Below are 56760 nucleotides of genomic sequence, written 5' to 3'. Positions count from 1 at the left end.
CAGCATGCAGTCGTCGTCGCCGATGGGCAGCGGGCGGCTGGAGACTTCACACAGGCGAATTTCGCCGTCGCTGCGGCGGATGTGGCAGACAAAGTCGCGGACAAATCCATCCCGTTGCAGCCGCTCCAGCATGTCTTTGCGTTCGTTCAGGTCGACCCAGATCCCGAGGTCCAGGGTTGACTGGTCCAGCGACATCACGCTGTTGAAGCCGGTAATACGGCTGAATCCTTCGTTGACCTCAATCAGCAAACCGTCGCTTTGGCGGGACAACAGCAGGCCGTCGGGAGAGGCATGGAAGGCCTTGGCGAATTTCTCTTCGGAGGTTTGCAGCCGCTGCTGGGTTTCTTTCAGCTGGGTGATGTCACGCACCACCACGACCAGAGCTTCGGTGGTATCCAGTTGAAAGGGTTCGGCGGAGATCAGTCCGGTGAAGGCCTGGCCGTTGCTGCGCAGGAAGGGCATTTCCAGGTTGCGGATGCTGGTGGTCTGTACCCGTTGCAGCAGGCCGGGGCCTACGCCCTGGATGCCCCAGATATTCAGTTCAGTGGCGGTTTTTCCTACGACTGCTTCGGCGCTCAGGCCGATCTGGTCTTCGAATGCCTTATTGACCTCCATCAGGCAGCCGTCCGACAGCCGGGCGATGACCAGGATGTCCGGGCATTGCTGGAACACAGAGGCGAATTTCTGTTCCGAAAGCTGCAACGCTTCCTCGGTGCGCTTGGCTTCGCTGATGTCGATCATCAGGCCGCGCAGCACGGGCTCGTGGCCGTGTTCGATCAGGCTGACGATGTCCCGCACCCACAGGCAGCGTCCATCGGCGGTGATCACCCGGTAGTCGACACTGTGGTCGCGGTTGGCCCGGGTTTCGGCGTAGCAATAGGATTCGGTGCGGGTCAGGTCCGCGGGGTGGATGATGTTGCGCCAGAAGCCCGGGATCAGCCAGTGGGCACGGGGGTAACCCAGCAGTTCCTCGGCGTGGGGCGACACGTAGCTGTAGGTGAAATCGCTGATGCTGGCTTCCCAGGCGATCGCGGAAAGGCTCTCCACCAGGCCGCGATAGTGGTATTCGCTGCTGCGCAGTTCCTGTTCGAGGGCGACCCGGCGGGAAATTTCCGAGCTGAGCCGACGATTGATCCGAATAACCACGGCCAGCACGATGCTCAGCAACAGCACGGCAGGCAACCCGTAGAGCAGCACATCCGTCCAGAGCGTGCGGTGGTCGATGACGTTGCCGACCCAGCGCTGCTGGATGGCCTCGGTCTCAGACGGGCTGATGTCGGCCAGGACTTTATCGAGGATGCCCACCAGCATCTTGTCGTCCTTGGGTACGCCCATGGCCAACTGATAGCGGTAAGGCGTTTCGCCGCTGATGTACAGGCCTTCCAGCTTGAGTTGACGCAGGCTCCACACGCTGGACGCCAGATCGCCCACTACGGCGTCGACCTTGTCGGTGGCCAGGGCCTGCAGCGTAGCGCTGACATTGGGCATGGCCACCAGGTTGAGGTCCGGGTGGTGAGTGCGCAGCAGTTCATGGGGCGCGTAGTTTTCCACCACGGCCACCTTCAACCCGTACAGGTCTTTGAGGCTGCGTGGTTGCGGGCCGCCTTCGTGGGCGAGGATGACGATGGGGAAGTCGAGATAAGGCCGGGTAAACGACAGGAAACCCTGGCGTTCCGGTGTGGACATGATGCCCGGCAGCAGGTCGAGCTGGTTGTTGCGGGCCTGTTCCAGCACGGCGCTCCAGTTCACCGGCTCGATCAGTTTGATCCTGACGCCAAGGCGATCCTGCATCAGCCGCACATAATCAGCGGCCAGGCCCTGGTAGCGACCGTCTTCATCGCGGTATTCAAAGGGTGGCCAAGAGGCGTCGACGCCCAGGCGCAACTCTTGGTGGTCCGCCAGCCAGCCACGCTCTTCATCGGTGAGAGTCAACGCGCCAGCCGTTGCGGTCCAGGTCAGCAGCGACAGCAGTAACACGGTCGGCAATCTGGGCATAACGGTCTCGTTATGGCACGGGGAATGTTTCGAGTGTAGACGGGCATTGCGGGGGAGGGGAGGCAGCGAGGATTTAATCTGTAGAAGCAAAAACCCCGGCCTGGGCCGGGGTTTTTGTGATCACTCGTCGAGGAAGGAGCGCAAATGCTCGCTTCTCGTCGGGTGGCGCAGCTTGCGCAGCGCCTTGGCTTCGATCTGACGAATCCGCTCGCGGGTAACGTCGAACTGCTTACCAACCTCCTCAAGGGTGTGGTCGGTATTCATGTCGATGCCGAAGCGCATGCGCAGTACCTTGGCTTCACGGGCAGTGAGGCCGGACAGTACGTCGCGAGTCGCTTCTTTCAGGCTCTCAACGGTAGCAACATCGATTGGCGACTGCATGGTCGAGTCTTCGATGAAGTCACCCAGATGGGAGTCTTCGTCATCACCGATCGGGGTTTCCATGGAGATCGGCTCTTTAGCGATCTTCAATACCTTGCGGATTTTATCCTCAGGCATTTCCATGCGTTCGCCCAACTCTTCCGGGGTCGGTTCGCGACCCATTTCCTGCAACATCTGCCGGGAAATACGGTTGAGCTTGTTGATCGTCTCGATCATGTGCACCGGAATACGGATGGTGCGGGCCTGGTCGGCGATCGAGCGAGTGATCGCCTGACGGATCCACCAGGTGGCATAAGTCGAGAACTTGTAGCCGCGACGGTATTCGAACTTGTCCACCGCTTTCATCAAGCCGATGTTGCCTTCCTGGATCAGATCGAGGAATTGCAGGCCACGGTTGGTGTACTTCTTGGCGATGGAGATCACCAGACGCAAGTTCGCTTCAACCATCTCTTTCTTCGCGCGGCGGGCCTTGGCCTCACCGATCGACATGCGACGGTTGATGTCCTTGATCTCGGCAATCGTCAGACCGGTTTCGGTCTGCAATGCAGTCAGCTTCTGCTGGCAACGAACGATGTCGGCCTGGAAGCGACCAATGGCTTCAGCGTATTTGCTTTTGCCTTTGGCCAGTGCGTCGGTCCAGCTTTCGTCGACTTCGTTGCCCGGGAACTGGCGCAGGAAGTCGGCACGCGGCATGCGCGCATCACGGACACAGAGCTGCATGATCGCACGCTCTTGTGCACGCAGACGCTCAAGGGCGCTACGAACCCGCTCAACCAGGCCTTCGAATTGCTTCGGTACCAGTTTGATCGGCATGAAGAGTTCAGCCAGGGCCAGCAATTCAGCAGTTGCCTGCTTGCTGCCGCGACCGTGCTTCTTCAGGGCCTTGCGAGCCAGTTCCATCTGATCGGAGACCGCGCCAAAGCGCTGCGCTGCGATGATCGGATCCGGACCGCTTTCGACTTCTTCTTCGTCATCAGTGCTGGCTTCAGCTTCGTCGTCGTCGGTGTCGTCGTCTGCTTTCGCAGCCTTGGCATCGATCGGTGGCGGAATTTCAGCCGCAGGTGGCGCAATGCCGTCGTCCGGGTCGATATAACCGCTCAGGACGTCGGACAGGCGGCCACCTTCGGTGGTGACGCGAGTGTACTCGGAGAGAATGTGGTCAACCGTGCCTGGGAAGTGCGCGATTGCGCCCATCACTTCACGGATGCCCTCTTCGATACGCTTGGCGATTTCGATTTCGCCTTCACGTGTCAGCAGCTCTACCGTACCCATTTCGCGCATATACATGCGCACAGGGTCAGTCGTGCGACCGATGTCGGTCTCGACCGCTGCCAACGCGGCGGCTGCTTCTTCAGCGGCTGCCTCGTCGGTATCGGCGTCGGCCAACATAAGGGCGTCCGCATCCGGAGCACTCTCGTGTACGGGGATCCCCATGTCATTAATCATGCGGATGATGTCTTCCACCTGCTCTGGATCTGAAATATCCTCAGGCAGGTGGTCGTTGACCTCTGCGTAAGTCAGATACTTCTGCTCACGACCAAGGGTGATCAACTCTTTGATACGAGACTGCTGTTGCGCTTTTCCGGACATAACACCCTATCCACTGAAGGTCTTGGCGGGCAAAAAACAAGCCGAGGATTATACCCGAGCTATGACCTCACACGCCAGCTGAGGTCGGGTTTGATGCGGAAACATTGCGACTTAAAAGGTCGCGCAGTTGATTTTTCTCTTCGGCGGTCAATTCACTCTGACGCGCTTTTCGAAGAAGTTGTTCCAGGTTTCGCTCGCGTTGACGAGCTACCAAGCTAGTAATGGTGTCGAAAAACTGTTGTTCAAGGTTATCGCCATCAATCAGCCATTCCTTTTCTGCCAATGCCTTCAGCAAACGGCCCTGTTCGGTGCCGTGCCAGCGTGCAATCAGCTGGAATGAGTTTAGCTTAGGATTCTTCTGTACGGCTTCGAGCAGGGCCACCAACAGTTGCGTATTGGTGTGGTCTTCGGCCGCAAAGTGCCCCGCATCCTCGACTTTTTGTGCCAGTTGCGGGTGGTGCAAAAGTGTACGCAGGGCTGCCATGGTGGGCGGCTCTACTGCTGCTGGGACGCGTGGGCCGCGCGGTTCGTCACGGTCACCGCCACGTTTGCCGTTTTTGTCCCAGGGTTTCTTGTCCCATTTCTTGCCGCCGGCGCCGGGTTTCTTCGGTGTCCACTCCTGCTGGGGCGTGTAGGCCTCCTGCGGTTGGTGGAAGTCGGAATAGTCCGGCATGGCGTCGTAATCCATGCCCGGGTCGTAGGCCGGCGGCGCCTCTTGCGGCGCGCTGCGGGCCAGCTGGCTGACGGCCTCGCCACTCAAGCCGGTGATTTCCAGCAGGCGCTGGCGCATCAGGGTGCGCAGGTTGGCGCCCGGAACCTTGTCGATCAGCGGGGCCGCGAGGGTGACCATGTGGGCCTTGCCTTCGAGGGAGCGCGGGTCGGACTCTTCGGTCAGTTGCTGGAAAAAGTAATCGGCCAGCGGTTGTGCGTGTTGGTTGATGCGCGCGCGGAACGCGTCGGTGCCTTCGGAGCGGACCAGGGTGTCCGGGTCTTCACCTTCGGGCAGGAACAGGAAGCGTGCGCGCCGCCCGTCCTGCAGGCTCGACAGGGTCGACTCAAGGGCACGCCACGCTGCGTTGCGGCCGGCCTGGTCGCCGTCGAAGCAGAACAGTACGTTGGGCACCACGCGAAACAGGCGCTTCAAGTGCTCTTCGCTGGTCGCGGTGCCCAGGGTCGCCACGGCGTTGCGCAAACCTTGCTGGGCCAGGGCAATCACGTCCATATAGCCTTCAACCACGATGATTTCGTCGAGGTTGCGGTTGTTCTTGCGCGCCTCAAACAGGCCGTAGAGTTCCTGGCCTTTATGAAACACCGGGGTTTCCGGTGAGTTCAGGTATTTGGGCTTGTCGTCCCCCAGCACCCGGCCGCCGAACGCGATGATGCGGCCGCGGCTGTCGCGGATAGGGAACATCACGCGGTCGCGGAAACGGTCATAACGCTTGCCGGTCTCGGCGTTTTCCACCAACAGGCCGGCGTCGATCATGGCTTTTTGCTGCAGGGTGTCGCTGCTCAGGTGCTTGTACAGGTTGTCCCAGCCCGGCGGGGCGAAGCCGAGGCCGAAGTCGCGGGCGATTTCCCCGGTCAGGCCGCGGCCCTTGAGGTAATCGACGGCGGCTTTGCGCTGCGGGTGGCTTTTCAGTGCCTGGCGGTAAAAGTCGGCAGCAGCGGTAAGCAGCGGGTACAGCGGCGAATCGGTGGGTTGCCGCGGTTTGTGCGGGCGGCCACTTTCTTCGCGGGGGATTTCCATGCCGGCGGCTTTCGCCAGTTCCTCGACGGCCTGGGGGAAGTCCAGGTTGTCGTGGTCCATGATGAAGCCGAGGGCGTTGCCGCCAGCGCCGCAGCCGAAGCAGTAGTAGAACTGCTTGTCGGGGCTGACGCTGAACGACGGAGTCTTTTCCTTGTGGAACGGGCAGCAGGCGGTGTAGTTCTTGCCGGCCTTTTTCATCTGCAGGCGCGAGCTGACAACATCGACGATGTCGGTGCGGTTCAGAAGGTCGTCAATAAAGCTCTGGGGAATTAGCCCGGCCATGGCGTTCTCGTCATCACTGCGTGTAAAAGAGGGCCCGCAAAGTGCTCAAGGCGCGCGTGTTGTGCGGCTCGATCTACTGTCGTCTGCTTGGTCTGTCAGGAAGTGTATCTGCCGAACATTCACTGACGTTAGTTCCGATCAGTGCCCGGCGTAGAAATGTTGCCCGGGAGTCCGGTCTTGGCCATGTGGGGGCCTCGGAAGCTCATCGGTGGGCGCAGCCGACCTGTTGATCGCCTGTTAAAAAATAAGTGTGCTCGTCAGTAGCCTTGTTAGGCTCGTCAGAAGAGACGTGCACCGCTGGCAAAAGAGCCAGTCCTGACGTGTGAAGCAGTTCGTTTCAGTCGCGTGTGCGGCGTCAACGGTGAAGCATCAAGCGATATCCGCAAATGCCAACAGCCCGGCTGAGGGCCGGGCTTGGCAGAAGCTTGCTACGAACGTCTGTGTATTAGTACAGACGAACGGCGCGGCGCTGCTCGCGCTGAACTTTCTTGGCGTGACGCTTAACAGCGGCTGCTGCTTTACGCTTACGCTCAGAAGTTGGCTTCTCGTAAAATTCGCGGCTACGAACTTCAGCCAGAACACCGGCTTTTTCGCAGGAGCGCTTGAAACGACGCAGAGCTACGTCGAAGGGTTCGTTCTCTTTTACTTTGACGGCTGGCATCCAGAGCTACCTTCTTTCATTACCGGGAATCAACGTTCTCGTCGCAAAAAATTCGCGGCTGAGGTCGTCGGTTTTTAAGGGTTGCGGATGTTAACCCCTCATTGCCCGGAATGCAAAGCCTCTGATCGAAAACCGCTAGTCGGGAGGGGGAGTGGCGACTATTATGCGCGCCTTCGAATTCAGCCTCTACAAGGCGCAAACCCATGCTAGTTCTGGGATTAGAAACCTCGTGCGACGAAACCGGTGTCGCACTTTACGACAGTGAACGCGGGCTTTTGGCCGACGCACTGTTCAGTCAGATCGACCTGCATCGCGCCTATGGCGGCGTGGTGCCGGAGCTGGCCAGCCGTGATCATGTGAAACGCATGCTGCCATTGATTCGCCAGGTGTTGGACGAGGCCGGCTGCGTGCCGACCGAGATCGACGCCATTGCCTATACCGCAGGCCCCGGATTGGTCGGAGCCCTGCTGGTTGGGGCCTCTTGCGCCCAGGCGCTGGCATTTGCCTGGGGCATTCCGGCCCTTGGTGTGCACCACATGGAAGGCCATTTACTGGCACCGATGCTGGAAGAAAACCCGCCAGGGTTCCCGTTCGTCGCTTTGTTGGTTTCAGGCGGCCATACGCAGCTGGTTCAGGTCGACGGAATCGGTCAATACACGCTGCTGGGCGAAAGCCTGGACGACGCTGCCGGTGAAGCTTTCGACAAGACTGCGAAGATGATGGGCCTTAATTATCCGGGCGGCCCGGAAATCGCCCGCTTGGCAGAAAAAGGCGTTCCGGGGCGCTATACCTTCCCGCGCCCGATGTGCGATCGCCCTGGCCTGATGTTCAGTTTCAGCGGCCTGAAAACCTCTGCCCTGAACACCTGGCAGCAGAGCGTCAGCGCCGGAGACGACAGTGAGCAAGCCCGTTGCGACATCTCGCTGGCGTTCCAGCAGGCCGTGGTGGAGACTTTGACCATCAAGTGCAAGCGGGCCCTGAAGCAGGCGGGCATGAAGCGCCTGGTGATCGCGGGCGGCGTCAGCGCGAACAAGGCGCTGCGCAGCTCCCTGGAGAAAATGCTCGGCGACATGAAGGGCGACGTGTTTTATGCGCGTCCCGAATTCTGCACCGATAACGGTGCGATGATCGCCTATGCCGGTTGCCAGCGTTTGCAGGCCGGGCAGCATGAAAGCCTGGCAATCAGCGTGCAGGCGCGCTGGCCGATGGAGCAGTTGCCGCCGCTGTAACGGGCGAACGTGAGCCGGGTTCACCGGGCGTATTTAAAAATGCCGTTCGCGCCCGGCAAACAGGTCGCGTAAATTGCCCCGGTGGCGCCAGACGATCAGCAGCGTGAGCACGCTCATCGGCACCAGCGCCTCCGGTTCCTGCCACGCCAGCAACGGCAGGGTCAGGGGCGTGGCGATGAGGGCGGCCAGCGAGCTGGTGCGTGTCAGGTAGAACGTCAGCAGCCAGGCCAGGATGGCCAGCAGCGCCGCCGGTGGGTAGATCCCCAGCAGCATGCCGGCCGCCGTCGCAACGCCTTTGCCGCCGCGAAAGCGAAAGTACAGCGGGAACAGGTGGCCGAGCACCGCGCAGACGCCGATCCAGGCTTGCTGTTGCAGCGAGAGCCCGGCGAGATCGGCGATCAGCACCGGCAGCAGGCCCTTGCAGACGTCGCCGAACAGCGTGAGTACGGCGAGTTTCTTGCCGGCCAGGCGCAACATATTGGTGGCGCCGGCATTGCCTGAGCCACTCATTCGCGGGTCGGGATTTCCCGTCAGGCGGCTGAGCAAAATGGCGAAGGACAGCGAGCCGAGCAGGTAGGCGAAAGTCGCCAGTAACCAAAACATGCTAACTATTCCGGGCGAGGACGCCCTGATTCTAACGGGGCATCGCGCCCTTGTCGTGCAGCGGAGAAGAGTGCTTGGACAGAGTGTTTATCGAAGGTCTGGAAGTCGACACCGTGATCGGGGCCTACGACTGGGAGCGCGGTATCCGGCAATGCCTGCGTCTGGACCTGAGCTTCGCCTGGGATAACCGCCCGGCCGCTGCCGGTGATGACCTGACCCTGGCGCTGGATTACGCCAGCGTGTCCGCACGGATCCAGGCCTTTGCCGAGCAGGCGCAATTCCAGCTGGTGGAAACCTTCGCCGAGCGCCTGGCTGAAGTGTTGATGAGTGAGTTCCAGATTCCCTGGCTGCACCTCAAACTGACCAAGCCCGGCGCCGTACCGGCCGCCAAGGGTGTGGGCGTGGAGATCGAGCGCGGATGTCGCTAACTCAGGTTTACCTTGGTCTTGGCAGTAACATCGAGCGTGAGGCCCATTTGCACGCTGGCCTTGATGCGCTGGCGGGTTTCCTGACGCAGATGCGCTGTTCGCCGGTGTTTGAAAGCCAGCCTGTGGGCATCAAGAGCGGGCCATTCTTCAATCTGGTGGTGTCGGCGTATACCGACCTGCCGTTGATGGAGCTGGACCGCCGGCTGAAATTCATCGAGGCCGACAATGGCCGCTACGCCCCGGATCGCAAGGGCTTGCCGCTGGACATCGACGTGCTGCTGTATGGCGAGCTGGTGGGTAACTTCGATGGCCTGATCCTACCCCGGGCCGAAATCCTGAAGAACGCGTTTGTGCTGTGGCCGCTGTCGTTGATGGCGCCGCAGCGTGTGCATCCTGAGGTGGGCAAGTCATTTGCCGCGCTGTGGCAGGATGCACACATTGACCAGGTACTGGCGCCGGTCGCGTTCGAATGGCGGGATCAGCTGTTGACGCCGGACTCGCTCTTGTAGGCTTTTAGCGCCTTGAGCCGTTCGCGTTTCAGCGCTTCGCCCAGTTCGGGACCTTTGTAGCCTTGTTCCAGTAGCGGTGCGACGGCCACACCTCTGGCCGCCAGCGCCGCACCGCGCAAATAATCTGCTTGTGGATAACTTCTCTGCTCAAGGCCCTTGCGCCCGCGGGCGTCCATCTCGCATGCCACCACAAACTCTTCAAAGCGTTGCGGGCGACGGTAAACGTCGAAGCTTTGCAGCAACTCCAGCAATGTCGAGGGCCTCAGCTCCAGTGCGCGGTGGCCGTGGGTGTGATATTCGCCCACCAGCAACGCCAACTCCTGGGAATCCCTTGGCACCTTGAAGCGTTCGTTCATCGCCTTGATCAGCTTCACGCCGCGTTGCTCATGAGCGATGTGCTGCGGCAACTTATCCACAGGCGTGAGCCCCTTGCCCAGATCGTGCAGCAGGCAGGCCCAGCGGACGGTCAACGGTTGGGCATGGATGGCTGCCTGTTCCAGCACGCTCAATGTGTGCACGCCGGTATCGATTTCGGGGTGATGGGCCTCGGGTTGCGGCACGCCAAACAGTGCGTCGATTTCCGGCATCAGGGTTTTCAGGGCGCCGCAATCGCGCAGCACCTGGATAAACACCTGTGGCTGGTTTTCCATCAATGCGCGGGAAATCTCCTTCCAGCTGCGTTCGGGCGTCAAGGCTTCCAGTTCGCCTGACGCGCTGAGTTCGCGCATCAGTTCCAGGGTTTCGGGCGCTACCGTAAAGCCGAGGCCGGCATAGCGCGCGGCAAAGCGGGCAACGCGCAGGACACGCAGTGGATCTTCGGCAAACGCCGGGGAAACGTGACGCAGAATGTGTGCGTCCAGATCTTGCTGGCCGTGATAAGGGTCGGTCAGGTTGCCCGCGTCATCCTCGGCCATGGCGTTGATGGTCAGGTCGCGGCGGATCAGGTCTTCTTCCAGGGTAACGTCGGGGCTGGCGTGAAACACAAAGCCGCCATAACCCCGGCCGCTCTTGCGCTCCGTGCGGGCGAGGGCGTACTCGTCACCATTTTTCGGGTCAAGAAATACCGGGAAGTCCGAACCCACAGGCTTGTAGCCCAGGGCGAGCATTTCTTCAGTGGTAGCGCCGACTACGACACGGTCGATATCGGTAACGGGGATGCCCAGCAGGCGATCACGTACCGCACCACCGACTTTGTAGATTTGCATGAAAAAGCCTCCATTAGCGGCACAGGATAACGCCTGCGGCCCGCCAATGGAGGCTTTGCCGTTTCACAGATGCACGACTGCCAGGTCCAGGCGCCCGTAATCGTTGTCGCTGTGCTCGTTACGCGGCGGAACGTGGTGGGTTTTCATCACCTGGTCGCCTTGCAGCGTTTCCAGGTGGATATCGAACCCCCACAGCCGGTGCAGGTGCTTGAGAACCTCCTCAGTGGACTCTCCCAGCGGTTTGCGGTCGTGCTGCTGGTGGCGCAGGGTCAGCGAGCGGTCGCCGCGTACGTCGATGCTGTAGATCTGCACATTGGGTTCGCGGTTGCCCAGGTTGTACTGCGCCGCGAGGGTTTCGCGGATGGTGCGATAGCCCGGCTCGTCATGAATGGCGGGCACCAGCAAATCGTCCTTGAGGTCGTCGTCCATGATGCTGAACAGCTTGAGGTCTCGAATCACCTGGGGGGACAGGTACTGCAGGATGAAGCTCTCATCCTTGAAGCTGCTCATGGCGAACTTGATGGTCGACAACCAATCGCTGCCGGCAATCTCCGGGAACCAGCGGCGGTCTTCTTCGGTGGGGTGCTCGCACATGCGCCGGATATCGCGGTACATCGCAAAGCCCAATGCATACGGGTTGATACCGCTGTAGTAGGGGCTGTCGAAGCCCGGCTGGAAGACCACGCTGGTGTGGGACGTCAGGAACTCCATCATGAAACCGTCGGTGACCAGGCCTTCGTCATACAGGTCGTTCATCAGGGTGTAGTGCCAGAACGTGGCCCAGCCTTCGTTCATCACCTGGGTCTGGCGTTGTGGGTAGAAATACTGGGCGATCTTGCGCACGATCCGCACGATTTCCCGCTGCCAGGGCTCCAGCAATGGCGCGTGCTTTTCGATGAAATACAGGATGTTTTCCTGAGGTTCGGCGGGGAAGCGCGCATTGTCCTTGTCGTTGTTCTTGCCGGCGCGTTTGGGAATGGTGCGCCACAGGTCGTTGATCTGCTTTTGCAGATGCTCTTCACGGTCCTTCTGGCGCAGCCGTTCTTCTTCGGCGGAAATCGGATACGGGCGTTTGTAGCGGTCGACGCCGTAGTTCATCAGGGCATGGCAGGAGTCCAGCAGGTCTTCCACCGCGTCGATGCCGTGGCGCTCCTCGCACTGCATGATGTATTGCTTGGCGAATACCAGGTAATCGATGATCGAGCTGGCATCGGTCCAGGTGCGGAACAGGTAGTTACCCTTGAAGAAGCTGTTATGCCCGTAGCACGCGTGGGCCACCACCAGTGCCTGCATGCAGATGGTGTTTTCTTCCATCAGGTAGGCGATGCACGGGTCGGAGTTGATGACGATTTCGTAGGCCAGGCCCATCTGGCCGCGGGTGTAGGACTTTTCAGTGCTGAGGAAGTGTTTGCCGTAGGACCAGTGGTGATAGCCCAGGGGCATGCCCACGGACGCATAGGCATCCATCATCTGTTCGGCGGTGATCACTTCGATCTGGTTGGGGTAGGTATCCAGGGCATAACCCGCCGCGATGCGGCTGATTTCCCGGTCATAGGCCTGGATGAGTTCGAAGGTCCATTCGGACCCCGTGGATATGGGTTGGCGCTTATGCTCTTTGGCGGTCATGTCACTAACCTGCGCTGGAAGAGTTCACGGAAGACCGGATAGATATCGCCGGCCGAGACCAATTGTTGCTGGGCGAAGGTGTCAGCGAAGGCTTCGCTGATGCGCTCGTATTCGAACCACAGGGCCTGATGCTCGCGCGGGGTGATTTCGACGTAGGTGTAGTACTGCACGAACGGCATGATCTGGTTGATCAGGATGTCGCGGCAGATCGGCGAGTCGTCGTTCCAGTTGTCGCCGTCGGAAGCCTGGGCGGCGTAGATGTTCCACTCGTTGGCCGGATAGCGTTCGGCCATGATTTCCTGCATCAGCTTCAAGGCGCTGGAGACGATGGTGCCGCCGGTTTCCCGCGAGTAGAAGAATTCCTCCTCGTCGACTTCCCTGGCGCTGGTGTGATGGCGGATGAACACCACATCGATCTTGTCGTAGTTACGCTTGAGAAACAGGTACAGCAGGATGAAGAAGCGCTTGGCGATGTCCTTGGTCGCCTGGGTCATGGAGCCGGACACGTCCATCAGGCAGAACATCACCGCCTTGGAACTGGGATTGGGTTGCTTGACCAGCAGGTTGTACTTCAGGTCGAAGGTATCGAGAAACGGCACGCGATGGATTCGCGCGCTGAGTTTGGCGATTTCGGCTTCAATTTCCTGGATATCGCCGAAGTTGTCCGGCTCTTCGCGTTTCAGGCGTTCCAGTTCCGCCTTGGCGTCCCGCAGTTTTGCCCGGCTGCTGCCAGACAAGGCGATACGTCGCGCATGGGCCGAGCGCAGGGTGCGGATGATGTTGATCCGTGACGGGTTGCCTTCGTTGCTGATCCCGGCACGCACGGTCTTGAAGGTGTCGGTACCGGTCAGGTTGCGTTTGACCAGGTTGGGCAGTTCCAGGTCTTCGAACATGAACTCCAGGAACTCTTCCTGGGTGATCTGGAACACGAACTCATCCATGCCTTCGCCGGAGTTACCGGCCTTGCCCGGGCCTTTGCCGCCCGCGCCGCCCTGGGGCCGCTGGATATGTTCGCCGCTGGTGAATTCCTTGTTGCCGGGATGCACGACGGTCTGTTTGCCGCCCCGGCCGTGGTGCAGCACCGGTTCATCGATGTCGCGTCCGGGGATGCTGATCTGTTCGCCATGCTCCATATCGGTGATGGAACGGCGGCTGACGGCCTCTTCGACGGCCTTTTTGATGTGGTCACGGTAACGCCGCAGGAACCGCTGGCGGTTTACCGTGCTCTTGTTCTTGCCATTGAGACGTCGGTCGATCACATAGCTCATGTAGGAGCCCTCCGGGCAGCTTCAAGTTACAAGCTTCAAGCGGCAAGCTGGAAGCTTAAAGACAAGCGGTCGATTGCCAGGCTGTCCGGCGCACCGGGAGCCTGGCATTACACGCTTGTCGCTGCCTTACTGCGATTTGCGGACCCGCAAGTACCACTCGGAGAGCAGTCGTACCTGTTTGTCGGTGTAGCCACGCTCGACCATGCGAGTGACGAAGTCGTTGTGTTTTTGCTGATCCTCCTTGCTGGCCTTGGCGTTGAAGCTGATGACCGGCAGCAGATCCTCGGTGTTGGAGAACATTTTCTTCTCGATGACCACCCGCAGCTTCTCGTAGCTGAGCCAGGTAGGGTTCTTGCCGTTGTTGTTGGCCCGGGCGCGCAGCACGAAGTTGACGATTTCGTTGCGGAAATCCTTCGGATTGCTGATGCCGGCGGGTTTTTCGATCTTTTCCAGTTCCTCGTTGAGGGCTACGCGGTTGAGAATCTCGCCGGTTTCCGGGTCGCGGTATTCCTGGTCCTGGATCCAGAAGTCTGCGTACAGCACATAGCGGTCGAAGATGTTCTGGCCGTATTCGCTGTAGGACTCCAGATACGCGGTCTGGATTTCCTTGCCGATGAACTCGATGTAGCGCGGTGCCAGGTATTCCTTGAGGAAGCGCAGATAGCGCTCGCGGGTTTCAGCCTGGAATTGTTCCTGTTCGATCTGCTGTTCCAGCACGTAGAGCAGGTGCACCGGGTTGGCGGCGATTTCGTGCGGGTCGAAGTTGAAGACCTTGGACAGGATCTTGAACGCAAAACGTGTCGACAGGCCGTTCATGCCCTCATCCACGCCGGCGGTGTCGCGGTATTCCTGGATCGACTTGGCCTTCGGATCGGTGTCCTTGAGGTTTTCGCCGTCATACACCCGCATCTTCGAGTAGATGTTGGAGTTTTCCGGCTCCTTGAGGCGCGACAACACGGTGAACTGGGCCAGCATCTTCAGGGTGTCAGGCGCGCAATGGGCCTTGGCCAGGGAGCTGTTGAACAGCAGCTTGTCGTAGATCTTGATTTCATCGCTGACCCGCAGGCAGTACGGCACCTTGACGATGTAGATCCGGTCGATGAAGGCTTCGTTGTTCTTGTTGTTGCGGAAGGTGTGCCATTCCGATTCGTTGGAGTGGGCCAGCAGGATCCCGGTGAATGGAATCGCCCCCAGGCCTTCGGTGCTGTTGTAGTTACCTTCCTGGGTGGCGGTAAGCAGTGGGTGCAGCACCTTGATCGGTGCCTTGAACATCTCCACGAACTCCATCAGGCCCTGGTTGGCCCGGCACAGTGCGCCCGAGTAGCTGTAGGCATCGGCGTCGTTCTGCGGGAATTCTTCGAGTTTGCGGATATCGACCTTGCCCACCAGTGCCGAGATGTCCTGGTTGTTCTCGTCACCCGGTTCGGTCTTGGCCACGGCAATCTGGTTGAGGATCGAGGGATAGAGCTTCACCACCCGGAACTGGCTGATGTCGCCGCCGAACTCGGCCAGGCGCTTGGTCGCCCAGGGCGACATGATGGTATTGAGATAGCGCCGTGGAATGCCGAAGTCTTCTTCGAGGATCGCGCCATCTTCCGTGGCATTGAACAGCCCCAGGGGCGACTCGAACACCGGTGAGCCTTTGATGGCGTAGAACGGCACCTTCTCGATCAGTTGTTTGAGCTTCTCGGCCAGGGACGACTTGCCGCCGCCGACGGGGCCGAGCAGGTAGAGGATCTGTTTCTTCTCTTCCAGGCCTTGGGCGGCATGGCGGAAATACGAGACGATCTGGTCAATGCATTCTTCCATACCGTGGAAGTCTTCAAAGGCCGGGTAGCGACGGATCACCTTGTTCGAGAAAATCCGCGACAAGCGCGAATTGGCTGCGGTGTCCACCAGCTCCGGCTCGCCGATCGCCAACAGCAGGCGTTCAGCGGCAGACGCGTAGGCGCTGCGGTCCTTTTTGCACAGTTCGAGATACTCCTGAAGCGAGAGCTCTTCCTGGCGGGTGGACTCGAAGCGTTGTTGGAAGTGGCTAAAAATACTCATGACGTCGTCACCTCGCTCGATACGTGGAGCCGACGCCGGATCAATCAGTCGATGCTGGCAGCCATTGGTGGACACCAATGGCCGTTTTCCCCCCAGAACACCCTGAAACGCTACCGATGACCCGCACGCCGGTGTACCGGCTCTCCCCTGTTTTGGATGGCCTGCGCTTAAGGATAGTTCGGAATCCGGGAGGTCAAGGCGCGATACGAAATTAGTTTGGCCGCGCCGTTCGTCAGAAACGGCGCGAGGCCAAGCGTCACGCGGGGTAGCGGGGTTTGAAAAAAATTATTGCGCGTCGCCTGCGGCAATTTCTGCAGGATAGGTCGCACGCCATAGCTCAAAGCCACCGTCGAGGCTATAGACGTCGGAGAAACCCTGGCTCACCAGGTAGGCGGCCGCGCTTTGGCTGGAGTTGCCGTGGTAGCACGCGACGATGACCGGCGCGTCGAGGTCGGCGGCGCGGATGAAGTCGGCGATGTTGTGGTTGTCCAGGTGCTGGGCACCACTGATGTGGGCAGCGTTGTAGGTTGGCTGGTCGCGGATGTCTACAACCACCGCGCCTTGCTCGCGCAGGGCCTGGGCTTGCTCGGGAGGGATACGTTTGAATTCAGTCATGGCGGGCTCCTTTGGCCTGTATGAAAGCGCGGCTCAGCGCTTTGCCGTGGCCTGCAGTTGTTCGGGAATGGGCGAGTCGCACTGGCAGCTCGAGCGCTCGCCGGTGTCGACATTCATCAGGGTCATCGCGCCGCCCCACACGCAGCCGGTGTCGAGGGCGAATACACCGGGTTCATCGCATTTGCCTTCCAGGGCTGCCCAGTGGCCGAAGATGATCTTCGTTTCACGGGTCTTGCGCTCCTTGTGGGCGAACCAGGGCTTGTAGCCGGGCAGCGCAGTGTCGGCGCCTTCCTTGCTCTTGAGGTCCAGCTTGCCTTCGGCGGTGCAGAAACGCATGCGGGTGAAGTAGTTGGTGATCACCCGCAGGCGCGCGACGCCGGTCAGTTCGTTGTCCCACTTAACGGGTTCGTTGCCGTACATGCCATCCAGGTAAGCGGTGTACAGGTTGTCATCGGCCAGGGCTGCTTCGACTTCACTCGCGCACTTGAGGGCTTTCTTCAGCGTCCACTGGGGTGGAATGCCGGCATGCACCAAGGCGGTGTCGCGGCTCTCGTCGTAGTGCATGAGTTTTTGCCGGCGCAGCCAGTCAAGCAGCTCGGTGCGATCCGGCGCTTCGAGGATTTCCCGCAGGGTATCGCCCTTTTTCAGACGCTCGATGTTATTGCCGGCGGCCAGCAAGTGCAGGTCATGGTTGCCCAGTACGCACACCAGGGAGTCGCGCATGCCATAAAGGAAGCGCAGGGTTTCCAGGGATTGCGGGCCACGGTTGACCAGGTCGCCCACCAGCCACAGGCGATCCTTGGCCGGGTCAAAGGCCACACGCTCGAGCAGGCACTTGAGCGGTTCCAGGCAGCCTTGCAGGTCGCCGACGGCATACGTCGCCATCAGTGCAGGGCTCCAGGCACCGCGAGGCGGAACGGGGCGATGATGGCGTCGAAGTGTTTGCCGTCGTCGGCGAGCATCTGGTAGCTGCCTTGCATGTTGCCGACACGGGAGGTCATGACAGTGCCGCTGCTGTAGGTGTGGCTCTTGCCTGGGGCGATCAGCGGTTGTTGGCCGACCACGCCGGCGCCGCGTACTTCCTCGACCTGGCCGTCACCGTCGGTGATGACCCAGTGGCGCGACAGCAGCTTGGCAGGCAGCTCGCCGTTGTTTTGCACGGTAATGGTGTAGGCGAACGCAAAGCGGTTCTGCTCGGGTTGCGATTGTTCCGCCAGAAAGCGGGTGACGACGCTGACGTCGATCTGATAACGAGGATCGGACATGCAAGAGGCCTTAAAAGCAAAAGCGGGGGAACAGCGGATGCCGGTCAGTCTAGGCCCGTAGGCGCTGGCTTGCCAGCGATGGCGATCGTGAGTGCGCCATCGCCGGCAAGCCGGCTCCTACTATTTATTCAGCCACTGGCGCAGGCTGAATGGCGAGCTGGTCAGCCAGGCGCACGAAGGCGGCCAGGTCCAACTGCTCGGGGCGCAGGCTGCCGTCGACGCCGGCGGCCTCGATTTCAGCGTTGCTGAGCAAAGCCTTCAGCGTATTGCGCAAGGTCTTGCGGCGCTGGTTGAAGGCTTCGCGCACCACGCGCTCCAGCAACTTGTGATCTTTGGCCGGGTGTGGCAACACCGCGTGAGGCACCAGGCGCACGATGGCGGAGTCGACTTTCGGCGGGGGGTTGAACGCGCCAGGTCCGACGTTGAACAGGTGCTCTACGCGGCAATGGTACTGAACCATGATCGACAGGCGACCCCAGTCACCGCCTCCAGGACCCGCTGCCAGGCGCTCGACCACTTCCTTTTGCAGCATGAAGTGCATGTCGCGGATGATGCCGGCGTTGTTCAGCAGGTGAAAAATCAGCGGGGTGGAGATGTTGTATGGCAGGTTGCCGACCACCCGCAGGCTGTTGGGCGCTGCATTGAGGCTGGTGAAGTCGAACTTCAGCGCATCACCCTGGTGCAGGTTGAAATTGGGCATGCCGGCGAACTGCTGGTTGAGGATCGGGATCAGGTCCTTGTCCAACTCAACCACGTCCAGCTGGCCGCCGCTTTTCAGCAGGCCTTGGGTCAGGGCGCCCTGGCCCGGGCCGATTTCCAGCAGGCGGTCTTCGGGCTTGGCATGGATGGAACGCAGGATGCGATCGATCACGCCAGCGTCGTGCAGGAAGTTTTGCCCGAAACGCTTGCGCGCCCGGTGTTGGTAATGCTCGGTCATATACGGGTCTCGGCCATCTGATAGGCGGTTTCCAGGGCCACGTGCAGGCTGCCGGTATCGATCTTGCCGCTGCCTGCGAGGTCCAGGGCGGTGCCATGGTCGACGGAGGTGCGGATGATCGGCAGGCCCAGTGTCACGTTGACCGCGGCGCCGAAGCCTTTGTACTTCAGCACGGGCAGGCCCTGGTCATGGTACATCGCCAGCACTGCGTCGCAGTGCTCCAGATATTTGGGGGTAAACAGAGTGTCGGCAGGCAATGGGCCGCGCAGGTCCATGCCTTCAAGGCGCAGACGCTCCAGGGTTGGTTCGATGATGTCGATTTCTTCATGGCCCAGGTGGCCACCTTCACCGGCGTGGGGGTTGAGCCCACAGACCAGGATGCGTGGTTGGGCGATGCCGAACTTCTGTTGCAGGTCGGCGTGCAGGATGCGTGTTACACGCTCCAGTCGCTCGGGGGTAATGGCGTCGGCAATCTCGCGCAGGGGCAGGTGAGTGGTCACCAGCGCCACCCGCAGGTCGCCCGTTGCCAGCATCATCACCACTTGTTCGGTATGGGTCAGCTCAGCGAGGAATTCGGTATGACCGGAAAAGGCGATGCCTGATTCGTTGATCACACCCTTGTGTACCGGGGCGGTGATCATCCCGGCAAAATCCCCGTCGATGCAGCCCTGGCCGGCACGGGTCAGGGTTTCCAGGACGAAGGCAGCGTTGGCCTTGTCCAGTTGCCCGGCCACGACCTTGGTCGCCAGCGGGGTATCCCATACGTACAGGCTGTTGGCCGGTGCCGGCAGATCAGGCCAGTTGCCCGGGCCCACCGGCAGCAGATCGACAACCACACCCAGCTGCGCGGCCCGCTCAATGAGCAGGTCGCGGCTGGTAATGGCAATCAGGGGGTGTGGCTGGGGGTGCGAGGCGAGCAGCAGGCACAGGTCAGGACCAATGCCGGCCGGCTCGCCGGGTGTCAGTGCGAAACGCTTGGGTGTCACTGGGCTGCCTGGTCGGTGCCTGTTTGGTCGGCACCAGGAAGCTTGTTCTCTACGTAGGCTTCGTCACGGATCTGACGCAACCAGGTTTGCAGCTCTTCGTCGTATTTGCGGTTACGCAGTACGGTCAGGGCTTGCTGCTCGCGGGCCTGGGTGGTGTTGTCAGTGGCGCGACGGCCAAGGACTTCCAGCACGTGCCAGCCGTATTGGGTCTTGAACGGCTTGGACAGCACGCCTTGCGGGGTCTTGGCCATGACGTCCTGGAACTCTGGAACCAGTGCCTTCGGATCGATCCAGTTCAGATCGCCGCCGTTAAGCGCCGAACCCGGGTCTTCGGAATAGCTCTTCGCCAGTTCGCCGAAGTCTTCGCCCGCTTCGATGCGGTCATAGAGCTTCTGGGCCAGTTCCTTGGTTTGGGCTTCGGTACGGATCTCGCTTGGCTTGACCAGGATGTGACGAACGTGAACTTCGTCCTTCATCTGGGCTTCTTCGCCACCGCGCTTGCCGAGCAACTTGAGGATGATGAAACCGCCAGGCGTACGGGCAGGCTGGGTGATGCCACCAACTTCCATGGCACTCAGCTCGCGGTCGAACGGTGGTGGCAGTTGCGCGGCTTTACGCCAGCCCATGTCACCGCCTTCGAGGGCGTTGTCGCTGCCGGACTGGGCAATGGCCATCTGGGCAAAGTCGGCACCTTGCTTGAGACGGTCATAGATAGCCTGGGTTTTCGCTGCGGCAGCATTGAGCTGTTCAGCGTTGGCGCTGTCTGGCGTAGGCACCAGGATGTTCGCCAGGTGCAGTTCTTCGGAAAGCTGCATCTTGCCAAGGTCGGAGGCGAGGAAGTTCTTCACTTCCTGCTCGGACACCTGAATCCGTTCGGCCACGCGACGCTGACGTACACGGCTGATGATCATTTCCCGGCGAATCTGGTCACGGGCGTCCTCATAGGACAGGCCGTCGTGAGCCAGGGCTGCGCGGAACTGATCAACACTCATGTTGTTGCGCTGGGCGATGGTGCCGACAGCCTGGTTCAATTCTTCGTCGCTGATACGGATACCGGAGCGATCGCCGATCTGCAGTTGCAGGTTTTCAACGATCAGGCGTTCAAGCACCTGCTGGTCCAGCACGCTGGTCGGCGGTACGCCGCCGCCACGCTTGGCGATGGTTTGCTGAACTTCCTTGACCCGTTGGTCCAGTTGGCTCTGCATGATCACGTCGTTATCGACGATGGCCACTACCTTGTCCAGCGGTTGAACCGCAGCGTGAGCTGCGGCGGTACCCAGGAACAGCGCGCCCAGCATCAGCGGGCGCAGACAATCAGAAAGCTTGGTCTTCACGTTCACGATAACCTTCAATGCCTTTGTCGAGGAAGCTCTCTACCTTGGCGCCGGTCAGGCCGCCGAGTCCTTTAAGGACGATCTGGAAGAAGAGCCCGTGGTCACCCTTTTCGTTCAGCGGGGCGATCTGGCTGTATTCGTCGTTGGAAACCCAGTAACGGTTGATGACGCGCAGTTTCCAGCAGCAGTTGTCGTACTCGAAACCACCGAAGGCTTCCAGGGTACGGTTGCGGGCATAGTCATACTGCCAGCGGGTGATCAGGTTCCACTGCGGAACGATCGGCCACATCATCGAGAAGTCGTGTTGCTGGATTTTGTAGTAATCCTTCACGAAGTTGTCGGTGCCCGGAGTGCCGTAGTCACCACCAAACTGCCATTTGCCGGTCAGCTGGTTGTACACCACCTGGTCGTTGCGATAGCGGTAGCCGACGTTGATAACCTTGTTCGGGTTGTCTTCCGGCTGATAGTGGAACATCGCGCTGCCGGAGCGTGGGCTGTGGCTTTCCGGGTCCCAGTTGTAATCGGCAGTGGCGCGCCAGTCACGGTTGAAGCGGAACTCGTAGTCCAGGGCGATTGGCGAAACATCAGACTGTGCGTCCGCACGGTCCGAGGCCAGGATGCCCGGCAGTTGAACTTCGCGGTTCTTGAAGTACACGGCCTCGCCGATGCTGACGCGTTGGCGTTCGAAGCCGTTTTCTTCGATCCAGCGGCTGGTCACGCCCAGGGACAGTTTGTTCTCGTCGCCGATGCGGTCAGTACCGCTGAAGCGGTTGTCACGGAACAGCGACGCGTAGCTGAACGAGTACTCACCGCTGTCGAATACCGGGATATCGCTCTGGTCCTTGTTCGGTACATACAGGTAGTACGCACGAGGCTCCAGAGTTTGACGGTAGTCTTTGCCGAACAAGTTGGTGTTGCGGTCGAAGTACAGGCCGCTGTCGATGCTGGCAATCGGAATTGCACGGTCTTGCGAGCTTTTGAAGGTGCCACCGGCATAAGGGTTGGCTGCAGTTGACGCGGCTTGCGCTGCGATAATCTGGTTTTTGCCGATGCTGTCCAAATCAAGATCGTACTTGGTATAGACGTACTTCAACTTTGGCGTAATAAAACCGTAGGTCCAGTTCATCGGGTAGTCGACTGCCGGCGCAACGTTCAGGCGAGTACCGTTTGCACGGGTCAGGCCGGTTACGTAGGTGTCGAGCCGCGGCGATACGAGCCCGTTTTCATCCGTGAAGCTTCCGTTCTCCAAGTCCCGATCAAAGCGTACGGCTTCGGTCTCGTAGGTGAAGTTCACCCCGCCTGGATGGTACGGCAGCGTGCCGTTGAAGGTGATCTGTGGCAAGCGGTCATACGGCGTGATCTGGGAGATCGTTGCCAGCTGGTACGCCTGCAGGTTCAGCTTCGCCTGGAAGGTATCACCGCGGTAGGTCACCGAACCTTGCTGGTTCACGTAGTCCTGGCTCTTGATCCCTTCCTGATAGGACTTCAGATCCTGGAAGTAATAAGGGTCGCTGATGTTGGTGTAGTCGACCTGAGTCAGTACACGCGAGTCCAGCCCGCCCTTGTGCTGCCAGTTGATCATGTAGCGATCTTTTTCGTAGTCGGTCTGGCCTTTACGCTCGCTGCTGTCGTCGTTCAGGTACGCGCCGCCGAACTGGCCTTCGCTGGACTTGGTGAGGTAGCGGAATTCGCCTTCCATCAACAGGCCGCGCTTGGTCATGTATTGCGGGTACAACGTGGCGTCGTAGTTTGGCGCCAGGTTGAAGTAGTACGGCGTAACCAACGTGAAGCCAGTCTCGCCACCGGTGCTGAAGCTCGGCGGCAGGAAGCCGGATTGACGACGGTTGTCGATCGGGAAGTAGATGTACGGGGTGTAAAGGATCGGAATGTCCTTGACCCGCAACGTCACGTTGGTCGCGGTACCGAAACCGGTGGCCGGGTTGAGCGTGATGTTGTTGCCCTTGAGCTGCCAGGCGTTGCTGTTCGGCTCGCAGGTGGTGTACGTACCGTCCTTGAGACGGATGATCGCGTTTTCGGCACGCTTGGCGTACAGGGCGTTACCGCGGATGCGCGATTTGTGCATCACGTATTCGGCGTTGTCGACCTTGGCGGCGCCGGTGTCCAGCTGGACTTCAGCATGGTCGCCCACCAGCAGGGCACCGTTGTCGCGCAGACGGACGTTGCCGTTCAGCTCGCCACGGTTCTCGGCCTGGTACAGGTTGGCCTCGTCGGCCTCGACCTGCATGCTGCCCTGGCGCATGACGACGTCACCGGCCAGGGAAGCAACTTGTTGTTCCTGCTCGTAACGAGAGACCTTGGCGCCGATGAAGGTCGGCGCGTCGCTCTTGTTCGTCTTGTCGTTCATGCCAGGACGGATCGGCTCGATGTACGCGCCGGAGCAGTACGGGCCGGTTTCGGCCAGTTGTGCGGCGGTGAGCTTCTCGCGAGGGACCCAGTCCAGGTGGCTGTAGTCGGCGCTGCGCGAACGCAGGCCGCGGCCCTTGGCTTCGGTGACCAGAGCGGTCTGCGGCACGGCCTCGGCGGCGCCGCCGGACTCGCCTTGCGGCGTGCCACTGGCAGAGCTGACGGCACTGCCGTCATGCACCGGGCGCGGTGGCAGCGGGGCTGCGGCCGTTTTCGGCGCGCAATCCCAGGCACCCGAAGCAGAGACTGAGCAGTCATACTGTTCCGCGGCGACCACGAATGAGGTGGCGAAAGGTTGCATGGCCAGCAGACTGCCGGTTACCAGCAACGGAAATTTTCTACGAAACGCGGGGGATTTCAATGCCATCTTATTAGTCCGGGCTTCCTGCGTGCCATCTGCCCGCGGTGTGGGCCGCACGCCTCTCGATGGTCTGAAAAAGATGCGTGATAATAAAGCATGACCCGCTTGACGGCTAGCGCCGTCGGAGACCCTTGTAATGCCCGACCAAGATCTACGTTTGCAACAGCTGAAAGTCTGGCTTGATGAGCAATTGCCAGGCCTCTTTACCACCCAGGGCTGGGGTGTCGTACCCCCGGCCACGTTGACTGCGGCCAGCAGTGACGCGAGTTTCAGGCGTTACTTCCGGTGGGAGGGAGGAGGTCGCAGTTTTGTCGTGATGGACGCTCCACCCCCCCAGGAAAACTGCAAACCTTTCGTCGATATCGCTCATTTACTCGGTCAATCGGGAATAAATGTTCCGAAAATTTATGCGCAAGATCTGCTTCGCGGCTTTCTTTTGCTGAACGACCTGGGGAAAAAAACCTATCTGGACGTGATTACGGCTGAAAATGCCGATCAATTGTTCGCCGATGCCATCGACGCATTGCTGGCTTTCCAGCAATTGCCGATGGAAGCCCCGTTGCCCAGTTATGACGTCGCGCTGTTGCGTCGGGAGCTGGAATTGTTTCCTGAATGGTACGTTCGCCGGGAGCTGGGCATCGAGTTTGACGCCCGGCAGCTTGGCCTGTGGCAACGCGTCAGCGAACACCTGATTGACAGCGCCCTGGCCCAGCCCAAGGTCCTGGTGCATCGCGACTATATGCCGCGCAATCTGATGATCAGCGAGCCGAATCCCGGCGTGCTGGACTTCCAGGATGCGGTCTACGGCCCGGTGACCTACGACATCACGTGCCTGTTCAAGGACGCCTTCCTCAGTTGGCCGCAGGCCCGCGTGCGGGAATGGCAGCGCGGTTACTGGCAGCGCGCCGGCGCGCTGGGTATCCCGGTGCAGGCGGACTTCGAGGAGTTCCTGCGGGCCAGCGACCTGATGGGCGTGCAGCGTCACCTCAAGGTGATCGGCATCTTTGCGCGCATCTGCCACCGCGATGGCAAGCCGCGCTACCTGGCGGACGTGCCGCGCTTCTTCGCTTATATAGAGGCGGTGCTCGCGGACCGGCCAGAGTTGAGCGAACTGGGTGAATTGCTGGCGAGCCTGCGCGTCGAGGCGGTGGTATGAAGGCCATGATCCTGGCCGCCGGCAAAGGTGAGCGGATGCGCCCGCTGACCTTGCACACGCCCAAGCCGCTGATCCAGGCCGGCGGCAAGCGCCTGATCGAGTACCACCTCGAGGCGCTGGCGAAAGCAGGCTTTACCGAGATCGTCATCAATCATGCGTGGCTCGGCCAGCAGATCGAAGGCTATCTGGGCGATGGCTCGCAGTACGGCGTACGCATCCAGTATTCGGCCGAAGGCGAACCGCTGGAAACCGGTGGCGGGATCTTCAAGGCCTTGCCGCTGTTGGGGAACGAACCGTTCCTGGTGGTCAATGGCGACATCTGGACCGACTACGACTTCGCCAGCCTCCACCAGCCACTGAATGGGCTGGCCCACCTGGTGATGGTCGACAACCCGCCGCACCATCCGTCCGGTGGTGATTTCTACCTGAAGGACGGCGCGCTTCATGATGCCGCCGCCGGTGCCGATAACCTGACCTTCAGTGGCATTTCCGTACTCCACCCCCAGCTGTTCGCGGGTTGCAGTGCGGGTGCCTTCAAGCTGGCGCCGCTGTTGCGTGACGCCATGGCGAAAGGGTTGGTGACGGGGGAACACATGAACGGACGCTGGATCGATGTCGGGACGCTGGAGCGTCTGGCGCAAGTCGAAACCCTGCTGACAGCGGGGCACTAGGATGTTGTGGCCAGGGACTCTGATTGGAGCCGGGGCGGGCTTTGCCATTGCCAGCATTCCGGGGGCCATGTTGGGCGCACTGCTGGGCCAGGCGCTGGACCGGCGCCTGGAACTGCAAAGCTGGGCCCAGTTACGCGAGCGCCTTGGCGGCCGGCCGGCGTTGCGCAATGACGAACTGCTGTTCGTGTTGCTCGGTCGCCTGGCCAAGAGCAACGGCCGGGTGGTGGACGGGCATATCCAGCAGGCGCGCCAGGAAATGCGCTGGCTGGACATGGCCGAGCCGGCCCAGCGCCGTGCGATTGCCGCGTTCAATCGAGGTAAATCCGGCTCGGACCGGGTACGCAGTTACCTGGGCGTGCTCAAGGCCCAGCCCCATGCGGCGGAAGGTGTGCTGCGTGCCTGTTGGCGCATGGCCTGGGCGGACGGCAAGGCCAGTACGGCCGAGCGCGAGTTGATTGAACAATGGGGCAAATGGCTGGGTTGGACGGTCCAGCAGATCCAGGCGCTGGCGGCTGACTATGAGCCGGAGCGCAAGCCGTTGGCCAATCGTGGCGGGGCTTATCAGGAGGCGTTGCGGATTCTGGGGGTGACGTCGACCACCGAACCTTCGGTGATCAAGCGCGCTTACCGGCGCCTGCTGAGCCGGCACCACCCGGACAAGATTGCCGGCAGTGGCGCCAGTCCAGCCCAGGTGCGGGAGGCGACCGAACGTACCCGCGAGCTGCACAACGCCTACGCGCTGATTCGCGAAAGGCGAGACTTTCGCTAACAGAATCATCAGGCGCTGCTTTTTTATGGTGTAAACCGGATCAATTGTGGGAGCGGGCTTGCTCGCGAATGCGGTGAGTCAGTCACTGCATCTGTTACTGATCCACCGCATTCGCGAGCAAGCCCGCTCCCACATTTTGTTCTCCAGTGTTTTTGAGATTTACGATCAGTCTCCGGGATTTTGCGGGCTCAGCCACCCGCGAATCCGCCGGTACAGCTGCTCTTGCCCTGCCTGGCTGTTATCGGGGAGGGCCTTCAACGACACCTGCTTGTAGCTGTCATTCTTCAAACGCTTGCTGGCCTGGGAACGTTCCTGGGCCGCTTTGCGTGCCTGGGCGTTGTCCTGGTAGAAAAAGTCTGCCGTGGCCAGCTTCAGTTTCGGTGCCAGTTGTTGCAGGTCCGGGGCACGGCCCGCCGGGGTCTGCGCGGCCACCATGACAAATTTCTGCACCTGCGCCGGTTGTTTTTCACTCAGGTAACGCGCGGCCCACCAGGCGCCGGTGCCGTGGCCGAGCAATACGACGCTGCGGGCATTCTGGGTCTGGGCGAAGGCGAGGGCGGCGTCAATGCGCGCGAAGATTCGCGTGGCGTCGGTCTTGTCTTGTTCATCGGTGCCGGGAACCACGGCCGGGTCAGTGCCTTCCGCTTCGGCGCTGGCGGCTTGCTCCACGGGTTTGGCGACGGTGCTGGCGTCTTTGCTGCTGGTCTCCACGGTCGCCTTGGGCGATTCGATGACGCGGGGTGGCAAGGTGTCCAGGGTCAGGTCCGGCAGCGACAAGCTCAGGGTGCCCCAGGAGGCGTCCGGCAATTTCTTGCGCAACGGCGCGATTGCTTGAGGCCAGTCAGCACTTTCGCCGTTGCCCGGGACGATAATCACCACGCCTTCAGGCTCACCGCTGTTGGCCGGCTTCCACAAAGCCAGGAAAGAATCGCTGCCCGCCTGCAACTGTTGTTGTTCCTGCTGCGGGATTTGTCGTTCCAGGGCGTTGGCTTCTTCCTGGCTGCGCTCCGGCAAGGGCTGGCGCACCACTGGCTTTTCCGGGGCGGGAGCGGGAGTGTCGGCGGCCTCGACACAAAAGGCGCTGGTAAACAGCAGCGACAGGCACAATGCTGGCAGTGCCGAGCGGTGGGAAAGTGGCATCGTTGATTTCCGGCCAGAAGTGATTCCGGCAGCCTAATGGGTTGGTCAGTATTTGTCAGTGATATGAGACGTGGATCATGGGTTTTCGCTACCTGCTGGTTATCGGCTGTATATGCTTTCCCTTGATTGCGGGCGCCGTGCCTGCGCCTGCCACTCACCAGGCGCAGCTCGATGCCGGCCAGCGCGAATGGCTCGAACAGCATCCCGACCTGCGGGTCGGGCTGGTGTTACAGGCGCCTTATGCCCAATACGATCGGCGCTTGCAGCGGCTGTCCGGGGCCAACGTCGAATTGATGCAGTGGCTGGCCAAGGCGCTGAATATCGAACTGACCTGGCGCAACTTTCCCAATCAGGAGCAACTGGAGGCGGCGGTGCGTGACGGCGAGGTCGACCTTGCCCCCGGCCTGCTGCAAACCCCGGCCGGCCTGCGCCTGTGGTTGTTCTCCGATCCGTATATGCGGGTGCCCCAGCACATTGTCGGGGTTCGTGATGGCAGCACCGCAGTCGACCTGGAGAAACTCGACGACCAATCCCGCGTCGCCGTGCGCATGCCCAGCGCAGTGGCGGATTACCTGCGCAGCACCTACCCGAGCCTCAACCTGCAAGGCGTGCCCATGGAGCGCCAGGCCCTGCAATTGCTGGTGAGCCAGCAGGCGCGGTATGCGGTGGTGGATGAGGCGCAATTGAGCCGGTTGTCGGGCGAAACCGAGTTCGCCGGCCTTGCCGTGGTCGGCGATATCGGCCTGCCGCAATTGCTGCGGGTGGCCACGCGGCGCGACTGGCCCGAGCTGGCCGATATCATGCAAAGCGGCTTGCGCGCGATTCCCGCTCGTGATCTGGACCAGTTGCACAGCCGCTGGCTGCAGCCCAAATACCCACGGGTGACCGAGTCCCCCGGCTTCTGGCAAAACCTCACGTTGCTGCTGGGCCTGCTATTGCTCGCCAGCCTGGCCGTGGTGTTCTGGCAGCGCCGCCAGCAACGCGGCCTGGAGCATAATCTGCTGGCCGCCCGCGAAGAAAGCGCCGCCCGCGCCGCCGGTGCCGAAGCCTTGCGCCTGACCCAGTTCTCCATCGACCAAAGCACCGTCGGTATCCTCTGGGTCAATTGGGACAGCCATGTGCGCTACGCCAATCAGGCGGCGGAAACCATGCTCGGCTACGCCCCCGGCGCCCTGATCGAACGCCCGCTGATCGAATTCGACCCGACGCTGACCATGGACCGCTGGCTCAACCTGTGGAAGCGCGCCCGGGCCAGCGAAGACGGGCCACAGAGTTTTGCCACCAATTGCCTGCGCGCCGATGGCAGCGTATTGCCAGCCGATGTGTCCCTGAGTTTCCTGCGCTTTGCCGACGGCGAATACCTGGTGGTCTACCTCAACGATGTCACCGAGCGTCGCCGGGCCCTCGCGGCGTTGCAGGAAAGTGAGGCGCGGCTGCAAGGGATCGCCGCCAATGTGCCGGGGCTGGTGTTTCGCCTGGAGCGCTTGCCGCGCAGCGAGGCGATCGAGTTTGCCTACATCAGCCAGGGCAGCGAGGGCCTGGTGGGGTACGCGCCGGAAGTGCTCAGCCATCCGGCCATGGGCATTCGCAGCCTGGTGCATCCCGACGACCGCGCCAGTTATCACCGCACCCAAGACCAGGCCATCGAGACGGAGAGCAACTGGGCCTGGCAGGGCCGCATCCTGACCCGCCTGGGCGAGCAGCGCTGGGCCGATATCAAGGCCGTGACCCGGCGCCTGGAAGACGGCGCCGTGGTTTGGGACGGAATTGTCTGGGACATCAGCGAGAGCAAGCGCATCGAGCTGGAGCTGGACGCCTCCCGCGCGCAATTGCGGGAATTGTCGGCCCACCTGGAAACCGTGCGCGAGGAAGAGAAGGCCCGCATCGCCCGGGAAGTGCACGACGAGTTGGGGCAGATGCTCACCGTGCTCAAGCTGGAGACCTCGATGTGCGAGCTGACCTACGCGCAACTGGATCCCGGCCTGCACGAGCGGCTGAACAGCATGAAGCGCCTGATCGCCCAACTGTTCCAACTGGTGCGCGACGTGGCTACTGCCCTGCGCCCGCCGATTCTCGACGCCGGGATTGCCTCGGCAATCGAATGGCAAGCCCGGCGTTTCGAGGCCCGCACGCAGATTCCGTGCCTGGTGCAGGTGCCGGATAATCTGCCGGCGCTGAGCGACGCCAAGGCCATCGGCCTGTTCCGCATCCTGCAAGAGGCACTGACCAATGTGATGCGCCATGCCCAGGCGCATACTGTCGAGCTGACGCTGGTGGTGGAGGGCGCGCACTTGCGCCTGACCATCAGCGACGACGGTGCAGGTTTCGTCCAGGCTCCCGGGCGCCCGGTATCGTTTGGCCTGGTTGGCATGCGCGAGCGGGTGCTGATCATGGGCGGGCAGTTGAGCCTGGACAGCGCATTGGGCGAAGGCACCACCCTGAGTGTGACGGTGCCGCTGGATTGATAACCAAAAGAAGAGGACATCCACAGTGATCCGTGTACTGGTAGCTGAAGACCACACCATCGTTCGCGAAGGCATCAAGCAACTGATCGGCCTGGCCAAGGACCTGCTGGTGGTGGGCGAGGCGAGCAATGGCGAGCAGTTGCTGGAAACCCTGCGCCACGTGCCTTGCGAGGTGGTGTTGCTGGACATCTCGATGCCTGGCGTCAACGGCCTGGAAGCCATCCCGCGGATCCGTGCGCTGAACAATCCCCCGGCGATCCTGGTGCTGTCGATGCACGACGAAGCGCAAATGGCCGCCCGTGCGCTGAAGGTCGGTGCCGCCGGCTATGCCACCAAGGACAGCGACCCGGCGCTGCTGCTGACCGCGATCCGCAAGGTCGCGGCGGGCGGGCGGTACATCGACCCGGACCTGGCCGACCGCATGGTCTTCGAAGTCGGCCTCACCGATTCCCGCCCATTGCACTCGTTGTTGTCGGAGCGCGAGTTCTCGGTATTCGAGCGCCTGGCCCAGGGCGCCAACGTCAACGACATTGCCCAGCAGTTGGCGTTGAGCAGCAAGACCATCAGTACCCACAAGGCGCGCCTGATGCAAAAGCTCAATATCACCTCCCTGGCGGAACTGGTGAAGTACGCCATGGAGCACAAACTCCTATAGCGGCATACCTGTTTGCGACTACCTGCCGAGCGTCGCGCTGCCCGGTCTTGCTGCTTGTAGCGTAGGGTTTGTAACTGCTCTGTTCTATCCCCGCCATCCGTGTAGGGCAATCCCTACCCCAAACCTTCCATCCTGCTGATGCCAATCTCTCCGGGCCCCCGATTTGCGCGGCCTTGCCCTGGGACTACGCTTGTTCCACGGCAGTCCAAAACAAAAAGGTGCGGGTATGAGCGAGGTGGATTCAAATGATGTGCTGGTCAGCTTTCGTGGCGTGCAGAAGAGCTACGACGGCGAGAACCTGATCGTCAAAGACCTCAACCTGGAGATTCGCAAGGGCGAGTTCCTGACCCTGCTCGGGCCGTCCGGGTCTGGCAAGACCACCAGCCTGATGATGCTCGCCGGTTTTGAAACCCCCACCGCCGGCGAGATCCAGCTGGCCGGCCGCTCCATCAACAACGTTCCGCCCCACAAGCGCGACATCGGCATGGTGTTCCAGAACTACGCGCTGTTCCCGCACATGACCGTCTCCGAGAACCTGGCGTTTCCGCTCTCTGTACGCGGCCTGAGCAAGACCGACATCAGCGAGCGGGTCAAGCGTGTACTGAGCATGGTCCAGCTCGATGCCTTCGCCCAGCGCTACCCGGCGCAACTCTCCGGTGGCCAGCAGCAGCGGGTGGCCCTGGCCCGGGCGCTGGTGTTCGAGCCACAGCTGGTGCTGATGGACGAACCCCTCGGCGCCCTCGACAAGCAACTGCGCGAACACATGCAGATGGAGATCAAGCACCTGCACCAGCGCCTCGGCGTGACGGTGGTGTACGTGACCCACGACCAGGGCGAAGCACTGACCATGTCCGACCGGGTGGCGGTGTTCCACCAGGGCGAGATCCAGCAGATCGCTGCCCCGCGCACCTTGTACGAAGAACCGAAAAACACCTTCGTCGCCAACTTCATCGGCGAGAACAACCGCCTCAATGGCCGCCTGCACAGCCACACCGGCGACCGCTGCGTGGTCGAACTGGCGCGCGGCGAAAAGGTCGAGGCGCTGGCGGTGAACGTCGGCCAGGTCGGCGGCCCGGTGACCCTGTCGGTGCGCCCCGAGCGCGTCAGCCTGAATGGCTCCAGTGAAAGCTGCGTCAACCGATTCTCCGGGCGCGTGGCCGAGTTCATCTACCTGGGCGACCACGTGCGGGTGCGCCTGGAAGTCTGCGGCAAGACCGATTTTTTTGTGAAACAACCGATCGCCGAGCTGGACACAGCCCTGGCGGTCGGCGACGTGGTACCGATTGGCTGGCAAGTCGAGCACGTTCGCGCACTCGACCCACTTCTAGAGGCGAATTGATCGCCCCCTTGCTTCACCAACCTCGCACGTGGAGAGAACAACAATGTTGAGATCCCTGAAATATTCCGCCCTGGCTCTGAGCTTGATGGGCGCGACACAGGCCATGGCAGGCCCTGATTTGACGGTGGTGTCCTTTGGTGGCGCGAACAAGGCGGCGCAGGTCAAGGCCTTCTATGCACCGTGGGAAAGCGCGGGCAACGGCAAGATCGTCGCCGGTGAATACAACGGTGAAATGGCCAAGGTCAAGGCCATGGTCGACACCAAGAGCGTGTCCTGGGACCTGGTGGAAGTGGAGTCGCCGGAACTGTCCCGTGGCTGTGACGAAGACATGTTCGAGCCCCTGGACCCGAAACTGTTCGGCAACCCGGGCGACTACGTGAAGGGCGCGATCCAGCCGTGCGGCGTGGGTTTCTTCGTGTGGTCCACGGTGCTGGCCTACAACGCCGACAAACTGAAAGCACCGCCAGGCGGCTGGGCCGATTTCTGGGACACCAAGAAATTCCCGGGCAAACGCGGCCTGCGCAAGGGCGCCAAGTACACCCTGGAATTCGCCTTGATGGCTGACGGTGTGGCGCCGAAGGATGTGTACAAGGTGCTGGCCGGCAAAGATGGCCAGGACCGTGCGTTCAAGAAGCTCGATGAGCTCAAGCCGTATATCCAGTGGTGGGAAGCGGGCGCCCAACCGCCGCAGTACCTCGCTTCTGGCGACGTGGTGATGAGTTCTGCCTACAACGGCCGGATCGCTGCCGTGCAGAAAGAAAGCAATTTGAAAGTGGTGTGGAACGGCGGGATCTACGATTTCGACGCCTGGGCCATTCCAAAAGGCCTGGCCAAGGACCGTGCTGACGCGGCGAAGAAGTTCATCGCCTTCTCGGTGCAGCCGCAGCAGCAGAAGACCTATTCGGAAAACATCGCCTACGGCCCGGCCAATACCCAGGCGGTACCGTTGCTGGCGAAGGACATCCTGAAAGACATGCCGACTACCCCGGAAAACATCGCCAACCAGGTGCAGATCGACGTGAGCTTCTGGGCGGATAACGGTGAGCAACTGGAGCAGCGCTTCAATTCCTGGGCTGCCAAGTAACCACCGCACCCAGGGTGGATGGGCTTTTTGTGGCGAGGGGGCTTGTCCCCCGTTGGGCTGCGAAGCGGCCCCAAAACCAGCCACCGCGGGCAGTCTAATAAACCACAGTGGCTTTACTGGGGCTGCTGCGCAGCCCAACGGGGGACAAGCCCCCTCGCCACAGGTGTGGGCCTTCACAGGTCTGCATTCTTTTTTACGATCCGGAGTTCGCCATGGCCCTCGCCATTCCCAGCCCCACCCTGAAACAGCGCCTGGCGCGTGCCGAGCGGCTCAACCGCTGGAAGGCCCAGGCCCTGATCGCGCCATTGGTGGTGTTTTTGCTGCTGGTGTTCCTGGTACCGATTGTGGCGCTGCTCTACAAAAGCGTCGGCAACCCGGAAGTGGTGGGCGGCCTGCCGCGCACGGTGGTGGCGGTGACGGCCTGGGACGGTCGTGGCTTGCCGGGCGAGCCGGTGTATCAAGCCATCAGCGAGGACCTGGGCGAAGCCCGGAAAAACTCGACCCTGGGCGACCTCTCCAAACGCTTGAACATGGAACTGGCGGGCTATCGCAGCCTGCTGACAAAAACCGCGCGGGCGCTGCCGTTCACCGAAGCGCCTGCCTCCTATAAAGAAGCGCTGGAAAACCTCGACGAACGCTGGGGCGACCCGGCGTACTGGCAGGCGATCCGGCGCAACACCAGCAGCCTCACGCCATACTACTTGCTGGCCGCCGTCGATCACCGCATCGACGACCTCGGCGAAATCGCCCCGGCCACCCCGGACCAGGCGATCTACCTCGATATCTTCGCCCGTACGTTCTGGATGGGCCTGGTCATCACCGTGTGCTGCCTGCTGCTGGCCTATCCGTTGGCTTACCTGCTGGCCAACTTGCCGGCGCGGCAAAGCAATTTGCTGATGATCCTGGTGCTGCTGCCGTTCTGGACCTCGGTGCTGGTGCGCGTGGCGGCCTGGATCGTGTTGCTGCAGTCCGGCGGCTTGATCAACAGCGCGCTGATGGGCATGGGGCTGATCGATAAACCCGTCGAGTTGGTGTTCAACCGGCTCGGCGTCTACATCTCCATGGTGCACATTCTGCTGCCCTTCATGATTTTGCCGATCTACAGCGTGATGAAAGGCATCTCGCCCACCTACATGCGGGCGGCAATCTCCCTGGGCTGCCACCCATTCGCCAGCTTCTGGCGCGTGTACTTCCCGCAGACCTACGCAGGCGTTGGTGCCGGCTGCCTGTTGGTGTTCATTTTGGCGATTGGCTACTACATCACCCCGGCCTTGCTGGGCAGCCCGAACGACCAGATGGTCAGCTACTTCGTGGCCTTCTACACCAACACCAGCATCAACTGGGGCATGGCCACGGCCTTGGGCGGCTTGTTGCTGCTGGCCACCGTGGTGCTGTACCTGATCTACAACTGGCTGGTGGGCGCCAGCCGCCTGCGCCTGAGCTAAGGAGACCGTTGCGATGCTGAGCCCTTATATGTCGCCCGTGGAACGGGTCTGGTTCTACAGCTTGCGGATCCTCTGCGGCCTGATCCTGTTGTTCCTGATCTTGCCGGTGCTGGTGATCATCCCGCTGTCGTTCAACAGTGGAAGTTTCCTGGTCTACCCGCTGCAAGGTTTCTCGCTGCACTGGTACCAGGATTTCTTCGGTTCGGCGGAATGGATGCGCGCCCTGAAGAACAGCATCATCGTGGCTCCGGCGGCTACAGTGCTGGCGATGGTGTTCGGCACGCTGGCGGCGATTGGCCTGACCCGGGGGCACTTTCCCGGCAAGGCGCTGGTGATGGCCCTGGTGATTTCGCCGATGGTAGTGCCCGTGGTGATTATCGGTGTGGCCAGTTACCTGTTCTTCGCGCCGCTGGGCCTGGGCAACAGCTTCTTCTCGCTGATCGTGGTGCACGCGGTGCTGGGCGTGCCGTTTGTGATCATCACCGTGTCGGCGACCTTGCAGGGGTTCAACCATAACCTGGTGCGGGCGGCGGCCAGCCTGGGCGCGTCACCGCTGACGGCGTTTCGTCGGGTGACCTTGCCATTGATTGCCCCGGGGGTGATCTCCGGGGCGCTGTTCGCCTTTGCCACCTCGTTCGATGAAGTGGTGGTGACGCTGTTCCTTGCCGGGCCCGAGCAGGCAACCTTGCCCCGGCAGATGTTCAGCGGCATCCGTGAAAACCTCAGCCCTACCATTGCCGCCGCAGCGACCTTGTTGATCGCGTTCTCGGTGGTGCTGTTGCTGACCCTGGAATGGCTGCGCGGGCGTAGCGAGAAACTGCGTACGGCCCAGGTCTAAAGCCAAACAGAGATCAAAATGTGGGAGCGAGCAAGCCCGCTCCCACATTGGGTTTGTGTCTATTCAGTAGCTGAATGCAAGACAACCAGCCCAAGTCAGCTAGTCTTGTGCCAGCCCATAACTGATAAGAGGCCGCGCACATGAGTACTTCCTCATTCAAGATCGCCCACAAACTGCTCACCGGCCCAGGCGCCATCGAGCAACTGGCCGCCGAGCTGACGCGGCTGGATGTCGACAACCCGCTGATTGTCACCGATGCGGCACTGGTCAAATCCGGCACCGTGGCGCTGGCGCTGGAACACCTGGGCGAACGGACCTACGAGATTTTCGACCGCGTGCTGCCCGACCCGGAAATCGCCATCGTCGAGGACTGCATGCGCGTCTACCGCGAAGGCGGGCATGACGGCCTGATCGGCGTCGGCGGCGGCAGTGCCATCGACATCGCCAAGAGCGTGGCGGCCTACGCCGGTTACCACGGCGCCCTGGCCGACCTGTTCGGCGTGGACCAGGTGCCGCGCAAAGGCCCGCCGCTGATCGCGATTCCCACCACCGCCGGCACCGGTTCGGAGGTGACCAACGTGGCGATTCTGTCGGACAAGGTCGCGCAACTGAAAAAAGGCATCGTCAGTGATTACCTGCTGCCGGACGTGGCCCTGATCAGCCCGCAGATGACCCTGACTTGCCCGCGCAGCGTCACCGCCGCCAGTGGGGTGGACGCATTGGTGCACGCCATCGAATCCTACCTGTCGCTGAATGCCTCGCCGATCACCGATGCACTGGCCATCGGGGCGATCAAACTGATTGCCAAGGCGTTGCCCAAGGCCTACGCCAACCCCGCCAACCTTGAGGCCCGGGACGACATGGCCACCGCCAGCCTGATGGCCGGGATGGCGTTCGGGAATGCCGGCGTGGGCGCGGTGCATGCGTTGGCCTACCCGTTGGGCGGGCGTTTCAACATCGCCCACGGCGTAAGCAACGCCTTGCTGCTGCCCTACGTGATGCACTGGAACAAGCTGGCGTGTGTGGAGCGCATGCAGGAGATAGCCGAGGCCATGGGCGTGAATATCACGGGGTTGAGTGCGGTGGATGCCGCCGACCAGGCCGTCGATGCGATGACGCGACTGTGTGCCGCAGTCGAGATTCCGTCCGGCCTGCGCAGCTTCGGTGTGCCTGAAGACGCGATCCCGGCCATGGCGGTAGAAGCGGCGGGGATCGAGCGGCTGATGCGCAACAATCCGCGCAAGCTCAGCGCCGCTGATATCGAGAAAATCTACCGGGCAGCTTATTAACCATTGAGCGAGGTCACGGTGCGCGCGGCAAAGCATGAGGTATACAATGCGCGCCATCGTGATTTAGCTCAAAAAGGTGCGTCATGCAGCCCTTCGTCATTGCTCCATCGATTCTCTCCGCCGACTTCGCCCGCCTGGGCGAGGAAGTGGACAAGGTGTTGGCCGCCGGTGCCGACTTCGTTCACTTCGATGTCATGGACAACCACTATGTGCCGAACCTGACCATTGGTCCGATGGTCTGTGCCGCCCTGCGTAAATACGGCGTGACCGCGCCTATCGATGCGCACTTGATGGTCAGCCCGGTGGACCGCATCGTCGGTGACTTCATCGAAGCCGGCGCGACCTACATCACCTTCCACCCGGAAGCCACGTTGCACGTGGACCGCACCCTGCAACTGATCCGCGAGGGCGGTTGCAAGGCGGGCCTGGTGTTCAACCCGGCCACTCCGCTGAGCGTGCTTGAGTACGTGATGGACAAAGTCGACATGGTGCTGCTGATGAGCGTCAACCCGGGCTTCGGCGGGCAGAAGTTCATCCCCGGCACCCTCAACAAACTGCGTAAAGCGCGGGCGCTGATCGATGCGTCGGGCCGTGATATCCGCCTGGAGATCGACGGTGGCGTCAACGTCAACAACATCCGCGAAATCGCCGCGGCCGGTGCCGACACCTTTGTGGCCGGTTCGGCAATCTTCAATGCCCCGGACTATCAGGAAGTGATCGCCAAGATGCGTGCAGAACTGGCGCTGGCGCGTCCATGAGTGGCTTTGAGCAACTGTTCCCCGGCAAACTGCCACGGCTGGTGATGTTCGATCTGGACGGTACGTTGATCGATTCAGTGCCGGACCTGGCCGCGGCGGTGGACCAGATGCTGCTCAAGCTGGGGCGCAAGCCGGCGGGTATCGAGTCGGTGCGCGAGTGGGTCGGCAATGGCGCGCAGATGCTGGTGCGTCGAGCCTTGGCCAACAACATCGAGGCCGAGGGTGTCGATGATGTGGAAGCCGAGCATGCGCTTGAGCTGTTCAACGTGGCCTACGAAAACGGCCACGAACTGACCGTGGTTTATCCCGGCGTGCGCGACACCCTGAAATGGCTGCACAAGCAGGGCGTGGAAATGGCCCTGATCACCAACAAGCCGGAGCGTTTCGTCGCACCGCTGTTGGACCAGATGAAGATCGGCCGGTATTTCCGCTGGATCATCGGCGGCGATACCTTGCCGCAGAAGAAGCCCGACCCGGCGGCGCTGTTCTTCGTGATGAAAATGGCCAATATCCCGGCGTCCCAATCGCTGTTTGTCGGCGATTCGCGCAGTGATGTGCTGGCGGCGAAAGCGGCGGGGGTCAAGTGCGTGGCCTTGAGTTACGGCTACAACCATGGCCGGCCGATTGCCGAAGAATCCCCGGCGCTGGTGATTGATGACCTGCGCCTGTTAATCCCCGGTTGCTTGGGAACGGGCGCTGAGATAACGTTGCCCGACGCTGTTCCATCCCCTTCTGGAAATCCCATCGTGGTGGTCACTCGCAAACTCTGGATGAAAGTCATCAAGGCCCTGGCCCGCTGGCGTTGGCGCGCCTGACTGATCCTCGCCGCGCTGCGGCACGTTTGCACACCTGACCGTTAGACCCTCAAGCCACGAGGCACCTCATGATCCGCGAAGAATTCCTGCGTTTGGCCGCTGCCGGCTACAACCGTATCCCCATGGCCTGCGAAACCCTGGCCGACTTCGACACCCCGCTGTCGATCTACCTGAAACTGGCCGACGAGCCCAACTCCTATCTGCTGGAGTCGGTGCAGGGCGGCGAGAAATGGGGCCGTTATTCGATCATCGGCCTGCCGTGCCGCACAGTGCTGCGGGTACATGATCACCATGTGAGCATCACCCTGGACGGCGTCGAGATCGAAAGTCACGATGTGGAAGACCCGCTGGCCTTCGTCGAGGAATTCAAGGCGCGCTACAACGTGCCGACCATCGCCGGCCTGCCGCGCTTCAACGGCGGCCTGGTGGGTTACTTCGGCTACGACTGCGTGCGCTACGTGGAAAAACGCCTGGGCAAATCCCCGAACCCCGATCCGTTGGGTGTGCCGGACATTCTGCTGATGGTTTCCGACGCGGTGGTGGTGTTCGACAACCTCGCGGGCAAGATGCACGCTATCGTGTTGGCGGATCCTTCCCAGGCCGATGCGTTCGAGCAAGGCCAGGCTAGCCTGGAAGCGCTGCTGGAAAAACTGCGCCAGCCGATCACCCCGCGTCGCGGCCTGGACCTCAGCCGTCCACCGGCGGCTGACCCGGTGTTCCGCTCCAGCTTTACCCAGGATGACTACGAGCGTGCGGTCGATACCATCAAGGAATATATCCTTGCCGGTGACTGCATGCAGGTGGTGCCGTCGCAACGCATGTCCATCGACTTCAAGGCCGCGCCGATTGATTTGTACCGGGCGCTGCGCTGTTTCAACCCGACGCCGTACATGTACTTCTTCAACTTTGGCGACTTCCACGTCGTGGGCAGTTCGCCGGAAGTGCTGGTGCGGGTCGAAGACAACCTGATCACCGTACGCCCGATTGCCGGCACCCGCCCTCGCGGTGCGACCGAAGAGGCGGACCTGGCGCTGGAACAGGACCTGTTGAGCGACGACAAGGAAATCGCCGAGCACTTGATGCTGATCGACCTGGGCCGCAATGACACCGGGCGTGTCTCGGAAATCGGTTCGGTGAAGCTCACCGAGAAGATGGTGATCGAGCGTTACTCCAACGTGATGCACATCGTGTCCAACGTCACCGGCGAGCTGAAGGCCGGGTTGACGGCGATGGATGCACTGCGGGCGATCCTGCCGGCGGGCACCTTGTCGGGCGCACCGAAGATTCGCGCGATGGAAATCATCGACGAGCTGGAGCCGGTGAAGCGGGGTGTGTATGGCGGCGCGGTGGGGTATTTCGCCTGGAACGGCAATATGGACACTGCGATCGCGATCCGTACGGCGGTGATCAAGGACGGCGAACTGCACGTGCAGGCGGGCGGCGGGATTGTGGCCGACTCGGTACCGGCCCTGGAATGGGAAGAGACGCTGAACAAGCGCCGGGCGATGTTCCGCGCGGTGGCGTTGGCTGAGCAGACCCCGCAGGACTGAAGTCAGACGTAGATCAAAAATGTGGGAGCGGGCTTGCTCGCGAAGGCGGTGTATCAGTCGATATATAAGGCGACTGTCGCACCGCTTTCGCGAGCAAGCCCGCTCCCACATTTGGTATTTGTCAGTTTCAAGTCCGAGTCAGAAATCCAGACTCACCCCGACACTCAGCCCTTGCTGGGTAAAGTTGTCATCCTTTCTCACGTTATAGGCCGCGTTCAACGCCAGGTCCTTGGTCACCTTGTGGGTAATCCCCAGGTTCAAGCGATCCGAATTGCTGCGTGGCGTGTAGCCGTCCAGTTTGAAATCAATCCCCGGCACGCTGTTGAGGGACATGCCCACTCGCTGCGTATCGTTTTCAAACTCGTGCTCGTGGGCCACTTCGCCAAACACCAGGGTTTGCGGGGTGAAGCGGTAGTTGGCTTGTAATCCGATTCCCAAACGCTTGGAGTCGCGCTGTTGGTCATCAAAGGTCAGCGCGGTGGACCGGGCATCTTTCTCCGAATAACCATTCACCTCGACCCGCGAATAGTCAGCGCTGATAAAGGGTGAGAAGTGCCACTCGCTGTTCGGCTCGGCGATGTCATACCCAACCCGTGCGCTCAATGCCCATAGCCAGCCGTCGGTGTCGCCTTTCTCGGTGCCTTCGCTGATGCCCAGGGCGAACTTGCGCTTGAGGTTATCGAAGTCCAGTTTGCCGCCGGTCAATGCGGCGTCGGCCCACCAGTGATCTTCCTGATATTGGGCGAACGCGGTGCCCAGGTAGCTGTTGAGCTTGTAGTCCGAATCGCTGGCGCCGGCCTCAAGACTCTGGCGATAGAAGCCTGCTGCCACACCCACCCGCCACTCGTCATTGAGCCTGTAGCTGCCACCGATGTTCAGGTTATAGCCGCTGCCGTCACCGCTGGCCGAGCTGTTCTGATCATCGAAGTCCAGGTGCTGGCCGCCAGCGTCGACGATCGCCCGCCATTGGCCCACGGCCTGCCAGCTACCAGAGTCGGCTTGCCATTGGTTGCGCAATGAATCCTGATGGGCGCGCAAGGTGCCTTGGGCCATTTCCGGAAGCAGGGTGATTTCCCAGGGGGCTGCCAGCAGCGAATACGCGTAGTCGGCGATCAGTACCTGCCCGGCCTCGGTCGGGTGCACGGTGTCGTTGTAAATCAGCTTGGCCGGGTCCGGATTGGTGCCGCCGACGCCATACACCGGATTCCTGCAGGTGGTGCCGCTGAAGCACGTCTGGTTGAGGTTCTGGTCGGTGGCAAAACCAAAACGCCCGGGATCGGCAAAGGTTTCCTTGAGCAGCAACGGAATGTTCAGCGGGATGATCTGCGCATCGATTTGCGACAGGCGCTGTACCAGGGTCTGGTTGAACGCGCCGGCCAGGGTGCTGACGGCCCCTTGGAGCGGGGTGCCATTGACGGCAGGTGTCAGGCCCAGGTCCGGCAGCATCCATACCATTACATAACGGGCGCCAGCCTGTTGCAGCGCCTGGGCGCTGTCGGCCAGGCGCCCGGCTGCGGCCGAGGCCTGGTCGGGGCTGAGGACCAGGCCGTCGAGGAAGTCATTGCCGCCGCCGGAGAGAAAGTACAACGCGTTGGGGTCGGCTCGGCCCCCCGTTGATGCCAGGTATCCGGGACGTGTACGCAATACCTGCCCGGTGTCGCTGTCGGTGACGGTGGAGTTACCGGTGATGGCATCGTAGATCTGTTGGGTGGTGTAGCCGCCGACGGCCCAGTTATTGCCGTCTGGCTGGCCCAGCGCGGCGCGCTCCGGCGAGGTCGAGGCATTCAGGTCGCCCGGGGCAACCCCCAGCTTGCCGCCCAATAACGTCGAGGAGATCAGCGATGTGCTTTCGCCGCTGCCGTCGAAGTATTGCGGGCCGGTGCGGTTGGTGAAGCGATAGGTTGAGCCCGGTGCGCCAGGGTCGGCAAATGTACCGGCGTCGGCCAGGCTGTCACCGAAAACGACCATCGTCGAATAAGGCGAGGGCGCGGCGAAGGCTTGCGAGCATGCCAGCGCCAAGAGGCAGCCGACGATGGGGGTGAAATAGGGCATCTTGGTCATGAGTCCGTCCATGATTTTGTTTTTTTGTCAGCACTGTGACTGTAGCGCCCTTGGAAGGGTTCTGAAAAGTTTGACGCCAATTATCAGTCGGGCAGTTTCCCCCGTATTTGCGGCTCGATATTGCACCGTTGGCGAGGCTACGTTACTGTGCCTGAACGTATGAATGAGACCCTCTCCGTGTTGATCATCAGCAAACTCTTGATGCGAGTAGTCAAGGCACACGCCCGTTGGCGTTGGCGCGCCTAACTTTTCTCTACCGGCCCCGCCGGACCTGTACCGATTTGCCTTCTTCACCCTCTGTTAAACGCCCCTTGCCGGCCAACCCCGGCAACCGGAAAGTGCGTCTGGCAGCGGGTCACTCCCTTGGAAGGCCGTCATTAGAAGTCAGTGAATTCAAGAGGTTTTAACCCACATGTTGCTGATGATTGATAACTACGACTCCTTTACCTACAACGTTGTGCAGTACCTGGGCGAACTCGGCGCCGAGGTCAAGGTGGTGCGCAACGACGAATTGACCGTGGCCCAGATCGCCGCGTTGAACCCTGAACGCATCGTCGTCTCCCCAGGCCCGTGCACGCCGACCGAAGCGGGCATCTCCCTCGAAGCCATCCAATACTTTGCCGGCAAGCTGCCGATCCTGGGCGTGTGCCTGGGCCATCAGTCCATCGGCCAGGCCTTTGGTGGCGACGTCGTCCGCGCCCGCCAGGTAATGCACGGCAAGACCAGCCCGGTATTTCACAAGGACCAGGGCGTATTCCAGGGTTTGAACCTGCCGGTAACGGTAACCCGCTACCACTCGCTGGTGGTCAAGCGTGAAACCCTGCCCGAGTGCCTTGAGCTGACGGCCTGGACCCAACTGGAGGATGGCTCGGTCGACGAGATCATGGGCCTGCGTCACAAGACACTGAACGTCGAAGGGGTGCAATTTCACCCGGAATCGATTTTGACCGAGCAGGGCTTCGAGCTGTTCGCTAACTTTCTCAAGCAGAGCGGCGGCACGCGCTAAGGACTTTTCATGGATATCAAGACTGCCCTGAGCCGTATCGTCGGCCATCTGGACCTGAGCACCGCTGAAATGAGCGATGTGATGCGCGAGATCATGACCGGTCAATGCACCGACGCGCAGATCGGCGCGTTCATGATGGCCATGCGCATGAAGAGCGAGAGCATCGACGAAATCGTCGGCGCTGTGTCGGTCATGCGTGAGCTGGCCGACAAGGTTGAACTCAAGACCCTCGACGGCGTGGTCGACGTGGTCGGCACCGGCGGCGACGGTGCGAACATTTTCAACGTGTCGACGGCTTCTTCCTTTGTGGTGGCCGCTGCCGGCTGCACCGTGGCCAAGCACGGTAACCGCGCGGTGTCGGGTAAAAGCGGCAGCGCCGATTTGCTGGAAGCAGCAGGCATCTACCTGAACCTGACCCCGGTACAAGTGGCGCGCTGCATCGATCATGTCGGCATCGGCTTCATGTTTGCCCAGTCCCATCACGGCGCGATGAAACACGCCGCCGGCCCGCGCAAGGACTTGGGCTTGCGTACCCTGTTCAACATGCTCGGCCCGCTTACGAATCCGGCCGGTGTGAAGCATCAGGTAGTGGGCGTGTTCAGCCAGGCGCTGTGCCGGCCATTGGCTGAAGTCCTGCAGCGCCTGGGCAGCAAGCACGTGCTGGTGGTGCACTCCAAGGATGGCCTCGACGAGTTCAGCCTGGCGGCACCGACCTTCGTGGCGGAGCTGAAGAACGACCAGGTCACCGAGTATTGGGTCGAGCCAGAAGACCTCGGCATGAAAAGCCAGAGCCTGCACGGCCTGGCGGTAGAAAGCCCGGCAGCCTCCCTTGAACTGATTCGCGATGCCCTGGGACGCCGCAAGACCGAAAACGGACAGAAAGCCGCAGAAATGATTGTGCTCAACGCCGGTGCGGCGCTGTACGCCGCGGATCACGCCTACAGTCTTAAAGAGGGTGTTGCCCTCGCTCATGATGCATTGCATACCGGGCTGGCGCGCGAAAAGCTCGAAGAACTGGGTGCGTTTACTGCGGTGTTCAAAGTGGAGAATGAAGGATGAGTGTTCCGACCGTTCTGGAAAAAATCCTGGCCCGCAAGGCAGAAGAAGTCGCCGAGCGCCGTGCCCGGGTCAGCCTGGCTGAGCTGGAAGGCCTGGCGAAAACCGCTGATGCACCGCGTGGGTTCGCCAATGCGCTGATCAAGCAGGCCAAGGAAAAACAGCCGGCCGTTATCGCTGAAATCAAGAAGGCTTCGCCGAGCAAGGGCGTGATTCGCGAGATCTTCATCCCTGAAGACATCGCCAAAAGCTACGAGAAGGGCGGCGCGACGTGCCTCTCGGTGTTGACCGATATCGACTATTTCCAGGGTGCCGACCTGTACCTGCAGCAAGCACGTGCGGCGTGTTCGCTGCCGGTGATCCGCAAGGACTTCATGGTCGACCCCTACCAGATCGTCGAAGCCCGAGCGTTGGGCGCCGATTGCGTGCTGTTGATCGTCTCCGCACTGGATGACGTGAAAATGGCTGAACTGGCGGCCGTGGCCAAGAGCGTCGGCCTCGACGTGCTGGTGGAAGTGCACGACGGTGATGAACTGGAACGCGCGTTGAAAACCCTCGACACACCGTTGGTGGGCGTCAACAACCGCAACCTGCACACCTTCGAAGTCAGCCTGGAAAACACCCTCGACCTGTTGCCGCGCATCCCGCGCGACCGGTTGGTGATCACCGAAAGCGGCATCGTCAATCGCGCCGATGTGGAACTGATGGAAATCAGCGGCGTGTACTCGTTCCTCGTCGGCGAAACCTTCATGCGTGCCGAGAACCCGGGGGCTGAATTGCAGCGCCTGTTCTTCCCGGAGCGTGGCGTTGCCGTCAGTGGCTCGACCCTGGATTGATGATGACCCAGCCGGTGGCGATGACGGTCGAGGCAGGCCTTAAGGCCGAGCAGGATTTGCTCGCCGCGGTCTGTGCCGGCGAGCAACCGTTCGGCCTGCTGTTCTGGCAGCCCAGCGATCAAGCGTTGGTGATGCCTCGTCGTTTGAGCCGCCTTCCGGCATTCGAGACCGCCAGCCAGGTGTCGGCAGACGCCGGTTGGCCGGTGCTGCTGCGGGAAACGGGCGGTGAGCCTGTCCCGCAATCGGCAGCCACGGTCAATATCGCGTTGGTCTACGCGCCACCACGCAGTGAAGGCGACCAGGGCCGTATCGAAACCGGCTACCAGCGTCTGTGCCAGCCGATTTGCGACCTGCTGACCGAGTTGGGTGGCAACGCGTCGGTGGGCGAGATCGACGGTGCGTTTTGCGACGGTCGCTACAACGTCAACCTTGATGGTCGCAAAATGGTCGGTACCGCCCAGCGCTGGCGCCAGAGTGGCGGGCGCCCGGTGGGGTTGGTGCATGGTGCGTTGCTGCTGGATGACGATCGCGTCAAATTGATCGCCGCGGTCAATCGCTTCAATGAAGCATGCGGCCTGGAACAACGGGTGCGCGCCGAAAGCCACATCGCCCTGCACGAAGCCTTTGCGGCGCCAGATGCGATTGCCCGGCTTGATACGTTGTACCGTCAGATGCTTGCGAGTTTCCTGCCGGTTTAACGCGTACCGAAGACCACCATGGTCTTGCCTTTGACATGCACCAGGTTGCGTTCCTCCAGGTCCTTGAGCACACGGCCAACCATTTCCCTTGAGCAACCGACGATCCGCCCGATTTCCTGGCGGGTGATCTTGATCTGCATCCCGTCGGGATGGGTCATTGCGTCCGGTTGCTTGCACAACTCCAGCAGGCAGCGGGCAACCCGGCCGGTGACGTCGAAGAACGCCAGGTCGCCGACTTTGCGCGTGGTGTCTCTCAGGCGCTGTGCGATCTGGCCGCTCAGGGCGTACAGAATGTCGGGATCCTGCTGGGCCAGTTCGCGAAATTTCGTATAGCTGATCTCGGCGACTTCGCATTCGACCTTGGCCCGCACCCAGGCACTGCGTTGCTGTTCCTTGCCGGCTTGTTCGAAAAGCCCGAGTTCACCGAAGAAATCACCGGTATTGAGGTAGGCGATGATCATTTCGCGACCATCGTCATCCTCGATCAGGATGGTGACCGAGCCTTTGATAATGAAGAACAGGGATTCCGAGCGCTCGCCCGCGCAGATGATGTTGTGCTTGGCTGGATGACGCCGGCGCTGACAATGCATCAGCAGTTTGTCGAGGTTCTTGATTTTGGGTGTGGGAGTAATAGCAACCATGGTTGTATCCCGAAAAGACTGCACGGTGTTGGTGAGCTTGTTTTTTTATCCAGCGCGATCAACGGCTAAGCTACATCATCCAATGGATGGCAATGCGCCATTGATTTGGCGCCAGCTTAACAGACACATTCTGACTTCATTAGGGAATTTACCCAGCAAACCCTGCTGTTGATCGCTTTCATGGGAAACGCTGCCGGCCCAAAGTGCTGTGCTAAGCTGGCGACCCTTTTTTAGCAGTGGAGTCTGGGCGATGAAGGCACGCATCCAATGGGCGGGCGAAGCCATGTTCCTCGGTGAGTCGGGCAGTGGCCACGTGGTGGTCATGGACGGCCCGCCGGAGGCCGGTGGCCGCAACCTGGGCGTACGCCCGATGGAAATGCTCCTGCTCGGTGTAGGCGGTTGCAGCAATTTCGATGTGGTGAGCATCCTGAAGAAGTCCCGCCAGGCGGTGGAAAGCTGCGAAGCATTCCTGGAAGCCGAGCGTGCCACCGAAGACCCGAAGGTGTTTACCAGGATCCACATGCACTTTGTCGTCAAGGGCCGGGCGTTGAAAGAAGCCCAGGTCAAGCGGGCCATCGAGTTGTCGGCAGAGAAGTACTGCTCGGCCTCGATCATGCTGGGTGCTGCGGGCGTTGCCATCACTCATGATTACGAGATCATTGAGTTGGGCTGATTCTTCAATCGGCAGGCAAAAAGAAAGGGCGCTTGATAGCGCCCTTTTTTTTCTGCTGAAACTAGATGCGGTATGTGCTTTTGGTCATGACCTTGGCCAGCAGGCTCATGCCAAATTTCACCGGTGCCGGGAAGCGGAAGCCGCCCGCGTCCAGCGCGCTTTCGGCGTGATGTTCTTCATCAATGCGCATCTGCTCAAGAATCGCCCGGGACTTTTCGTCTTCAGCCGGCAGTTGCTCGAGGTGTTCATTGAGGTGTTTGCACACCTGATGCTCGGTGGCGGCCACAAAACCCAGGCTGACTTTGTCGCTGATCAGCCCGGCCACCGCACCAATGCCAAACGATAAGCCGTAGAACAGCGGGTTCAGCACGCTCGGATGGCTGTTCAACTGGCGAATGCGTTGTTCGCACCAGGCCAGGTGATCGATTTCTTCTTCGGCGGCATGTTCCATCGCGGCGCGCACTTGCGGCAGCTTGGCGGTCAGGGCCTGGCCCTGGTACAGCGCCTGGGCACAGACCTCACCGGTATGGTTGATACGCATCAGGCCGGCGACGTGGCGGGTGTCGGTCTCGCTCATCTGCGCTTCGGGCCGCACGATGGCGGGCGACGGGCGGTGCGGTTGGCCGCTGAATGGCAGCAGCGTGCGCATGGCCGTATCGGCTTGCAGCAACAGACGATCAATCGGCGAGTAGTGACGTTGGGTAGTCATGCTGACCTCCGGGAAGAATCTCGGCGGCCAGTTTACCGCAAGAGAGGGGGAAGCGTTTGCGCTGGGTCAAATTGCTTGTGTGGCGAGGGAGCTTGCTCGCGCTGGAGTGCGCAGCGCTCTCGTTTTTGGGGCTGCTACGCAGCCCAGCGGGAGCAAGCTCCCTCGCCACAGCAAGCTGCCTCGCCACAGGTAGTGCTCAGCCCGGCGGCCAGTTCATCTGGCGTTGACCCAGAACATGCATGTGGATGTGATAAACGGTCTGTCCGCCATCTTCGTTGCAGTTCATCACCACACGGAAGCCCTTCTCACAGCCTTGCTCAACCGCCAGGCGCTGGGCGGTGAACAGGATATGCCCGGCCAGCGCCTTGTCTTCCTCGGTGAGGTCGTTGAGGGTGCGGATCGGCTTTTTCGGAATCACCAGGAAATGCACGGGTGCCATTGGCGCGATGTCGTGGAAGGCCAGGACCTGGTCATCCTCGTAGATGATCTTCGCGGGTATTTCTCTGTTGATGATCTTGGTGAACAGAGTATCCACAGCTGTTTCTCCATTGTGAAAGTGCAGGGTGAGTGTACTCAGGCGATCAGCGCGGGCAATAGGCCTTGTTGATCGCGCCGGCAATCTTGCGGGTCAGCCAGCGCGGGCTCAGGCGCGGGCTGAACGCCAGCCAGCGATTACGCCGGCCGGGAATGATGATGGCTTTGTTCCTGGCCAGCGCACGCACGGTGTAGAGCGCGACTTCTTCCGGGCTCATCAACTGTTGGCTGCGATCCAGCTTGGCGGTGTCCATTTGGGCGGTGCCGAAGAATGCGGTGCGGGTCGGGCCGGGGCAAAGTACGGAAACCTTGATGCCGCAAGTCTTCAGTTCCTCGCGCAAGCCTTCGGAAAAGTGCAGCACGTAGGCCTTGCTGGCGTAGTAAGTGCTCATCCACGGGCCGGGTTGGAACGCGGCAACCGACGCGACGTTGAGAATCTGCCCGCCGCCGTGCAGGGCCATGGCGTTGCCGAGGGCATGGCACATGCGGGTCAGGGCGAGGATGTTGACCTCCATCAGGTCCTGCTCGGTCATCCAGTCCTGCGCCAGGAACGGGCCGCTGGTACCGATGCCGGCGCAGTTGACCAGCAGGTCGATTTGCCGCTCGCCTTCTTCCAGTTCCAGCAGGAACCCGGAGAGCCGCAGGGGCTCGCCCAGGTCACAGGCGCGGAACAGCACCTCGACGCCGAAGCGCTGAGTCAATTCGATTGCAATGCTTTCCAACTGATCACGCTGGCGGGCCACCAGAATCAAGCTGCGGCCGCGACGGGCCAGTGCTTCGGCCAAGGCCAGGCCGATGCCGCTGGAGGCACCGGTGATCAGAGCGTAACGGGTCATGCGTTTCTCCATCGCAACGCTACCGGGCCTGTGACAGAGGCGTCACAGGCGTCGGGCGTTTTTCACTGTTGCGTAGAGTCTACAGGTTCGGCTGTGTCGTCAGCACTTTGCACATCGACTTCATCGACGGTGGTGGCCTGGTCGCTGTCGTCATCGGAGTTGATGGAGCTGCTTTCGTAGCTGCCGCCTACATCGCTTTCCAGTTGATCCAGGTAGCCGCTCATGCCAACCAACACCGCGCCGGCAAATACCAGCGGAATGAATGCGAGCCACAATGCGGAGAGGATTTTCACCGCAGTGGAGTTACGCGGTGGTGGCGCGCCGTACTGGTTTGCGCCCGTGTTACCGGGGAGGACCATCAGCAGGATCGGGAAGATGCTGCCAACGAAGGGCACCAGGTGCAGGAACCACAGCCAGCCGGACCAGCCCAGGTCATGCAGGCGCTGCACGGTGATCTGTACGCTGACCCACACAGCGGCCACGAGTATGGCAATCCCCACCAGGAAGCCAATGACCATGGCAATCGTCGGAGAGACCGCAGCGATACCAAGTCCGACGGTGAAGAACACGCTTGAGACGAGGAGGATCACCACGCTCAGCACCAGCGTCCACGCCAGGAAGCGCAGGCGTCCGATCCGGCCGTTGACGGTGAATACCTTAAGGGTGGAAAACTCCGGCAGGTTCTCGCCAACCGCGGCCTGGGGCGGGGCGTAAGGCGATGCGGCGGGGCGGGTGTAGTCAGTCGCGCTGCCGGAGTCCGTTTCATGGGTTTCGGCAAGGCTGAAGGCGACCGGCTGCTCTTCTTCTATCCGCGCATCCACCCCGGCGTTTTTCAGCGCTTGCAGATAGGTCTCGGCATCGGCGCGGGAAAGGTCGCGTTTCAGCGCGACCGGGCGGCCGGTGAAAAGCTTTTCGATCGCGTCGACATCACTTTTGAACAACTCGGCGAGGTTCAGCTTGGCGGTGGTGCTTTCGACACCCGGGAGCAATGCGCCATCAAACACAATCTTGAAACGGTTGTCGCTCATGCGGGCATCCTTGTCACTTGAATTGGGGAGGCCTGCCTTGATCAGCAGGCTCTGGATCGCGGATCAGCGTGGCCAGCGTTCTGGCAATTGTGCCGCATGCTCGAGCGCCTTGCGGTATTCGGCATCCAGGCGGGCCACGAGTTCATCGACGCTGGGCAAATCATCAATCTCTCCGACGCCCTGGCCGGCGGACCACACGGTCTTCCAGGCTTTGGCTTCGTCGTTGAGTGGCTTGAGCTTGGAGCCAAAATTGACTTCACCCTTGCCTTGCAGCGCGGCGAGGTCGAAACCGGCATTTTCCAGGCTCTGGCGCATGAAGCTTGCGGGAACACCGGAGACGGCTGGAGTGTGCACGATGTCGGCGGCGCGCGATGTGAGCAGCATCTCTTTATAGGCATCCGGGGCATGGCTTTCGGTGGTGCCGATAAAACGCGTGCCGAAATAGGCCAGGTCGGCGCCGAGCAGTTGCGCGGCGAGGATTTCGTGGCCGTGGTTCAGGCAACCGGCGAGCAGCAGGGTTTTGTCGAAGAACTGACGGATTTCTGCGATCAGCGAGAACGGGCTCCAGGTGCCGGCATGGCCACCGGCGCCCGCCGCAACGGCGATCAGGCCATCGACGCCGGCTTCAGCGGCTTTTTCGGCGTGGCGCCGGGTGGTGACATCGTGGAATACCAGGCCGCCGTAGCTATGCACCGCGTCTACCAATTCTTTCACCGCGCCCAGGCTGGTGATGACGATCGGCACCTTGTGCTCGACGCAGATCGCCAGGTCAGCTTCCACCCGCGGGTTACTGTTGTGCACGATCAGGTTGACCGCATAGGGCGCCGGGTTATCCAGCAGCGCCAGGCCCGCTTCGATTTCTTCCAGCCACGCCTTGAAGCCGCTGCTTTCCCGCTGGTTGAGGGCAGGGAAGCTGCCGACGATCCCGTTGCGGCAGCAGGCCAGCACCAGTTGCGGGTTGGAGATCAGAAACATCGGCGCAGCCACGACGGGCAGGCGCAGATTTTGTTCGAGCGAAGCGGGCAGCGACATTGGAAGTACCCCGAGTAATAGAGATTAGAACGGTTTGACCACGACCAAAATTACGATAGCCAGCAATATCAGAACTGGCACTTCATTGAACCAGCGATAAAAGACATGGCTGCGGGTGTTTTCGCCACGGGCGAAACGTTTTACCTGCGCGCCGCACATATGGTGGTAGCCGATGAGCAGTACTACCAGGGTCAACTTGGCGTGGATCCACCCGCCGGATTGAAAGATGGCCGGGTTGAGGTAGATCAGCCATCCGCCGAACACCAGGCTGGCGATCATCGCCGGGCCCATGATGCCGCGGTACAGCTTGCGCTCCATCACGCTGAAGCGTTCCTTGCTGATGGTGTCCTCGCTTTGGGCGTGGTAGACGAACAGGCGCGGAAGGTAGAACAGCGCGGCAAACCAGCAGACGATGCTGATGATATGAAAGGCTTTGACCCATAGATAAAGCATTTTTAGTTATTCCCAGGTTCACGGTAGCTGAAGATAGTAGTGGCTCTTGCGTCTACACGTCATGTTGAAGGTTGTCGCAGGACGATACGAACCCTATTATCGACGGCTTTCCAGTGGGTTCGTTGAGGGCAGGTTTATGGTCAAGGTCGGTATCGTCGGCGGCACGGGTTACACCGGTGTCGAATTGCTGCGTCTGTTGGCTCAGCATCCGCAAGCTGAGGTGGTGGTGATCACTTCCCGATCCGAGGCCGGCCTGGCCGTGGCCGATATGTACCCGAACCTGCGAGGCCACTATGACGGCCTGGCGTTCAGCGTTCCGGATATCAAGACCCTGGGCGCGTGTGATGTGGTGTTCTTTGCCACGCCTCACGGTGTGGCCCATGCCCTGGCGGGCGAGTTGCTGGCCGCCGGTACCAAGGTGATCGACTTGTCGGCAGACTTCCGCCTGCAGGACGCCGATGAGTGGGCCAAGTGGTACGGCCAGCCTCACGGTGCACCGCAGTTGCTGGAAGAGGCGGTGTACGGCCTGCCGGAAGTCAATCGTGAGCAGATCAAGCAAGCACGCCTGATCGCTGTGCCGGGTTGCTATCCGACGGCTACGCAGTTGGGTTTCCTGCCATTGCTGGAAGCTGGGCTGGCGGATGCATCGCGGCTGATTGCTGACTGCAAGTCGGGCGTCAGCGGTGCTGGTCGTGGGGCCGCTGTAGGTTCGCTTTACTCCGAGACGTCGGAAAGCATGAAAGCCTATGCAGTCAAAGGCCATCGTCACTTGCCGGAAATTCGCCAGGGGCTGCGTCGTGCTGCGGGCAAGGATGTCGGCCTGACGTTTGTGCCGCACCTGACACCGATGATCCGCGGGATCCACTCCACACTGTATGCGACAGTCGTTGATCGCTCGGTAGACCTGCAGGCGCTGTTTGAAAAGCGCTATGCCAATGAGCCGTTCGTCGATGTGATGCCGGCGGGCAGCCACCCGGAGACCCGCAGCGTGCGCGGTGCCAACGTGTGCCGTATCGCAGTGCATCGTCCACAGGATGGTGACCTGGTGGTGGTATTGTCGGTCATCGACAACCTGGTCAAGGGCGCCTCGGGCCAGGCTGTGCAGAACATGAACATCCTGTTTGGCCTGGATGAGAAGCTGGGCCTGTCCCACGCGGGCATGCTGCCGTAAATTTTCTGCTGTTGCGCAAAGGCCCGTTGATCGGGCCTTTCGTGTTTTTAATGGCCGCTGCGCAGATTGATATACCGTAACAATAGTTGACCGCTTTTCTAGGAGAAGCGGATAATGCCCGCCATCACGCATATGGCGGCGCTACGCCGGGAGATTATCAGCATGAGCGTTGAATCCTTCACCCCCACGGCTTTGCAATTCACCCACGGTGCTGCGCACAAGGTGAAGAGCCTGGTCGATGAAGAGGGTAATGATCGCTTGAAGCTGCGCGTATTTGTTACGGGCGGCGGTTGTTCAGGGTTTCAGTACGGTTTTACCTTCGATGAAGACGTGGCCGATGACGACACCATCGTTGAGCGCGAGGGCGTCAGCCTGGTTGTCGATCCGATGAGCTTCCAGTACCTGGCAGGAGCCGAGGTGGACTATCAGGAAGGTCTGGAAGGTTCGCGCTTCGTGATCAAGAACCCGAATGCCACCACCACTTGTGGTTGCGGGTCTTCGTTCTCGATCTGATCGACAGCGGATATAAAAACGCCGCTTGGCCTTGATAGGGCCAAGCGGCGTTTTGCTGTGTGGGATTCAGGCGGGGTAGATCGCGCCGAGTACACGAAGGCCGCGGGCGCCGGTGACGCTGGGGCGGTTGGCGGCGATGCCTTCCAGGCAGCAATGGGCCAGCCAGGCGAACGCCATGGCTTCGACCCAGTCAGGGTCTACGCCGCAGGTGGCGGTGCTGCTGACCTGGGTCGCCGGCAGCAGGGCGCTCAGGCGGCTCATCAAGGTTGCGTTGTGGGCGCCGCCGCCGCAGACCAGCAGGGTTTCGGTCTGTGGTTGGGCGGTTTGCAGGGATTCGACGATGGTCAGGGCAGTCAGCTCGAGCAATGTGGCTTGCACATCCTGGGCTGCGAATGGCGGCAATCGTCCCAGGTGATGCTCAAGCCATCCCAGGTTGAAGACTTCGCGACCGGTGCTTTTTGGCCCCTTGGTCACAAAGAACGGATCGCTGAGCAATGCCTTGAGTAGCTGGGGTTCAACCTTCCCGCTGGCAGCCCACTGGCCATCGCGGTCGAAGTTCTCGCCGCGTTGCTGGTGAATCCAGGCATCCAGCAGGACATTCCCCGGGCCGCAGTCGAAGCCCGCGACCGGTTTGCCGGTCTCGATCAGGCTGAGGTTGCTGAAGCCGCCCACATTCAGTACGGCGCGGTTGCCCGTACGCTCGCCAAACAGTGCCTCATGAAATGCAGGCACCAGCGGGGCGCCTTGGCCTCCGGCGGCGACATCGCGGCTGCGGAAATCACTGACGACGGTGATTCCCGTCAATTCGGTGAGCAGTGCCGGGTTGCCGATCTGCACGGTAAAACCCCGTGCAGGTTCGTGACGAATGGTTTGGCCGTGGCTGCCAATCGCTCGAATGTCCTGGGGCTTGAGGTTCTGCTGATCGAGTAGGGCGTGAATACCTTGGGCGGCAAGCGTCACCCAGTTCTGCTGCGCGAGCGCCGAACGGGCAATCTCGTCCGGGCCGCTGGCGCACAGGCCAAGCAGCTCGGAACGCAGGGATTCAGGCATGGGGATGTAGTGGGTGGCGATCAGCTTGATCGCCGGGCCTTGCTCGATCAGCGCAATGTCCAAGCCATCAAGGCTGGTCCCGGACATCACACCTATATAGAGCGACATGGCTTAGCGCTTCGCCGAAGCCAGGAGAGTCGAGCGCTCCTGGTCCATGCGGGCCATCAATGGCTGGCTCTGCTGCAGGAAGCGAGCGCGCTCGGCCTTGGCGATCGGGTCGGCCATTGGCAGCTTCTGGCCCAGTGGGTCGACGTGCACGCCGTTGACCTGGAATTCGTAGTGCAAGTGCGGGCCGGTAGACAGCCCGGTAGTGCCGATGTAACCGATCACCTGGCCCTGCTTGACGTTGCCGCCGGTCTGGATGCCCTTGGCGAAACCTTGCATGTGGCCATACAGCGTGCGGTAGGTGGCCCCGTGCTGGATGATCACGGTGTTGCCGTAGCCGCCACGGCGACCAGCCAGCAAGACCTTGCCGTCACCGGCAGCCTTGATCGGCGTGCCACGCGGGGCGGCGTAGTCGACGCCTTTGTGAGCGCGAATTTTGTTCAGAATTGGATGCTTGCGACCCATCGAGAAACGCGAGCTAATACGGGCGAAGTCAACCGGGGTACGGATGAACGCCTTGCGCATGCTGTTGCCATCGGCGGTGTAGTAGCTGCTGTTGCCTTGTTTGTTGGTGTAGCGCACGGCGGTGTAGGTCTTGCCACGGTTGGTAAACCGCGCAGAAAGGATGTTGCCGGTGCCGACGACCTTGCCGTTGGCGACCTTCTGTTCGTAGATCACGTCGAATTCGTCACCCTGGCGAATGTCCTGGGCGAAGTCGATGTCGTAGCCAAACACGCTGGCCATGTCCATGGTCATGCTGTGGGACAGGCCGGCGCGGGCGGCGGACTGCGACAGCGAGCTGTTGATCACGCCGTGTACATAGGCGGAGCGCATGACCGGCTTGGTGGTGATGCGGTTGAACGCAAAGCCCTTGGCGCCTTTGGTCAGGGTGATGCTTTCCAGGTCGCTGACGTTGCTGTGCAGGTTGGTCAGCTGGCCGTCGGGCGCCAGTTCGAATTCAAGCTTCTGGCCATGCTTGAGTTGGGTGAATTGCTTGGCCTGCTTGTCGCTTGCCAGTACATCGTTGACCGTCGCGGCGGGGAGGCCGACCTTTTCGAACAGGGTCGAAAGGGTGTCGCCCTTGGCAACAATGACTTCCCGGTGCAGCGGGTTCTTGGGTGCCTCTACTACCGCAGGTTCGGCTTGCGCGGTTTCCTTGGTGTCTTCGGCGCTGCTTTCGATCTGGGCAAACGGCGATTCGGCTGCGCCATTTGTGGCTTGAAGTGCGTCGGAAGCGTCTTGATCTTGTGTCAGTTGCTCAACCGGACTTTCAAGGTCAAGGCTTAGGGTCGTTCGTTTGGCTTCTACGTCGCTGGAAGGAAATACCAGGAGTGCCAGGCTCAGAAGGGCGGCGATCCCACTTGCGGCGAGCAGGTGGGTCTTCGGGTAAAGCGGCGGCGCTTTAGACGGTTCTGTGGTCATAAGTAATTTTGACTTTGAAAAGATGAATTGGAAAAGATGAATGACATGATGAAGATGAAATAACTGTATAAAATATAACCAAATCATCTGTGGTGCAAGCTTGCGAACGCTGGGCTTGCTGAACGGTGTCCGTGCGCAGGGCAAAACTTGTAATTAGTCCCTGATCTTGTATGGTTGGTTCCCTTTTGAATCTGAGCCTTGCGGGTCTGTTATGAAGTCGGTTGAAGAGCAGCTAGCGCTGATCAAACGTGGTGCGGAAGAACTGTTGGTCGAAGCTGAGCTGATCGAAAAGCTCAAGCGTGGCCAGCCCCTGCGTATTAAGGCCGGCTTTGATCCGACGGCGCCGGATCTGCACCTTGGGCATACGGTGCTTATTAATAAGCTGCGCCAGTTCCAGGAACTGGGGCATCAGGTGATCTTCCTTATAGGTGACTTCACCGGGATGATCGGCGATCCGAGCGGCAAGAGCGCTACGCGTCCGCCGCTGACCCGTGAGCAGGTTCTCGATAACGCCGAGACCTACAAGACCCAGGTCTTCAAGATTCTTGATCCGGCCAAGACCGAGGTGGCCTTCAACTCCACCTGGATGGATCAGATGGGGCCGGCGGATTTCATTCGTCTTACGTCCCAGTACACCGTTGCTCGCATGCTCGAGCGCGATGACTTCGATAAGCGCTACTCCACTAATCAGCCGATCGCTATCCATGAGTTCCTGTACCCATTGGTTCAAGGGTATGACTCGGTGGCGTTGCGTGCCGATGTCGAGCTGGGCGGTACTGATCAGAAGTTCAACCTGCTGATGGGGCGTGAGCTGCAGCGTGCGTATGGGCAAGAGGCTCAGTGCATTCTGACGATGCCGTTGCTGGAAGGGCTGGATGGCGTCAAGAAGATGTCCAAGTCCCTGGGTAACTATGTCGGTATCCAGGAAGCGCCGGGTGTGATGTACGGCAAGCTGGTTTCGATTCCGGATGCGCTGATGTGGCGTTACTTCGAACTGTTGAGTTTCCGCTCGATGGATGAGATCAATGCATTGCGTGCTGAAGTGGAAGCTGGGGCTAACCCGCGGGATGTGAAGATCAAGCTGGCTGAAGAGATTGTTGCGCGCTTCCATGGTGAAGAGGCTGCGGCCAGTGCTCACCGTGCTGCGGGTAACCGTATGAAGGATGGCGAGCTGCCGGATGATCTGCCTGAGATTGAATTGACTGCTGGCGAGGCAATGCCGATCGCTGCCGTCCTTAATAAGGCGGGCCTGGTGAAGAACTCGGCGGTGGCGCGCGACCTTCTGGGGTCTGGCGGTGTACGTATAGATGGTGAGGTTGTCGATCGCACCTTTATATACGAACTGGGCGCGACCCACGTTTGCCAGGCCGGCAAGAAGGCATTTGCGCGTATTACGCTTAAATCCGAATAAACCTGAAATTAACTGTTGACGGCGTTTTATATCTGTCTATAATTCGCCCCACTTCC

The 56760-nt window shown here is 60.9% G+C and carries 51 protein-coding genes (1 of these 51 only partly in view); 24 read left to right on the top strand and 27 right to left on the bottom strand.

Annotated features, from left to right (window positions below):
• From HX824_RS07420 to rpsU, 4 genes are all read right to left on the bottom strand, one after another.
• A protein-coding gene (locus HX824_RS07420; RefSeq protein ID WP_177054394.1) for a bifunctional diguanylate cyclase/phosphodiesterase crosses the window boundary here: on the bottom strand, nt 1-1995 show its 5' portion. It extends 1749 nt beyond the left edge of the window; only the first 1995 of its 3744 coding nucleotides appear in the window; the start codon lies at nt 1993-1995; its stop codon lies off the left edge, out of view.
• Between the two features lie 120 nt (nt 1996-2115).
• Nucleotides 2116-3966 (bottom strand): RNA polymerase sigma factor RpoD, encoded by a 1851-nt coding sequence (gene rpoD / locus HX824_RS07415; RefSeq protein ID WP_003211014.1) that lies wholly within the window; start codon nt 3964-3966, stop codon nt 2116-2118.
• Between the two features lie 67 nt (nt 3967-4033).
• Nucleotides 4034-5995 (bottom strand): DNA primase, encoded by a 1962-nt coding sequence (dnaG, locus tag HX824_RS07410; RefSeq protein WP_003211012.1) that lies wholly within the window; start codon nt 5993-5995, stop codon nt 4034-4036.
• 445 nt (nt 5996-6440) lie between these two features.
• Nucleotides 6441-6656 carry a 30S ribosomal protein S21 gene (gene rpsU, locus HX824_RS07405; protein WP_002551877.1) on the bottom strand — a complete coding sequence of 72 codons (216 nt, stop codon included), beginning with the start codon at nt 6654-6656 and terminating at the stop codon, nt 6441-6443.
• A 203-nt stretch (nt 6657-6859) separates the two neighbouring features.
• Between rpsU and tsaD the strand changes: the two genes are divergently transcribed.
• Nucleotides 6860-7885: a tRNA (adenosine(37)-N6)-threonylcarbamoyltransferase complex transferase subunit TsaD gene (gene tsaD, locus HX824_RS07400; RefSeq protein WP_177020662.1), complete on the top strand. Its 1026-nt coding sequence runs from the start codon at nt 6860-6862 to the stop codon at nt 7883-7885.
• A gap of 33 nt (nt 7886-7918) precedes the next feature.
• Here tsaD and plsY read toward each other — a convergent pair whose 3' ends face one another.
• Entirely contained in the window at nt 7919-8488 is a 570-nt protein-coding gene (plsY, locus tag HX824_RS07395; protein WP_087694725.1) for a glycerol-3-phosphate 1-O-acyltransferase PlsY, read from the bottom strand.
• A gap of 74 nt (nt 8489-8562) precedes the next feature.
• Between plsY and folB the strand changes: the two genes are divergently transcribed.
• Nucleotides 8563-8916, top strand: coding sequence for a dihydroneopterin aldolase (gene folB, locus HX824_RS07390; RefSeq protein WP_003211007.1), 354 nt, complete (start codon nt 8563-8565; stop codon nt 8914-8916).
• On the top strand, nt 8907-9425 hold the full coding sequence (folK, locus tag HX824_RS07385) for a 2-amino-4-hydroxy-6-hydroxymethyldihydropteridine diphosphokinase (RefSeq protein ID WP_177035238.1): 519 nt from the start codon (nt 8907-8909) through the stop codon (nt 9423-9425). Before folB ends, folK begins: the two co-directional genes overlap by 10 nt.
• On the opposite strand, the gene HX824_RS07380 is transcribed toward folK, so the two are convergent.
• From HX824_RS07380 to HX824_RS07330, 11 genes are all read right to left on the bottom strand, one after another.
• Nucleotides 9395-10630: a multifunctional CCA addition/repair protein gene (locus HX824_RS07380; protein ID WP_177054393.1), complete on the bottom strand. Its 1236-nt coding sequence runs from the start codon at nt 10628-10630 to the stop codon at nt 9395-9397. The two genes, folK and HX824_RS07380, sit on opposite strands and share 31 nt — an antisense overlap.
• A 63-nt stretch (nt 10631-10693) precedes the next feature.
• Nucleotides 10694-12256: a SpoVR family protein gene (locus tag HX824_RS07375; RefSeq protein ID WP_102370017.1), complete on the bottom strand. Its 1563-nt coding sequence runs from the start codon at nt 12254-12256 to the stop codon at nt 10694-10696.
• Complete coding sequence (locus HX824_RS07370) at nt 12253-13524, bottom strand: YeaH/YhbH family protein (protein ID WP_003211000.1); 1272 nt, start codon at nt 13522-13524, stop codon at nt 12253-12255. Before HX824_RS07370 ends, HX824_RS07375 begins: the two co-directional genes overlap by 4 nt.
• Nucleotides 13525-13650: 126 nt before the next feature.
• Nucleotides 13651-15573 carry a PrkA family serine protein kinase gene (locus tag HX824_RS07365; RefSeq protein ID WP_003210999.1) on the bottom strand — a complete coding sequence of 641 codons (1923 nt, stop codon included), beginning with the start codon at nt 15571-15573 and terminating at the stop codon, nt 13651-13653.
• 285 nt (nt 15574-15858) lie between these two features.
• The gene (gene glpE / locus HX824_RS07360; protein ID WP_008434417.1) at nt 15859-16188 is read right to left on the bottom strand and encodes a thiosulfate sulfurtransferase GlpE; all 330 of its coding nucleotides are present in this window, start codon (nt 16186-16188) and stop codon (nt 15859-15861) included.
• Nucleotides 16189-16221: 33 nt separating this feature from the next.
• Nucleotides 16222-17073: a symmetrical bis(5'-nucleosyl)-tetraphosphatase gene (locus HX824_RS07355; RefSeq protein WP_008434419.1), complete on the bottom strand. Its 852-nt coding sequence runs from the start codon at nt 17071-17073 to the stop codon at nt 16222-16224.
• Nucleotides 17073-17453 carry a Co2+/Mg2+ efflux protein ApaG gene (gene apaG / locus HX824_RS07350; RefSeq protein WP_003210996.1) on the bottom strand — a complete coding sequence of 127 codons (381 nt, stop codon included), beginning with the start codon at nt 17451-17453 and terminating at the stop codon, nt 17073-17075. Before apaG ends, HX824_RS07355 begins: the two co-directional genes overlap by 1 nt.
• Nucleotides 17454-17577: 124 nt before the next feature.
• Nucleotides 17578-18390, bottom strand: a complete 813-nt coding sequence (rsmA, locus tag HX824_RS07345) for a 16S rRNA (adenine(1518)-N(6)/adenine(1519)-N(6))-dimethyltransferase RsmA (RefSeq protein WP_003210994.1) — start codon at nt 18388-18390, stop codon at nt 17578-17580.
• Nucleotides 18387-19376 (bottom strand): 4-hydroxythreonine-4-phosphate dehydrogenase PdxA, encoded by a 990-nt coding sequence (pdxA, locus tag HX824_RS07340; protein ID WP_003210992.1) that lies wholly within the window; start codon nt 19374-19376, stop codon nt 18387-18389. Before pdxA ends, rsmA begins: the two co-directional genes overlap by 4 nt.
• Nucleotides 19373-20710: a peptidylprolyl isomerase gene (locus HX824_RS07335; protein WP_003210991.1), complete on the bottom strand. Its 1338-nt coding sequence runs from the start codon at nt 20708-20710 to the stop codon at nt 19373-19375. The genes pdxA and HX824_RS07335 overlap by 4 nt, the downstream gene beginning before the upstream one ends.
• Complete coding sequence (locus tag HX824_RS07330) at nt 20691-23501, bottom strand: LPS-assembly protein LptD (protein ID WP_177054392.1); 2811 nt, start codon at nt 23499-23501, stop codon at nt 20691-20693. Before HX824_RS07330 ends, HX824_RS07335 begins: the two co-directional genes overlap by 20 nt.
• Before the next feature lie 130 nt (nt 23502-23631).
• On the opposite strand from HX824_RS07330, the gene HX824_RS07325 reads away from it, so the two are divergent.
• From HX824_RS07325 to HX824_RS07315, 3 genes are read left to right on the top strand one after another with little or no spacing between them, the layout of a single operon-like run.
• Complete coding sequence (locus HX824_RS07325; protein WP_008434428.1) at nt 23632-24651, top strand: aminoglycoside phosphotransferase family protein; 1020 nt, start codon at nt 23632-23634, stop codon at nt 24649-24651.
• A complete protein-coding gene (murU, locus tag HX824_RS07320; protein WP_177054391.1) occupies nt 24648-25322 on the top strand; it encodes an N-acetylmuramate alpha-1-phosphate uridylyltransferase MurU in 675 nt (224 codons plus the stop codon). The genes HX824_RS07325 and murU overlap by 4 nt, the downstream gene beginning before the upstream one ends.
• 1 nt (nt 25323) lies before the next feature.
• A complete protein-coding gene (locus HX824_RS07315; RefSeq protein ID WP_177054390.1) occupies nt 25324-26091 on the top strand; it encodes a TerB family tellurite resistance protein in 768 nt (255 codons plus the stop codon).
• Nucleotides 26092-26256: 165 nt separating this feature from the next.
• Here HX824_RS07315 and HX824_RS07310 read toward each other — a convergent pair whose 3' ends face one another.
• On the bottom strand, nt 26257-27231 hold the full coding sequence (locus HX824_RS07310; protein WP_102370012.1) for an alpha/beta hydrolase family protein: 975 nt from the start codon (nt 27229-27231) through the stop codon (nt 26257-26259).
• 77 nt (nt 27232-27308) lie between these two features.
• On the opposite strand from HX824_RS07310, the gene HX824_RS07305 reads away from it, so the two are divergent.
• The 10 genes from HX824_RS07305 (at nt 27309) to trpE (ending at nt 39469) form a co-directional block, all read left to right on the top strand.
• On the top strand, nt 27309-29696 hold the full coding sequence (locus tag HX824_RS07305) for a PAS domain S-box protein (RefSeq protein ID WP_008434435.1): 2388 nt from the start codon (nt 27309-27311) through the stop codon (nt 29694-29696).
• 25 nt (nt 29697-29721) lie between these two features.
• Nucleotides 29722-30351 carry a response regulator transcription factor gene (locus HX824_RS07300; protein WP_003210977.1) on the top strand — a complete coding sequence of 210 codons (630 nt, stop codon included), beginning with the start codon at nt 29722-29724 and terminating at the stop codon, nt 30349-30351.
• A 226-nt stretch (nt 30352-30577) separates the two neighbouring features.
• Nucleotides 30578-31690: an ABC transporter ATP-binding protein gene (locus HX824_RS07295; RefSeq protein WP_003210974.1), complete on the top strand. Its 1113-nt coding sequence runs from the start codon at nt 30578-30580 to the stop codon at nt 31688-31690.
• 43 nt (nt 31691-31733) lie between these two features.
• Nucleotides 31734-32774, top strand: coding sequence for an ABC transporter substrate-binding protein (locus HX824_RS07290; RefSeq protein ID WP_003210973.1), 1041 nt, complete (start codon nt 31734-31736; stop codon nt 32772-32774).
• Nucleotides 32775-32986: 212 nt separating this feature from the next.
• Nucleotides 32987-34219 (top strand): ABC transporter permease, encoded by a 1233-nt coding sequence (locus HX824_RS07285; protein WP_003210972.1) that lies wholly within the window; start codon nt 32987-32989, stop codon nt 34217-34219.
• 13 nt (nt 34220-34232) lie between these two features.
• Nucleotides 34233-35057: an ABC transporter permease gene (locus tag HX824_RS07280; RefSeq protein ID WP_003210970.1), complete on the top strand. Its 825-nt coding sequence runs from the start codon at nt 34233-34235 to the stop codon at nt 35055-35057.
• Nucleotides 35058-35197: 140 nt separating this feature from the next.
• Entirely contained in the window at nt 35198-36346 is a 1149-nt protein-coding gene (locus HX824_RS07275; RefSeq protein ID WP_003210968.1) for an iron-containing alcohol dehydrogenase, read from the top strand.
• A gap of 83 nt (nt 36347-36429) precedes the next feature.
• A complete protein-coding gene (rpe, locus tag HX824_RS07270; RefSeq protein WP_177054389.1) occupies nt 36430-37104 on the top strand; it encodes a ribulose-phosphate 3-epimerase in 675 nt (224 codons plus the stop codon).
• On the top strand, nt 37101-37919 hold the full coding sequence (locus tag HX824_RS07265; RefSeq protein WP_003210964.1) for a phosphoglycolate phosphatase: 819 nt from the start codon (nt 37101-37103) through the stop codon (nt 37917-37919). The genes rpe and HX824_RS07265 overlap by 4 nt, the downstream gene beginning before the upstream one ends.
• A 68-nt stretch (nt 37920-37987) precedes the next feature.
• A complete protein-coding gene (trpE, locus tag HX824_RS07260; RefSeq protein WP_003210962.1) occupies nt 37988-39469 on the top strand; it encodes an anthranilate synthase component I in 1482 nt (493 codons plus the stop codon).
• 138 nt (nt 39470-39607) lie between these two features.
• Here trpE and estP read toward each other — a convergent pair whose 3' ends face one another.
• Entirely contained in the window at nt 39608-41530 is a 1923-nt protein-coding gene (estP, locus tag HX824_RS07255) for an esterase EstP (RefSeq protein WP_177054388.1), read from the bottom strand.
• A 412-nt stretch (nt 41531-41942) separates the two neighbouring features.
• Between estP and HX824_RS07250 the strand changes: the two genes are divergently transcribed.
• From HX824_RS07250 to HX824_RS07235, 4 genes are read left to right on the top strand one after another with little or no spacing between them, the layout of a single operon-like run.
• Entirely contained in the window at nt 41943-42536 is a 594-nt protein-coding gene (locus HX824_RS07250; protein WP_003210957.1) for an aminodeoxychorismate/anthranilate synthase component II, read from the top strand.
• Nucleotides 42537-42545: 9 nt separating this feature from the next.
• Nucleotides 42546-43595, top strand: coding sequence for an anthranilate phosphoribosyltransferase (trpD, locus tag HX824_RS07245; protein ID WP_003210955.1), 1050 nt, complete (start codon nt 42546-42548; stop codon nt 43593-43595).
• Nucleotides 43592-44428, top strand: a complete 837-nt coding sequence (trpC, locus tag HX824_RS07240) for an indole-3-glycerol phosphate synthase TrpC (protein ID WP_003210953.1) — start codon at nt 43592-43594, stop codon at nt 44426-44428. Before trpD ends, trpC begins: the two co-directional genes overlap by 4 nt.
• A 2-nt stretch (nt 44429-44430) precedes the next feature.
• Nucleotides 44431-45126 carry a lipoate--protein ligase family protein gene (locus HX824_RS07235; RefSeq protein ID WP_177054387.1) on the top strand — a complete coding sequence of 232 codons (696 nt, stop codon included), beginning with the start codon at nt 44431-44433 and terminating at the stop codon, nt 45124-45126.
• Here HX824_RS07235 and crp read toward each other — a convergent pair.
• Complete coding sequence (gene crp / locus HX824_RS07230; protein WP_003210949.1) at nt 45123-45767, bottom strand: cAMP-activated global transcriptional regulator CRP; 645 nt, start codon at nt 45765-45767, stop codon at nt 45123-45125. The two genes, HX824_RS07235 and crp, sit on opposite strands and share 4 nt — an antisense overlap.
• A gap of 250 nt (nt 45768-46017) precedes the next feature.
• Between crp and HX824_RS07225 the strand changes: the two genes are divergently transcribed.
• Nucleotides 46018-46440, top strand: coding sequence for an OsmC family protein (locus HX824_RS07225; RefSeq protein ID WP_003210947.1), 423 nt, complete (start codon nt 46018-46020; stop codon nt 46438-46440).
• Between the two features lie 61 nt (nt 46441-46501).
• Here the strand turns inward: HX824_RS07225 and coq7 are convergent, their stop codons facing one another.
• From coq7 to hemJ, 6 genes are all read right to left on the bottom strand, one after another.
• A complete protein-coding gene (gene coq7 / locus HX824_RS07220; RefSeq protein ID WP_003210945.1) occupies nt 46502-47149 on the bottom strand; it encodes a 2-polyprenyl-3-methyl-6-methoxy-1,4-benzoquinone monooxygenase in 648 nt (215 codons plus the stop codon).
• Nucleotides 47150-47345: 196 nt separating this feature from the next.
• Nucleotides 47346-47684: a histidine triad nucleotide-binding protein gene (locus tag HX824_RS07215; RefSeq protein ID WP_003210943.1), complete on the bottom strand. Its 339-nt coding sequence runs from the start codon at nt 47682-47684 to the stop codon at nt 47346-47348.
• A gap of 46 nt (nt 47685-47730) precedes the next feature.
• The gene (locus HX824_RS07210; RefSeq protein ID WP_003210941.1) at nt 47731-48519 is read right to left on the bottom strand and encodes an SDR family oxidoreductase; all 789 of its coding nucleotides are present in this window, start codon (nt 48517-48519) and stop codon (nt 47731-47733) included.
• A gap of 62 nt (nt 48520-48581) precedes the next feature.
• Nucleotides 48582-49547 (bottom strand): DUF805 domain-containing protein, encoded by a 966-nt coding sequence (locus tag HX824_RS07205; protein ID WP_177054386.1) that lies wholly within the window; start codon nt 49545-49547, stop codon nt 48582-48584.
• Nucleotides 49548-49610: 63 nt separating this feature from the next.
• Nucleotides 49611-50579: a nitronate monooxygenase family protein gene (locus tag HX824_RS07200; protein ID WP_008434459.1), complete on the bottom strand. Its 969-nt coding sequence runs from the start codon at nt 50577-50579 to the stop codon at nt 49611-49613.
• A gap of 24 nt (nt 50580-50603) precedes the next feature.
• On the bottom strand, nt 50604-51032 hold the full coding sequence (hemJ, locus tag HX824_RS07195; RefSeq protein WP_177054385.1) for a protoporphyrinogen oxidase HemJ: 429 nt from the start codon (nt 51030-51032) through the stop codon (nt 50604-50606).
• A gap of 136 nt (nt 51033-51168) precedes the next feature.
• On the opposite strand from hemJ, the gene argC reads away from it, so the two are divergent.
• Together argC and erpA are read left to right on the top strand one after the other, a co-directional pair.
• Entirely contained in the window at nt 51169-52203 is a 1035-nt protein-coding gene (argC, locus tag HX824_RS07190; protein WP_003210935.1) for an N-acetyl-gamma-glutamyl-phosphate reductase, read from the top strand.
• 162 nt (nt 52204-52365) lie between these two features.
• Nucleotides 52366-52716: an iron-sulfur cluster insertion protein ErpA gene (erpA, locus tag HX824_RS07185; protein ID WP_003176443.1), complete on the top strand. Its 351-nt coding sequence runs from the start codon at nt 52366-52368 to the stop codon at nt 52714-52716.
• 66 nt (nt 52717-52782) lie between these two features.
• Here the strand turns inward: erpA and HX824_RS07180 are convergent, their stop codons facing one another.
• Together HX824_RS07180 and HX824_RS07175 are read right to left on the bottom strand one after the other, a co-directional pair.
• Nucleotides 52783-53874, bottom strand: a complete 1092-nt coding sequence (locus HX824_RS07180; RefSeq protein ID WP_008434463.1) for an anhydro-N-acetylmuramic acid kinase — start codon at nt 53872-53874, stop codon at nt 52783-52785.
• A gap of 3 nt (nt 53875-53877) precedes the next feature.
• The gene (locus HX824_RS07175) at nt 53878-55293 is read right to left on the bottom strand and encodes a peptidoglycan DD-metalloendopeptidase family protein (RefSeq protein WP_003210931.1); all 1416 of its coding nucleotides are present in this window, start codon (nt 55291-55293) and stop codon (nt 53878-53880) included.
• 211 nt (nt 55294-55504) lie between these two features.
• Between HX824_RS07175 and tyrS the strand changes: the two genes are divergently transcribed.
• Entirely contained in the window at nt 55505-56704 is a 1200-nt protein-coding gene (gene tyrS, locus HX824_RS07170) for a tyrosine--tRNA ligase (protein WP_003210928.1), read from the top strand.
• The last annotated feature ends 56 nt before the right edge of the window (nt 56705-56760 follow it).

The sequence above is a fragment of the Pseudomonas sp. D4002 genome (genome assembly GCF_013385665.1).
In the GTDB taxonomy this organism is placed as follows: Bacteria; Pseudomonadota; Gammaproteobacteria; order Pseudomonadales; family Pseudomonadaceae; genus Aquipseudomonas.
This window is presented reverse-complemented; position numbering and strand designations above follow the sequence as displayed.

Excerpts from the sequence above, each read along its gene's own strand:
- trpE (WP_003210962.1), top strand. The coding sequence starts at position 37,988 with ATGATCCGCGAAGAATTCCTGCGTTTGGCCGCTGCCGGCTACAACCGT.
- glpE (WP_008434417.1), bottom strand. The coding sequence starts at position 16,188 with ATGACTGAATTCAAACGTATCCCTCCCGAGCAAGCCCAGGCCCTGCGC.
- folK (WP_177035238.1), top strand. The coding sequence starts at position 8,907 with ATGTCGCTAACTCAGGTTTACCTTGGTCTTGGCAGTAACATCGAGCGT.
- erpA (WP_003176443.1), top strand. The coding sequence starts at position 52,366 with ATGAGCGTTGAATCCTTCACCCCCACGGCTTTGCAATTCACCCACGGT.
- HX824_RS07175 (WP_003210931.1), bottom strand. The coding sequence starts at position 55,293 with ATGACCACAGAACCGTCTAAAGCGCCGCCGCTTTACCCGAAGACCCAC.
- rpsU (WP_002551877.1), bottom strand. The coding sequence starts at position 6,656 with ATGCCAGCCGTCAAAGTAAAAGAGAACGAACCCTTCGACGTAGCTCTG.
- HX824_RS07280 (WP_003210970.1), top strand. The coding sequence starts at position 34,233 with ATGCTGAGCCCTTATATGTCGCCCGTGGAACGGGTCTGGTTCTACAGC.
- HX824_RS07305 (WP_008434435.1), top strand. The coding sequence starts at position 27,309 with ATGGGTTTTCGCTACCTGCTGGTTATCGGCTGTATATGCTTTCCCTTG.
- tyrS (WP_003210928.1), top strand. The coding sequence starts at position 55,505 with ATGAAGTCGGTTGAAGAGCAGCTAGCGCTGATCAAACGTGGTGCGGAA.
- HX824_RS07250 (WP_003210957.1), top strand. The coding sequence starts at position 41,943 with ATGTTGCTGATGATTGATAACTACGACTCCTTTACCTACAACGTTGTG.
- HX824_RS07235 (WP_177054387.1), top strand. The coding sequence starts at position 44,431 with ATGACCCAGCCGGTGGCGATGACGGTCGAGGCAGGCCTTAAGGCCGAG.
- dnaG (WP_003211012.1), bottom strand. The coding sequence starts at position 5,995 with ATGGCCGGGCTAATTCCCCAGAGCTTTATTGACGACCTTCTGAACCGC.
- HX824_RS07325 (WP_008434428.1), top strand. The coding sequence starts at position 23,632 with ATGCCCGACCAAGATCTACGTTTGCAACAGCTGAAAGTCTGGCTTGAT.
- rpoD (WP_003211014.1), bottom strand. The coding sequence starts at position 3,966 with ATGTCCGGAAAAGCGCAACAGCAGTCTCGTATCAAAGAGTTGATCACC.
- HX824_RS07375 (WP_102370017.1), bottom strand. The coding sequence starts at position 12,256 with ATGACCGCCAAAGAGCATAAGCGCCAACCCATATCCACGGGGTCCGAA.
- HX824_RS07210 (WP_003210941.1), bottom strand. The coding sequence starts at position 48,519 with ATGACCCGTTACGCTCTGATCACCGGTGCCTCCAGCGGCATCGGCCTG.
- HX824_RS07275 (WP_003210968.1), top strand. The coding sequence starts at position 35,198 with ATGAGTACTTCCTCATTCAAGATCGCCCACAAACTGCTCACCGGCCCA.
- HX824_RS07285 (WP_003210972.1), top strand. The coding sequence starts at position 32,987 with ATGGCCCTCGCCATTCCCAGCCCCACCCTGAAACAGCGCCTGGCGCGT.
- coq7 (WP_003210945.1), bottom strand. The coding sequence starts at position 47,149 with ATGACTACCCAACGTCACTACTCGCCGATTGATCGTCTGTTGCTGCAA.
- HX824_RS07380 (WP_177054393.1), bottom strand. The coding sequence starts at position 10,630 with ATGCAAATCTACAAAGTCGGTGGTGCGGTACGTGATCGCCTGCTGGGC.
- HX824_RS07355 (WP_008434419.1), bottom strand. The coding sequence starts at position 17,073 with ATGGCGACGTATGCCGTCGGCGACCTGCAAGGCTGCCTGGAACCGCTC.
- crp (WP_003210949.1), bottom strand. The coding sequence starts at position 45,767 with ATGGTTGCTATTACTCCCACACCCAAAATCAAGAACCTCGACAAACTG.
- HX824_RS07290 (WP_003210973.1), top strand. The coding sequence starts at position 31,734 with ATGTTGAGATCCCTGAAATATTCCGCCCTGGCTCTGAGCTTGATGGGC.
- HX824_RS07370 (WP_003211000.1), bottom strand. The coding sequence starts at position 13,524 with ATGAGCTATGTGATCGACCGACGTCTCAATGGCAAGAACAAGAGCACG.
- HX824_RS07330 (WP_177054392.1), bottom strand. The coding sequence starts at position 23,501 with ATGGCATTGAAATCCCCCGCGTTTCGTAGAAAATTTCCGTTGCTGGTA.
- HX824_RS07205 (WP_177054386.1), bottom strand. The coding sequence starts at position 49,547 with ATGAGCGACAACCGTTTCAAGATTGTGTTTGATGGCGCATTGCTCCCG.
- plsY (WP_087694725.1), bottom strand. The coding sequence starts at position 8,488 with ATGTTTTGGTTACTGGCGACTTTCGCCTACCTGCTCGGCTCGCTGTCC.
- HX824_RS07265 (WP_003210964.1), top strand. The coding sequence starts at position 37,101 with ATGAGTGGCTTTGAGCAACTGTTCCCCGGCAAACTGCCACGGCTGGTG.
- rpe (WP_177054389.1), top strand. The coding sequence starts at position 36,430 with ATGCAGCCCTTCGTCATTGCTCCATCGATTCTCTCCGCCGACTTCGCC.
- tsaD (WP_177020662.1), top strand. The coding sequence starts at position 6,860 with ATGCTAGTTCTGGGATTAGAAACCTCGTGCGACGAAACCGGTGTCGCA.
- HX824_RS07180 (WP_008434463.1), bottom strand. The coding sequence starts at position 53,874 with ATGTCGCTCTATATAGGTGTGATGTCCGGGACCAGCCTTGATGGCTTG.
- HX824_RS07225 (WP_003210947.1), top strand. The coding sequence starts at position 46,018 with ATGAAGGCACGCATCCAATGGGCGGGCGAAGCCATGTTCCTCGGTGAG.
- apaG (WP_003210996.1), bottom strand. The coding sequence starts at position 17,453 with ATGTCCGATCCTCGTTATCAGATCGACGTCAGCGTCGTCACCCGCTTT.
- HX824_RS07200 (WP_008434459.1), bottom strand. The coding sequence starts at position 50,579 with ATGTCGCTGCCCGCTTCGCTCGAACAAAATCTGCGCCTGCCCGTCGTG.
- HX824_RS07295 (WP_003210974.1), top strand. The coding sequence starts at position 30,578 with ATGAGCGAGGTGGATTCAAATGATGTGCTGGTCAGCTTTCGTGGCGTG.
- HX824_RS07315 (WP_177054390.1), top strand. The coding sequence starts at position 25,324 with ATGTTGTGGCCAGGGACTCTGATTGGAGCCGGGGCGGGCTTTGCCATT.
- HX824_RS07365 (WP_003210999.1), bottom strand. The coding sequence starts at position 15,573 with ATGAGTATTTTTAGCCACTTCCAACAACGCTTCGAGTCCACCCGCCAG.
- trpD (WP_003210955.1), top strand. The coding sequence starts at position 42,546 with ATGGATATCAAGACTGCCCTGAGCCGTATCGTCGGCCATCTGGACCTG.
- hemJ (WP_177054385.1), bottom strand. The coding sequence starts at position 51,032 with ATGCTTTATCTATGGGTCAAAGCCTTTCATATCATCAGCATCGTCTGC.
- argC (WP_003210935.1), top strand. The coding sequence starts at position 51,169 with ATGGTCAAGGTCGGTATCGTCGGCGGCACGGGTTACACCGGTGTCGAA.
- trpC (WP_003210953.1), top strand. The coding sequence starts at position 43,592 with ATGAGTGTTCCGACCGTTCTGGAAAAAATCCTGGCCCGCAAGGCAGAA.
- rsmA (WP_003210994.1), bottom strand. The coding sequence starts at position 18,390 with ATGACCGAGCATTACCAACACCGGGCGCGCAAGCGTTTCGGGCAAAAC.
- HX824_RS07310 (WP_102370012.1), bottom strand. The coding sequence starts at position 27,231 with ATGCCACTTTCCCACCGCTCGGCACTGCCAGCATTGTGCCTGTCGCTG.
- murU (WP_177054391.1), top strand. The coding sequence starts at position 24,648 with ATGAAGGCCATGATCCTGGCCGCCGGCAAAGGTGAGCGGATGCGCCCG.
- estP (WP_177054388.1), bottom strand. The coding sequence starts at position 41,530 with ATGACCAAGATGCCCTATTTCACCCCCATCGTCGGCTGCCTCTTGGCG.